54 protein-coding genes and 3 pseudogenes (2 of these 57 cut by a window edge) are annotated in these 56,137 nt (G+C 59.5%); 36 read left to right on the top strand and 21 right to left on the bottom strand.

Annotated elements, in window-relative coordinates:
* The 3 genes in view from O8B93_RS06105 to O8B93_RS06095 are tightly spaced (at most 29 nt apart) and all read right to left on the bottom strand, a layout consistent with a single transcriptional unit that may run on beyond the window.
* Positions 1–736: the 5' portion of an ABC transporter substrate-binding protein gene (locus tag O8B93_RS06105; protein WP_269708946.1), read on the bottom strand. Its footprint begins 524 nt before the window's first position; only the first 736 of its 1,260 coding nucleotides appear in the window; the start codon lies at positions 734–736; its stop codon lies off the left edge, out of view.
* Between the two features lie 29 nt (positions 737–765).
* Positions 766–2,376, bottom strand: a complete 1,611-nt coding sequence (locus tag O8B93_RS06100; protein WP_269708945.1) for an FAD-dependent oxidoreductase — start codon at positions 2,374–2,376, stop codon at positions 766–768.
* A gap of 16 nt (positions 2,377–2,392) precedes the next feature.
* Positions 2,393–3,436, bottom strand: coding sequence for a LacI family DNA-binding transcriptional regulator (locus O8B93_RS06095; protein WP_269708944.1), 1,044 nt, complete (start codon positions 3,434–3,436; stop codon positions 2,393–2,395).
* A gap of 234 nt (positions 3,437–3,670) precedes the next feature.
* Here O8B93_RS06095 and O8B93_RS06090 point away from each other — a divergent pair, with 234 nt between their 5' ends.
* Positions 3,671–4,195, top strand: a complete 525-nt coding sequence (locus O8B93_RS06090; RefSeq protein WP_269708942.1) for a GNAT family N-acetyltransferase — start codon at positions 3,671–3,673, stop codon at positions 4,193–4,195.
* A gap of 154 nt (positions 4,196–4,349) precedes the next feature.
* On the opposite strand, the gene O8B93_RS06085 is transcribed toward O8B93_RS06090, so the two are convergent.
* The 8 genes from O8B93_RS06085 to O8B93_RS06050 form a co-directional block, all read right to left on the bottom strand.
* Positions 4,350–5,960, bottom strand: coding sequence for an ABC transporter ATP-binding protein (locus tag O8B93_RS06085; protein WP_269708941.1), 1,611 nt, complete (start codon positions 5,958–5,960; stop codon positions 4,350–4,352).
* 1 nt (position 5,961) lies between these two features.
* Positions 5,962–7,092 (bottom strand): ABC transporter permease, encoded by a 1,131-nt coding sequence (locus O8B93_RS06080; protein WP_269708940.1) that lies wholly within the window; start codon positions 7,090–7,092, stop codon positions 5,962–5,964.
* A complete protein-coding gene (gene oppB / locus O8B93_RS06075) occupies positions 7,085–8,008 on the bottom strand; it encodes an oligopeptide ABC transporter permease OppB (protein ID WP_269708939.1) in 924 nt (307 codons plus the stop codon). Before oppB ends, O8B93_RS06080 begins: the two co-directional genes overlap by 8 nt.
* A gap of 54 nt (positions 8,009–8,062) precedes the next feature.
* Positions 8,063–9,658 (bottom strand): peptide ABC transporter substrate-binding protein, encoded by a 1,596-nt coding sequence (locus tag O8B93_RS06070; protein ID WP_269708937.1) that lies wholly within the window; start codon positions 9,656–9,658, stop codon positions 8,063–8,065.
* 253 nt (positions 9,659–9,911) lie between these two features.
* Entirely contained in the window at positions 9,912–10,688 is a 777-nt protein-coding gene (locus tag O8B93_RS06065) for an ABC transporter permease (RefSeq protein ID WP_269708935.1), read from the bottom strand.
* Complete coding sequence (locus O8B93_RS06060) at positions 10,675–11,496, bottom strand: ABC transporter ATP-binding protein (protein WP_269708933.1); 822 nt, start codon at positions 11,494–11,496, stop codon at positions 10,675–10,677. Before O8B93_RS06060 ends, O8B93_RS06065 begins: the two co-directional genes overlap by 14 nt.
* A gap of 9 nt (positions 11,497–11,505) precedes the next feature.
* Positions 11,506–12,507: an ABC transporter substrate-binding protein gene (locus O8B93_RS06055; protein ID WP_269708932.1), complete on the bottom strand. Its 1,002-nt coding sequence runs from the start codon at positions 12,505–12,507 to the stop codon at positions 11,506–11,508.
* Between the two features lie 45 nt (positions 12,508–12,552).
* Positions 12,553–13,635, bottom strand: a complete 1,083-nt coding sequence (locus O8B93_RS06050) for a 4-oxalomesaconate tautomerase (RefSeq protein WP_269708930.1) — start codon at positions 13,633–13,635, stop codon at positions 12,553–12,555.
* Between the two features lie 108 nt (positions 13,636–13,743).
* On the opposite strand from O8B93_RS06050, the gene O8B93_RS06045 reads away from it, so the two are divergent.
* Entirely contained in the window at positions 13,744–14,640 is an 897-nt protein-coding gene (locus O8B93_RS06045; RefSeq protein ID WP_269708928.1) for a LysR family transcriptional regulator, read from the top strand.
* A gap of 91 nt (positions 14,641–14,731) precedes the next feature.
* Here the strand turns inward: O8B93_RS06045 and O8B93_RS06040 are convergent, their stop codons facing one another.
* Together O8B93_RS06040 and O8B93_RS06035 are read right to left on the bottom strand one after the other, a co-directional pair.
* Complete coding sequence (locus O8B93_RS06040) at positions 14,732–15,346, bottom strand: nucleotidyltransferase domain-containing protein (protein WP_269708927.1); 615 nt, start codon at positions 15,344–15,346, stop codon at positions 14,732–14,734.
* A gap of 34 nt (positions 15,347–15,380) precedes the next feature.
* The gene (locus O8B93_RS06035; protein WP_269708926.1) at positions 15,381–16,727 is read right to left on the bottom strand and encodes an aminotransferase-like domain-containing protein; all 1,347 of its coding nucleotides are present in this window, start codon (positions 16,725–16,727) and stop codon (positions 15,381–15,383) included.
* Positions 16,728–16,862: 135 nt separating this feature from the next.
* On the opposite strand from O8B93_RS06035, the gene O8B93_RS06030 reads away from it, so the two are divergent.
* From O8B93_RS06030 to O8B93_RS06015, 4 genes and pseudogenes are all read left to right on the top strand, one after another.
* On the top strand, positions 16,863–17,282 hold the full coding sequence (locus O8B93_RS06030) for a VOC family protein (protein ID WP_269708925.1): 420 nt from the start codon (positions 16,863–16,865) through the stop codon (positions 17,280–17,282).
* A 17-nt stretch (positions 17,283–17,299) separates the two neighbouring features.
* Positions 17,300–17,921: pseudogene (locus O8B93_RS06025) on the top strand (LysE family translocator).
* A 60-nt stretch (positions 17,922–17,981) separates the two neighbouring features.
* Positions 17,982–18,827 (top strand): PhzF family phenazine biosynthesis protein, encoded by an 846-nt coding sequence (locus tag O8B93_RS06020; RefSeq protein WP_269708924.1) that lies wholly within the window; start codon positions 17,982–17,984, stop codon positions 18,825–18,827.
* Between the two features lie 26 nt (positions 18,828–18,853).
* The gene (locus O8B93_RS06015; protein ID WP_269708923.1) at positions 18,854–19,450 is read left to right on the top strand and encodes an NUDIX domain-containing protein; all 597 of its coding nucleotides are present in this window, start codon (positions 18,854–18,856) and stop codon (positions 19,448–19,450) included.
* A gap of 82 nt (positions 19,451–19,532) precedes the next feature.
* Here O8B93_RS06015 and O8B93_RS06010 read toward each other — a convergent pair whose 3' ends face one another.
* Positions 19,533–20,420: a LysR family transcriptional regulator gene (locus O8B93_RS06010; protein WP_269708922.1), complete on the bottom strand. Its 888-nt coding sequence runs from the start codon at positions 20,418–20,420 to the stop codon at positions 19,533–19,535.
* 125 nt (positions 20,421–20,545) lie between these two features.
* On the opposite strand from O8B93_RS06010, the gene O8B93_RS06005 reads away from it, so the two are divergent.
* The 8 genes from O8B93_RS06005 (at position 20,546) to O8B93_RS05970 (ending at position 27,227) form a co-directional block, all read left to right on the top strand.
* Complete coding sequence (locus O8B93_RS06005; RefSeq protein WP_269708921.1) at positions 20,546–20,899, top strand: antibiotic biosynthesis monooxygenase; 354 nt, start codon at positions 20,546–20,548, stop codon at positions 20,897–20,899.
* 323 nt (positions 20,900–21,222) lie between these two features.
* Positions 21,223–21,666, top strand: coding sequence for an acetyl-CoA carboxylase biotin carboxyl carrier protein (locus tag O8B93_RS06000; RefSeq protein WP_269708920.1), 444 nt, complete (start codon positions 21,223–21,225; stop codon positions 21,664–21,666).
* Positions 21,666–23,057, top strand: coding sequence for an acetyl-CoA carboxylase biotin carboxylase subunit (accC, locus tag O8B93_RS05995; RefSeq protein WP_269708919.1), 1,392 nt, complete (start codon positions 21,666–21,668; stop codon positions 23,055–23,057). Before O8B93_RS06000 ends, accC begins: the two co-directional genes overlap by 1 nt.
* On the top strand, positions 23,054–23,482 hold the full coding sequence (locus O8B93_RS05990; RefSeq protein ID WP_269708918.1) for an acetyl-CoA carboxylase: 429 nt from the start codon (positions 23,054–23,056) through the stop codon (positions 23,480–23,482). The genes accC and O8B93_RS05990 overlap by 4 nt, the downstream gene beginning before the upstream one ends.
* Positions 23,479–24,186: a 5-oxoprolinase subunit PxpB gene (pxpB, locus tag O8B93_RS05985; RefSeq protein ID WP_269708917.1), complete on the top strand. Its 708-nt coding sequence runs from the start codon at positions 23,479–23,481 to the stop codon at positions 24,184–24,186. Before O8B93_RS05990 ends, pxpB begins: the two co-directional genes overlap by 4 nt.
* Complete coding sequence (locus tag O8B93_RS05980) at positions 24,183–25,178, top strand: 5-oxoprolinase subunit C family protein (RefSeq protein WP_269708916.1); 996 nt, start codon at positions 24,183–24,185, stop codon at positions 25,176–25,178. Before pxpB ends, O8B93_RS05980 begins: the two co-directional genes overlap by 4 nt.
* A 30-nt stretch (positions 25,179–25,208) precedes the next feature.
* Complete coding sequence (locus O8B93_RS05975) at positions 25,209–25,976, top strand: 5-oxoprolinase subunit PxpA (RefSeq protein WP_269708915.1); 768 nt, start codon at positions 25,209–25,211, stop codon at positions 25,974–25,976.
* Positions 25,977–26,021: 45 nt separating this feature from the next.
* Positions 26,022–27,227 carry a pyridoxal phosphate-dependent aminotransferase gene (locus tag O8B93_RS05970; protein ID WP_269708914.1) on the top strand — a complete coding sequence of 402 codons (1,206 nt, stop codon included), beginning with the start codon at positions 26,022–26,024 and terminating at the stop codon, positions 27,225–27,227.
* 58 nt (positions 27,228–27,285) lie between these two features.
* Here O8B93_RS05970 and nac read toward each other — a convergent pair whose 3' ends face one another.
* Positions 27,286–28,191, bottom strand: coding sequence for a nitrogen assimilation transcriptional regulator NAC (nac, locus tag O8B93_RS05965; protein WP_006315973.1), 906 nt, complete (start codon positions 28,189–28,191; stop codon positions 27,286–27,288).
* A gap of 240 nt (positions 28,192–28,431) precedes the next feature.
* On the opposite strand from nac, the gene O8B93_RS05960 reads away from it, so the two are divergent.
* The 6 genes from O8B93_RS05960 to O8B93_RS05935 all read left to right on the top strand — a co-directional run bounded on the left by O8B93_RS05960 (position 28,432) and on the right by O8B93_RS05935 (position 33,072).
* The gene (locus tag O8B93_RS05960; protein ID WP_269708913.1) at positions 28,432–29,211 is read left to right on the top strand and encodes an SDR family oxidoreductase; all 780 of its coding nucleotides are present in this window, start codon (positions 28,432–28,434) and stop codon (positions 29,209–29,211) included.
* Positions 29,208–29,915: an amino acid ABC transporter permease gene (locus O8B93_RS05955; RefSeq protein WP_269708912.1), complete on the top strand. Its 708-nt coding sequence runs from the start codon at positions 29,208–29,210 to the stop codon at positions 29,913–29,915. Before O8B93_RS05960 ends, O8B93_RS05955 begins: the two co-directional genes overlap by 4 nt.
* Positions 29,912–30,670 (top strand): amino acid ABC transporter permease, encoded by a 759-nt coding sequence (locus O8B93_RS05950; RefSeq protein ID WP_269708911.1) that lies wholly within the window; start codon positions 29,912–29,914, stop codon positions 30,668–30,670. Before O8B93_RS05955 ends, O8B93_RS05950 begins: the two co-directional genes overlap by 4 nt.
* Positions 30,667–31,431 carry an amino acid ABC transporter ATP-binding protein gene (locus tag O8B93_RS05945; protein ID WP_080827940.1) on the top strand — a complete coding sequence of 255 codons (765 nt, stop codon included), beginning with the start codon at positions 30,667–30,669 and terminating at the stop codon, positions 31,429–31,431. The genes O8B93_RS05950 and O8B93_RS05945 overlap by 4 nt, the downstream gene beginning before the upstream one ends.
* Positions 31,432–31,462: 31 nt before the next feature.
* Positions 31,463–32,299: an ABC transporter substrate-binding protein gene (locus O8B93_RS05940; protein WP_269708910.1), complete on the top strand. Its 837-nt coding sequence runs from the start codon at positions 31,463–31,465 to the stop codon at positions 32,297–32,299.
* 98 nt (positions 32,300–32,397) lie between these two features.
* Positions 32,398–33,072 carry a 4-carboxy-4-hydroxy-2-oxoadipate aldolase/oxaloacetate decarboxylase gene (locus tag O8B93_RS05935; protein ID WP_080813098.1) on the top strand — a complete coding sequence of 225 codons (675 nt, stop codon included), beginning with the start codon at positions 32,398–32,400 and terminating at the stop codon, positions 33,070–33,072.
* Positions 33,073–33,216: 144 nt separating this feature from the next.
* On the opposite strand, the gene O8B93_RS05930 is transcribed toward O8B93_RS05935, so the two are convergent.
* Together O8B93_RS05930 and O8B93_RS05925 are read right to left on the bottom strand one after the other, a co-directional pair.
* The gene (locus O8B93_RS05930; protein ID WP_269708908.1) at positions 33,217–34,056 is read right to left on the bottom strand and encodes a type 1 glutamine amidotransferase domain-containing protein; all 840 of its coding nucleotides are present in this window, start codon (positions 34,054–34,056) and stop codon (positions 33,217–33,219) included.
* Between the two features lie 90 nt (positions 34,057–34,146).
* Positions 34,147–34,839, bottom strand: coding sequence for a type 1 glutamine amidotransferase domain-containing protein (locus O8B93_RS05925; RefSeq protein WP_269708906.1), 693 nt, complete (start codon positions 34,837–34,839; stop codon positions 34,147–34,149).
* A gap of 188 nt (positions 34,840–35,027) precedes the next feature.
* On the opposite strand from O8B93_RS05925, the gene O8B93_RS05920 reads away from it, so the two are divergent.
* Positions 35,028–35,927 (top strand): LysR family transcriptional regulator, encoded by a 900-nt coding sequence (locus O8B93_RS05920; protein ID WP_269708905.1) that lies wholly within the window; start codon positions 35,028–35,030, stop codon positions 35,925–35,927.
* A 66-nt stretch (positions 35,928–35,993) separates the two neighbouring features.
* Here O8B93_RS05920 and O8B93_RS05915 read toward each other — a convergent pair whose 3' ends face one another.
* Complete coding sequence (locus O8B93_RS05915; protein ID WP_269708903.1) at positions 35,994–36,902, bottom strand: LysR family transcriptional regulator; 909 nt, start codon at positions 36,900–36,902, stop codon at positions 35,994–35,996.
* A gap of 155 nt (positions 36,903–37,057) precedes the next feature.
* Between O8B93_RS05915 and O8B93_RS05910 the strand changes: the two genes are divergently transcribed.
* From O8B93_RS05910 to O8B93_RS05900, 3 genes are all read left to right on the top strand, one after another.
* A complete protein-coding gene (locus O8B93_RS05910) occupies positions 37,058–38,239 on the top strand; it encodes an MFS transporter (protein WP_269708902.1) in 1,182 nt (393 codons plus the stop codon).
* 64 nt (positions 38,240–38,303) lie between these two features.
* Entirely contained in the window at positions 38,304–39,326 is a 1,023-nt protein-coding gene (locus O8B93_RS05905) for an LLM class oxidoreductase (RefSeq protein WP_269708901.1), read from the top strand.
* Between the two features lie 14 nt (positions 39,327–39,340).
* Entirely contained in the window at positions 39,341–40,174 is an 834-nt protein-coding gene (locus tag O8B93_RS05900) for an aldo/keto reductase (RefSeq protein ID WP_269708900.1), read from the top strand.
* A 108-nt stretch (positions 40,175–40,282) separates the two neighbouring features.
* Here the strand turns inward: O8B93_RS05900 and aroE are convergent, their stop codons facing one another.
* Positions 40,283–41,131, bottom strand: a complete 849-nt coding sequence (aroE, locus tag O8B93_RS05895; RefSeq protein ID WP_269708899.1) for a shikimate dehydrogenase — start codon at positions 41,129–41,131, stop codon at positions 40,283–40,285.
* Entirely contained in the window at positions 41,121–42,704 is a 1,584-nt protein-coding gene (locus tag O8B93_RS05890) for a GMC family oxidoreductase N-terminal domain-containing protein (RefSeq protein ID WP_269708898.1), read from the bottom strand. Before O8B93_RS05890 ends, aroE begins: the two co-directional genes overlap by 11 nt.
* 136 nt (positions 42,705–42,840) lie before the next feature.
* On the opposite strand from O8B93_RS05890, the gene O8B93_RS05885 reads away from it, so the two are divergent.
* A complete protein-coding gene (locus O8B93_RS05885) occupies positions 42,841–43,734 on the top strand; it encodes an AraC family transcriptional regulator (RefSeq protein ID WP_269708897.1) in 894 nt (297 codons plus the stop codon).
* Here O8B93_RS05885 and O8B93_RS05880 read toward each other — a convergent pair.
* The gene (locus O8B93_RS05880) at positions 43,724–45,742 is read right to left on the bottom strand and encodes a mechanosensitive ion channel family protein (protein ID WP_269708896.1); all 2,019 of its coding nucleotides are present in this window, start codon (positions 45,740–45,742) and stop codon (positions 43,724–43,726) included. The genes O8B93_RS05885 and O8B93_RS05880 overlap by 11 nt on opposite strands.
* A 338-nt stretch (positions 45,743–46,080) precedes the next feature.
* Here O8B93_RS05880 and O8B93_RS05875 point away from each other — a divergent pair, with 338 nt between their 5' ends.
* From O8B93_RS05875 to O8B93_RS05830, 11 genes and pseudogenes are all read left to right on the top strand, one after another.
* The gene (locus O8B93_RS05875) at positions 46,081–46,620 is read left to right on the top strand and encodes an RrF2 family transcriptional regulator (RefSeq protein WP_269708895.1); all 540 of its coding nucleotides are present in this window, start codon (positions 46,081–46,083) and stop codon (positions 46,618–46,620) included.
* Positions 46,621–46,829: 209 nt separating this feature from the next.
* Entirely contained in the window at positions 46,830–47,480 is a 651-nt protein-coding gene (locus tag O8B93_RS05870) for a response regulator transcription factor (RefSeq protein ID WP_269708893.1), read from the top strand.
* Positions 47,481–47,779: 299 nt separating this feature from the next.
* Positions 47,780–48,538: an SDR family oxidoreductase gene (locus O8B93_RS05865; RefSeq protein ID WP_269708892.1), complete on the top strand. Its 759-nt coding sequence runs from the start codon at positions 47,780–47,782 to the stop codon at positions 48,536–48,538.
* A gap of 77 nt (positions 48,539–48,615) precedes the next feature.
* Positions 48,616–49,029, top strand: coding sequence for a cupin domain-containing protein (locus tag O8B93_RS05860; protein ID WP_006315949.1), 414 nt, complete (start codon positions 48,616–48,618; stop codon positions 49,027–49,029).
* A gap of 132 nt (positions 49,030–49,161) precedes the next feature.
* On the top strand, positions 49,162–49,593 hold the full coding sequence (locus O8B93_RS05855; protein ID WP_269708890.1) for a CBS domain-containing protein: 432 nt from the start codon (positions 49,162–49,164) through the stop codon (positions 49,591–49,593).
* Positions 49,594–49,617: 24 nt separating this feature from the next.
* Positions 49,618–51,108, top strand: a complete 1,491-nt coding sequence (locus tag O8B93_RS05850; RefSeq protein WP_269708889.1) for a mechanosensitive ion channel family protein — start codon at positions 49,618–49,620, stop codon at positions 51,106–51,108.
* Between the two features lie 239 nt (positions 51,109–51,347).
* Positions 51,348–51,929: pseudogene (locus O8B93_RS28005) on the top strand (PAS domain-containing protein); the annotation flags it as partial.
* A 333-nt stretch (positions 51,930–52,262) separates the two neighbouring features.
* Positions 52,263–53,984: pseudogene (locus O8B93_RS05845) on the top strand (PAS domain-containing protein); the annotation flags it as partial.
* Positions 53,985–54,012: 28 nt separating this feature from the next.
* Positions 54,013–54,378 carry a response regulator transcription factor gene (locus tag O8B93_RS05840; protein WP_269708887.1) on the top strand — a complete coding sequence of 122 codons (366 nt, stop codon included), beginning with the start codon at positions 54,013–54,015 and terminating at the stop codon, positions 54,376–54,378.
* Between the two features lie 339 nt (positions 54,379–54,717).
* Entirely contained in the window at positions 54,718–55,686 is a 969-nt protein-coding gene (locus tag O8B93_RS05835; RefSeq protein ID WP_269708885.1) for an MBL fold metallo-hydrolase, read from the top strand.
* A gap of 287 nt (positions 55,687–55,973) precedes the next feature.
* Positions 55,974–56,137: the start of a DUF2189 domain-containing protein gene (locus O8B93_RS05830; protein ID WP_269708883.1), read on the top strand. The gene runs 652 nt beyond the window's last position; only the first 164 of its 816 coding nucleotides appear in the window; its start codon is at positions 55,974–55,976; its stop codon lies off the right edge, out of view.

Here is a 56,137-nt window from a genome sequence, read left to right as displayed (position 1 = left end):
TGGCTTTTTTCACAAAGATCGCATCGTGGATGAAGCGCATCGCATCAACCATCTCCGGGCTGGCAAAAGCGCAGGACTTGGTATCCTTCGACCAGGGATAGGCATTCCAGCCGGTATAGACTTCGGCAAGGTTTTCCCAGGCCTTGTATTCGAAATCACGAATGATCAATCCCTGTTTGCCGGTGGCCGCAACTTTCGCGGCTGTCGCAATGGCATTGTCCCAGTTCCATTCGCCGGCAGCGATCATCTCGGCTGGCGTCTTTGCGCCTGCCGCCCGGATCATGTCGTTGTTGACGAAGACGCCGAAGGGTGATGTCGAGAAGGGATAGAGATATTGTGTTCCTTCATACGACCAGGCGGTGAGTGTTGCCGGGGGAAAGTCGTCCATGTCGTAACCTTGCGTATTGGCAAAGGTTTCGGTAAGGGGATAAAGCGCCCCGGCCGCCATGAAGTCAGGCGCGGTGGTGTCGAACAGCCAGGCCAGATCGGGAGGGTTGCCGCCGGCAATCTGGGTCGTCAGGGTGGTGGCATAGCCTTCATAGGCAAGCGAATCGTAGGTGATCTTGACGCCGGGATGGCTGGCCTCGAACTCATCGGCGATCTCGTTGAAGAGGGCGAGATGGGCTTCGTTAGCGCTCCAGATGGCCATTCGCAATTCCTGCGACAAAGCTGGCGAAACCAGCCCGGATGTGACCAGAAAACCGGTCAATGCAATTTTGACTATACTCCTGCGCATGAATAATCCTCCCAGATTATACGTTTTGGCTAGTAGCCGCGAATATCAGGCCAATGGCGCTCCACCCCTTGGCGTTCGATGTGGGTGTGAAACTCCGCCAGCCGCTTTTCATCGGCATGCACGCCATGCGGGGTCTCGCCCCTGTCAAGGCAATAGGCGGCCAGCATGCCGGCCACTTCGCCGATGTTCCATTCGACCGGATGCAGCCTGTAACAACCATTGGTGATATGCGTCGTGCCGATATTCTTGGATGCCGCCAGCAGGTTCGTTTTGTGGCGGGGAATAAGAGCACCGAGTGGGATTTCGAAAGGGCAGGCGCCGACATCGATATAGTTATCGCCGCCCGTCGAGGGGTGCAGGTCGATGCGGTACATACCGATACCGATACTGTCGGGGTAATGCACCGCGCCGCGATCGCCGCGCACGGCAAGCGACAGATCCTGTTCGACCACTGTGGTCAGAGCACGAATGCGACGGCTTTCACGGATATAGGGCGCCATGGCCAGACCATGCTCCGTGCCGGTAATGTCGCCGCGCAGGCGCAGGCCCGGAAAACCCTGACCACCATCCGGGCGAGGCGCTTCGGTCTGCATCCAGTAGAACATGGAATAGGAGAGGCTTGCCGCATCGGCCAGCCGCTCGGCATATTGTTCGGGGGTAACGTCGATGATCGGCGCCTCGAAATAATCGATCATTGGCCAGTTCACGAGGCAGATATCGCTGGCATAGGCGCCGGGCCGAAATGTATGGCGGGCGGCAATGCGGCGGAATATCCACAGGCTCATATCGCCGGCGCTGTGGCGCTGGTCGGCAACGTCGCGTGTTGCGTTGTCGACCGGGTTGGGATCGAAAAAGCGGCGGCTGCGCTCCAGTGTCCGCGGATTGGGCGAGTCCCAGCTCAATAGCGGGCCGCCCCAGAATTCGGGGGCAACCTGACGCCAGTGGTCATACCGGGCGGGTTTGTCGATGACATGATTGCCGTCAACCTGATCGACGGCGAAGCAGATCGAGACGGCCTGCTGATTATGCGGTTGCGCCTCCGCCGGCGCGCTCGGCTCGCCGGTTTCGGATTGGGATTCGAAACCAGTGACATAGTCGGTTGCGGTCAGCGGCAGCAGATCGCCCAGTTCGGTAGCGTCGATGATATAGCGGGCCGAGCAGGAAACGAGATCACCGGTATTGCAATGGCGCAGCGTCACGGCCTGCACGGTATCACCGTCGACCTCTGCTGATATCGGCTCATAGGGCTTGAGGATGGTCAGCTTGCCGCCCGCTGCGTAAGGCGCAAGCATTGCCTCCATCACCGCCAGCGAAACGCGTGGTTCATGGCACAGGCGAGATACGTTGCCGTCTCCTGGGTTGAGCGTCAGATCGGCGCGGGCGGTGTCGGTGAGCGGATAGTGGTCGCGGTAATATTGCCGCACACCCGTGCGCAGGGCGCGATAGCTGGCGGTGATCCCGAACTGTTCAACCCAGCTGTGCTCGTCGGGCGGTACGGCCTGACTGGTCAGCTGGCCGCCAATCCATTCGAATGCTTCGGTCAGGATAACGCTGCGGCCGTTGCGCAGGGCCCCAAGCGCCGCCGCCACGCCGCCAAGTCCGCCGCCAACCACAAGAATATCTGCATTGTATTCTCTCACGTCAGGTTCTCTTTCCTTAAGTTGGGCCTTGAGTTGGGGAAGCAAGCGTTTCGCCCGCCACGATGTCGCAGCCCAGCAATATCTGCTTTACGGGGCCGGGGGGGCTGGTGAGGGTTTCGACCAGCATGGAAGTTGCCTGCCTGCCCATTTCTTCGCGGGGGATGGCATAGGAGGTGAAGACGCGTTGCAAACGGAGCGTATGCGTACGTGTGCCGCTGCCCAGCACCACGATGGAGAGATCGCCTGGGACGCTCACCCCCTGCGCGCGGGCATGATTGTCGAAGACCACCGCTTCGGCCACTTCGGCAAAAAAAACGACGCTTGCGCCGCTGGCGCGAACGGCGGCCAGTTGCTCGGCCGGATCGCCATTTTCGCTTTCATGGGAATAGACCAGTTCTGCCGCACCTTCGATCGCGGCCAGAAAACCACGCCAGCGATCGCTGATGGATTCCGCCGGACCCGTTGCGCCGATAAAGGCGAAGCGCCGATGGCCGGCGGCAAGTGCTTCTCGGACAAGTGCATGCGTGGCCGTGACGTAGTCCGCGCCCACATAGCGCACGGGCCCGCCGGCATCGTCACGGCGACCGACCGCGACATAGGGATAGTCGCCGGCAACCAGCTGCGCCAGCTCATCGCGATCGAACTGACTGCCCAGAATGAGGCATCCGTCGGCTAGTCGAAGCCGACCTGTTTCCCCGAAGATGCGCTTGCGGCCGTTATCGTCACGCGCCGCAGCCGTCATCAGCAGAAGATCGTAGCTCAACCTCTCCGCTTCCTCCTCTATTCCCATCAGAAATGGCGTGTAGAAATCGGCCTGTGCAATCGGAAAAGCCGGCTGATAGGTGAACACGCCCAGGATGCGATTGGCGCCCTTGACCATGCTGCGCGCTATGGGGTCCGCCACGTAACCGGTGTCGCGAATGGCCTTCAGCACACGCTCCCGCGTTTCAGGCGGAATGCGGCCTTCAGCGGATTTCGCCTCGTTGAGCACGAGTGAAACCGTTGCCTGGCTGACCCCTGCGAAGATCGCAATATCACGTTGCGTCACCCGCCTGACCATCGGAACCTCATTATCTGTTATGCTGCTAATTCGTATTAGCTGCTTATACGTATAAACGACATTGCCGCGACCGTGTCAAGAGGTAGCCGCGGGTGGGATAAATGGATTTTCCTTGCGCGCAGATACTCGTCGAAACTTCAGCTTTCGGTGTGAAGCTTTGCTTTGCGCTTGGGGTGCTCTAAGTTTGGCTGACGATCAATTCCAGGACGCGAAGCCGCAGTTCATGAGGTCCCTATGTCAGTAATCATGAAGACTGAGCGATTGCATCTGCGCCAAGTCGAAGGCGCTGACTTCGTTTCACTGGGCAGAATTTACGCCGATCAGGAGTGCATGCGGTTCTATCCGGGAACCAAATCACCATCAGAAATCAGCGCATGGTTTCAGAAGCTTGCGTTCGACAGCTACGAACGGCATGGATTTGGTCTCTGGGCAGTCGTGGACGTGGTTTCGGGGGAGGTCATCGGTGATTGCGGGATTACTCTGCAAGAGACGCCAGCCGGCATTGAGCCCGAAATCGGCTATCACCTATGGCGCGAATACTGGGGAATGGGCTTGGCAACCGAAGCGGCAATCGCCTGCCGCGACTATGCTTTTCACGCTCTTGGTCTGCGTCGAGTGGTAAGCATTACCAGCCCTGAAAACATACCCTCACAAAAGGTCGCAGAACGGGTTCATGACAGGCTGGAAATTTATCAAAAGCAGGGTGGAGAAAGCGGAAGCATAGTCAATCGTCACCTGTATATCAGCGAAAATCGGTGACAGTTTCTCAGAGGTCGTCCTGTTCACCACCAGAGGCTTGGCGCAACCGTCCCGCGCGTGTCGCGGATAACGGTTGCTGATATCTGTCTCGTCGGTTTCCAGCGCGCTCAGGGAGGCGTTGGGTCGCTCGCGCAAATGTTGTGCGCTCGCTGAACTATTGCGCCACTTCCGCTGAAAACGCGGATTTGATGAGTGTTTTGGTATATTCCGCCGCCGGCCTGTTGAATATGGCGTCCGTTTCTCCCTCCTCCACGATCTTCCCGTTTCTCATGACGATGACGTAATCCGAAATCGCCTTGATGACTGAAAGGTCGTGGCTGATGAAGATGTAGGAAAGGCCGTGCGTCTTCTGCAGATCACGCAGCAGGTCGATAACCTGCCCTTGAACGGACCGGTCCAGCGCAGATGTCGGTTCGTCGAGGATGACGACCTCAGGCTTGAGGATGATCGCGCGGGCAATTGCGATACGCTGCCGTTGTCCGCCTGAAAACTCGTGAGGATAGCGATTGCGGGCAGCGGGATCGAGACCGACTTCTTTCAGTGCTTCGATTGCCCGCTTGTCCCGCTCCGCCCGGCTGAGCTGTTGCTCATGCACAAACAGGCCTTCGGTGATGATCTCACCCACCGTCTGCCTGGGCGAAAGCGAACCATAGGGATCCTGAAATACAAGCTGCAAATGCCGTCGCAATGGCCGCATGGCCTTTCGGTCAAGGCCGGTGATCTCCGTCTTGCCGAAGAAAATGCGGCCTTCCGCAACGATGAGACGCAGAAGCGCGCGACCGAGCGTGGACTTGCCCGATCCGGACTCACCGACAATGCCGATGGTCTGTCCCTGATGAAGGTTGACATTGACGCTGTCGACGGCCCGGAACTTGCTGGACTTCGACAAGAACCCGCCCGGAATTTTATAATCGATCGTCACATTCTTGCCGGAGAGAACGACCGGTGCCTCGCTGCCGACTGCGGGCTTGTGCCCGCTGGGTTCCGCATCGAGAAGCATCTTCGTGTAGTCTGCCTGTGGGCGCTCGAAGATATCTTCCGTCGTGCCGGTCTCGACGATCTCGCCGCGGCGCATAACGGCGACGCGATTGGCGAAATGGCGGACCACGCCGAGATCGTGCGTGATGAGGACGACTGCCATGCCGAAGCGTTGCTGCAACGACTTCAGAAGGTCGAGGATCTGCGCCTGGATCGTCACGTCGAGCGCAGTGGTCGGCTCATCGGCAATCAGAATGTCCGGCTCGTTCGCGAGCGCCATGGCGATCATGACGCGCTGGCGCTGGCCACCGGAAAGTTCATGCGGGTAGCTGTCTATACGACGCTCAGGCTCAGGAATTCCCACGAGCTTCAGGAGTTCGAGGACGCGTGCACGCGCTTGCCTTTTGCTGCCACCCCTGTGGTAGATGATCGGTTCGGCGATCTGCGCGCCGATCCGGTAGAGGGGATCGAGCGAGGTCATCGGCTCCTGGAAAATCATGGTGATTTTCGCGCCGCGGATATCGTTCAGTTCTTTGACCGGAAGACCGACCAATTCGCGCCCACGATATTTCGCCGAACCTTGAATAGTGCCGTTTGATGCCAGCAGCCCCATGATGCCCATCATGGTCTGGCTTTTGCCGGAACCGGATTCGCCGACGACGGCAAGCGTTTCGCCCTGTTTGACGTCAAGATCAATGCCCTTGACGGCATTCACGGTGCCATCAGGCGTGGTGAATTCAACCTTGAGGTCGCGGACGGTGAGGATGGTTTCAGATGTGGTATTCATGTCAACGATCCTTGGGATCGAGTGCATCACGCAACCCGTCGCCCACAAAATTGAGCGAGAACAGGGTCAGCACGAAGAAGATCGCCGGAAATATCAGGAGCCATGGGGCCGACTGGATATTGTTGGCACCTTCGGAAATCAACGCTCCCCAGCTCGTCAGCGGTGCCTGCACGCCAAGGCCGAGGAAGGAGAGGAAGCTTTCCAGGAGAATGACTTTGGGGACGACGACAGTGACGAACACGACGACGGGCCCGATCGTATTGGGAATGATGTGACGGCGGATGATCTGCCAGTCGCTCAAACCCAAGGCCTGTGCGGCCCCCACAAATTCACGCCGCTTCAAGGCAAGTGTCTGGCCACGGACGATACGCGCCATGTCGAGCCATTCCACCGCACCGATAACCAGGAAGATCAGGATGAAGCTGCGGCCGAAGAACACCACGAGAACGACAACCAGAAAGACGAAGGGCAGGGAATAGAGGATTTCGACGAAACGCATCATCACATTGTCGACGCGCCCGCCGATATATCCAGCCGTTGCGCCGTAAAGCACGCCTATACCGAGCGAGACGAGGCTGGCCAGAATGCCGACGGCGATCGAGATCTGCCCACCCAGCATCACCCGGGCCAGCATGTCGCGACCGTTTGAATCCGTGCCGAAGAAGAAGTATTCGCGGTTGACGTCGCCTTCCAGCTTCAGCGTTCGCCCCTCGTCTTCGGTGGCCACGACCTTGGTGTTTTCGAATTCGTTGGCGCGGTCGAAATAGCGTGTCGCGCGCGGGTCGATCACGCTGCTGGAGGTGATGGTTGCCGTGAAGGTCTGCCCTTCGACGGAAAACTCCTTCAGCTCCACACGCGCCCGGCCGGCGACGCCCTCCATCACGCCCTGAAGATTGTTCACATCAGGGCGCGGCTCAAGGCTTGGCGCCACGGAGACATAGGAAGAGAACACCTGATCATAGGTGTGGGTGAGGAAATGCGGGCCGATGAAGGAAAAAAGCGTAATCAGCAGGAGCATGATGGAACCCGCCATGGCCGCATTGTTTCGTCTGAAACGCAGGGCTGCGAGCTGGAACAGGCTTCGGCTTTTCACCATCGGCTGATGGGTAACAGTGCCGGGGATATCAGTCATGTCTGACCCTCGGATCAAGCAGGCCGTAGAGAATATCGACCAGAAGATTGAAAACGATGACGAAAATGGCGACGAGAACCACGGTTCCCATGACCAGCGTATAGTCTCGATTGATGGCGCCGAGAACGAAGTAACGCCCCACACCGGGGATCGTGAAGATCGTTTCGATGACCGCCGAACCCGTGAGGAGAGCGGCGGCACAGGGCGCGAGATAGGAAACGACGGGCAGCATCGCGGCGCGCATGGCATGTAGTACCACCACGCTGCGCGCCGGAAGACCATAAGCCTTGGCGGTGCGGATATGGTCCATCCGCAGGGCTTCGATCATGGCGCCGCGTGTCAGGCGCGCGATAACTGCAAGCTGCGGCAAGGCGAGCGCGATCATCGGAAGAATGAGATATCTGAGCGATCCATCACCCCAGCTGCCTGCGGGCAGAAGCCCAAATATCACGGCAAAGACAAGTGTAAGCACGGGCGCGACAACGAAGTTCGGCACGGTTATGCCAACAGTTGAAATCGACATGAGCGAGAAATCGAAGGCACTGTTCTGCCGGAGCGCGGCCAGGGTGCCGGCAAGAACGCCGCCCACCAGCGCCAGCAACAGTGCATAGCTGCCGAGTTCCAGCGAATAGGGCAGACCCTTGCCGATCAGCTGGGCGACTGTATTGTCCTTGTAGATGTAGCTCGGACCGAAATCGCCGGTGACGGCGTTGCGGAGGTAGATGAGATACTGGCGCCACAATGGCTCATCCAGATGATAGGTTCTCATCAGGTTTTCCATCGTCTGCGGCGGCAGGGGACGTTCAAGATTGAACGGACCACCCGGCGCGAAACGCATCAGGAAAAACGAAATCGTGACGACGATAAACAAAGTCGGCACGGCGCTCGCCAAACGGCGCAGGATAAACGAGATCATGGTTTTTCGGGCTCCGGCATGGCACGGTGGTGCTGACCACCGTGCCAGCGCTGCTTATTCGGAAACGCTCAGGAAGCGGCTGAGGTGTTCGTTGGCAGCGTTGTCGACCCAACCCTTGACGCGGTTGGAAACCAGCCAGAGATCGGCCTGCGTCAGCAGCGGAGCGACCGGCTGTTCCTTCATGAGGATGGTTTCTGCCTCATGCAGCAGCTTGGAGCGAGCGGCAGGGTCCTTCTCGTCATAGGACTTTTGCATCAGCGTGTCGTATTCGGCGTTGTTGAACTTCGAATAGTTGAAGGTCTTGTTGGAGGATACCGAAAGAGCGAGGAAGTTTTCCGCATCCGCATAGTCGGCAACCCAGCCGGCGCGCGCCACGTTGAACTTGCCGCCCTCCTGAAGGTAGCCGTAGTGCGAGGCAACGTCGAGGTTCACCAGCGACACCTTCGCGCCGAACGTGTTCTTCCACATATCAGCGATGGCCGTCGCGACGCGTTCATGGTTGGGGTTGGTGTTGTAGCGGATCTCGATGGAAAGCGGCTTGCCGCCTTCACCGTAACCGGCGTCCTTCATGAGCTTGAGCGCCTCATCTTCCCGGTCGAGCTGGGAAAGTGTGGCAAAATCGGCCTTTGCCGGCTCGCCGTAGGAATCCATGCCCGGGGGAACCATGGAGTAGGCCGGAACCTGGGAACCGCTGTAGATTTCCTTGGCGAGGAAATCGCGGTCTACTGCCATGGAGAGGGCCTGGCGGACGCGGACGTCGTTATACGGCGCTTCGCGGGTATCGAAGGTATAGTAATAGGTCGCAAGCGTCGGCGAAACGTGAACCTGCTCGCCATAGGACTTGCGCAGACGGTCGATCTGGTCCGCAGAAAAGTTGTATGCGAGGTCCATTTCCTTTGCTTCGAAACGGCGAACGGAGGCGGCCTGGTCGTCGATCGGGTAGAAGATGACCTTGTCGATCTTGGTGTTCGACGCATCCCAGAAATTGCTGTTCTTGACGACCGTCAGGCTGTCATTGGGAACATGCGCTTCGAGCTTGTAAGCACCGTTCGAAACCATGACGCCCGGCTTTACAAAGTCAGCGCCGTTCTTTTCGTAGGCTGCTTTCGAGATTGGCAGGGCCGTCTGGTGAGCAAGAAGTTCAAGGAAGAAAGGTGTTGAGCGCTCGAGTGTGATCTCAAGGGTCTTGTCATCCACGGCCTTCACGCCAAGCTGGTCAACCGGCGTTTCGCCCTTGTTGATCTTTTCGGCGTTCTTGATCGGGTAAAGGATATTCGCATATTTTGCTGCGGTCTTGGGGTCTTCGACACGCTGGTAGGAGAACACAAAATCGCCAGCCGTTACCGGCGTGCCATCCGACCATTTGGCATCCGCACGCAGTTTGAATGTGTAGACGGTGCCGTCGTCAGACAGTGTCCAGCTTTCTGCCGTACCGGGAATGATCTTGCCTGCAGCATCATAGATGGTCAGACCTTCAAAGAGGTCCTTCAGGATAAAGGCTTCGATGTTGATCGAGGTTTGGGCCTGATCGAGCGTCTGCGGTTCCCCGGAATTGCCACGATGCAGAACTGTTTCCGCGAGTGCGGAACTGGCGCCGAGCAGAAGCGATCCGAGCAGCAGAGTAGTGCGAACTGTTGTTGTTATGGACATTGTTTTCTTTCCCCGTGAGTATTTTGAGTTCACAAACAAGGCCAAATTTCTCCGAAGTGCAACCACAATAAATTGTGAGTTGACGGGGAACCCACAGCTTTAGTGGTCTTGAGATGCTCTGCGTCAAATGCGCCGTTGGCTCCCTTTTGCGGGAAATCCCAGCAATTGGTTGAGCCGGCTACGGCCTGTGGCGGCAACAAAAAACGGGGCGACCGACTGGCCGCCCCGCTTGATTTGAAGCCCGATTTCAAGCCTATGCAGGTCGTTCCTCGCCCGCATTCGGCCGCCAGGTGATGAGCTTTTTCTCTGCAACATCGAGAATGAGGTCGATGATGAGGACGAAAACCGCAAGGATGATGATGCCTGCGAAGACGCCGACCGCATCGAAGTTGCCTTCGGAGCGGGCAATCAGGTAGCCGAGACCCGCGGAAGCTCCCAGATATTCGCCGATGATCGCGCCGACCACGGCAAAGCCGACAGAGGTGCGCAGCGACGACAGGATCCAGCTCGCAGCAGCCGGGAAATAGACGTGCCGCAGCAGATCCGAGCGCTTGGCACCCAGAATGCGGGTATTGGACAGCACGACCGGGTTTACCTCACGCACGCCCTGCATGGCGTTGAAAAAGGTGACGAAGAAAACGAGCGTGACCGCAAGAGCGACCTTGGACCAGAGGCCAAGTCCAAGCCAGAGAACGAAGATCGGTGCCAGAACGACACGCGGAATGGCGTTTACCGCCTTGATGAACGGATCGAGCACGCGGGCGACGAAGGGGCTGAGGCCAAGCCACACGCCGGCGCCGACGCCAAGACCGGTGCCGATGATATAGCCCAGCACCGTTTCGCTGAGCGTGATGCCGACATGTTTATAGAACCCGGCGTCGGCAACCCAGTCGATCACCTGTTTGACGATGTCATAGGGTGCAGGAAAGAAGAAGCGATCGATGGCACCGGAGCTTACGCCGAGTTGCCACCCGCCCAGAAGCACGACCAGAAGAGCAACCTGGATGAGACGAACATTAACGGCTTGCATAGCTTTTCTCCACTTCGCCACGCAGGGACGCCCATATATCGCGATAGAGCGTCATGAATTTTGGATCGAGTTTGATTTCGGCGACGTTGCGGGGCCGTTCGAGATCGACGGGGAAGCTTTCGATGACGCGGCTTTTCGGGCCGGCCGCGAGAACGACGACGCGGTCTCCGAGCGCGATTGCCTCTTCAAGATCATGGGTGATCATGACCACGGCGCGACGGTCCTCCTGCCACAGGCGCAGCAATTCGTTCTGCATCAGGTGGCGTGTATGGATATCCAGCGCTGAGAAGGGTTCGTCCATCAGGATGACCTTCGGCTCGGTGATGAGCGCCTGCGCCATCTGCACGCGTTTGCGCTGCCCACCCGAAAGCTGGTGCGGAAAACGGTCTCCGAAGCCCTTGAGGCCGACCTTTTCGAGCCAGGCCGTAACCTTTGCGCGCCGCGCATCTTCAGGCACGCCCCGGAACAGCAAGCCGAGTTCCACGTTCTGATATGCCGTCTTCCAGGGAAGAAGCGCATCCTGCTGGAACAGGTATCCGATGGTGTTCTGAACGCCCTGAACGGCCGTGCCGTCGATTGACACCTTGCCCTGCGCAGGCTTCAGCAGCCCTGCGATGGCGTTGAGGATGGTGGATTTTCCGCAACCGGTGGGGCCGACGATGGAGAGAAACTCTCCATCGCCAACCCTAAGGTTGACGTTTTGAACGGCAACGAACGAACCAAATGCCATGGTCACGTCATCGATTGCCACCATCGGCTGGGGTTTGAGTTCCGTCACGGGCTCTAGCTTTCTCACTGGCGAAGACATGGCATATCCTCAGTTTCCGCCCTTCGAAGCAGCGGCCTCGACGAACTTGTTGGTATAGGTGGTGTTGAGATCGATGGTCGCCTTTGCGACCGCATCGTTGAAGCTCTTCAGAACGGCCAGCGGCGTTTCAAGGTCGGCAGGCTCGAACTTGCCGTCTTCGGAGAAGATCGCCTTGGCGGCTTCGACGGCCTTGATGTAGGTCTGCTTGTCGCCCGACACGAAATCATCGGGAAGCTTTGCGACGATTTCTTCCGCGGAATGCTGCTTCATCCAGTGCAGCGCCCGAACCGTGGCGTTGGTCACTTTCTGGATGACTTCGGGATTGGCATTGATGTAGTCCTGCGTCGCGTAAAGGACCGATGTCGGATAGATGCCGCCATAGACATCCTTGGCGCCCTGATCGCTGCGGGCGTCGATGAGAATCTTGCCCAGCCCACGCTCGACGACGATGGTCGCGGCGGGATCGTAGTTGACGAGCAGATCGATCTTGCCCTGCTGCAGGGCGGCCACGGCCGCAGCACCCGAACCGACGCCGATGATGGAGATGTCGTTATCGCTGAGCTTGTGCTGCTTCATATAGTAGCGAATGAAGAAGTCCGAGGAGGAGCCGGGCGAGGTGATGCCGACTTTCTTGCCCTTGATCGTCTCAGGCTTGGCGGGATCAAAGTCGGTGTCGTTCTTGCCGGCAAGAACAAGGCCTGAATTGCGGGCGAGCTGCACGAAGCCGACGACATGTTTGTTCTGCGACTGCATCTGGATCGTGTGATCGTAGAAACCGACGGCGACATCGGTGGAACCGGCAACCAGCGCCTGGAGCACCTTCGATCCGCCCTGGGCAAAGTTCTCGGTGGTTACGTCAAGCCCTTCGTCCTTATAGAAACCGAGGCTGGCGGCCACGGGGAAGGGTAGATTGTTGAGGTTGTATGAGCCTACGCTCATCCTGACGGATTCGGCATTCGCAGATGCTGCCAACGCACAGAGCGCCGCTGTTGCAAGCAGGTATTTACGCATGAGGGTCTCCTCCCTGTTTCATGTTTTGTGTCAATATGGCTGTATTTAAGCTGCGTCTTCAATCGCAGTGGTCGGCTTGGCGAAGGCAAAGCCTTCGAAAAGTCTGCGCGCCGTTCTCACAAGCCCGGCGGTTATTGCTCCATTTCGCATTTCCAGTTGCACGTCGAGGCGGCCGGCAGGGTGTTCGATGCGGATCTGGGTCGGCACGGAAAGGCGGCCTGCCAAATCGTAGGCAACCGAGCCTTCGGTCACGGCCGCGGTCGCGATGCCGACGGCGCCGGTCGTCGCCAGTGCGGGATGACATTCATTCGGCATGAAGTACCGCACCGAAAGAGTGCCGCCCCTGCGGGCTGGCGCGACGAGCACCGGCTTTGGAATGACCATGTCAGTGACATCACCCATGCCCATCAGCTTGCCGGCCTGAATGCGGATGCGCGTCATGCGCTCGATGAGATCGCTGTTGGCGGTGAGCGCCTGCGGGTCCTCATAACCGGTCAGGCCGAGATCTACCGCGCGCATCAGCACCATCGGAATGGCGCAATCGATGGCCGTCACCTTCACGCCGTCGATCATGTCTACGGCTTTGCCTGTCGGCAGCAACCTGCCGGTTTTTGCGCCCGCAGCATCCATGAACGTCAAGGCGATCGGCGCTGCGAGGCCCGGCACACCATCGATCGAAGCGTCGCCGAGATAGATAACTTCGCGGCCGCGGGTCGGAACCTTCGCCTCGATCAGCTTGCCGGTATTGACGTTATGAATGCGCACCAGCGTGTCGCTGCCATGGGCTTCGACAAGCCCGGCCTCGATCGCGAAGGGGCCGACGGCGGCCAGCATATTTCCGCAATTGGGCGAATAGTCGACATATTGCCTGTCGGTGCGGACCTGCGCGAAAAGATAGTCGATATCGGCACCCTTGACCGTGGAAGGGCCAATGATCGCCACTTTCGATGTGACCGGGTTGCCGCCGCCGATGCCATCGATCTGCAACGGATGGCCGGAGCCCATGATGGAGAGGAGGGCCGCGTCCCGTTCGGCTTGATCGTGGGGAAGATCGGATGCGAGAAAGAACGGTCCACGCGATGTTCCGCCGCGCATCAGCACACAGGGTATCTTGAGTAGATCGTTCATGGGAAGAAGCCTCAATCTTGCATTTGGCGGATCAATGCGCCGCGTTGTTGCAATATGAGGAAAGAAGTATAATCTGTTAAATGCAATGTTCGGAGGTATTATTGCGATATGAGCATCAATTGTGAAATTCTTGATTTGCGGGCTTTTCAAGCAGTGGTTGAATTTGAGAGCTTTCACAGAGCGGCTGATGCGCTGCATATTTCGCAACCGGCACTTACCCGGCGTATCCAGAAACTGGAGCAGGCCATTGGTGCGCCGCTTCTCGAAAGGACCACGCGCCATGTCGCTCCAACAGCGATGGGCCAGGAGGTCATGCCGCTTGTCCGGCGCATGCTGGAAGAGTTTGACGGGTCGCTTTTTGCAATGAAAGACGGCGCGCAGCGGCGCGGCCTTATTACGATGGCATGTGTTCCGACTGCGGCATTCTACTTTCTACCCACTGTCATCAAGACCTTCAGCCAGCAATATCCGCATATCCGGCTGCGTATCAGGGACCTGACGGCAAACGAGGGCTTGCAGGCGGTTGCCCGTGGCGAGGTGGAATTCGGGATTAATCTGATGGGCAATTCCGATCCCGATCTGGCGTTCGAGCCGCTGATCGATGACCCATTTGTGCTGGCGATGAGGAAGGACCATCCTCTGGCGGCGTTCGAAACGATCCAGTGGGATCAATTGGAGCCACACCCTCTGGTGGTTGTCGATCGCTCCAGCGGCAACCGGACGCTTCTCGACGGTGCGCTTGCGCGGCACAATCTAAAGCTGAACTGGTTTTACGAGGTGACTCACCTCAACACGTCACTCGGTCTCGTGGAAGCCGGGCTGGGGATTTCCGTGCTGCCACGATTGGCCACGCCGCAGGATGACCACCCTTTCCTTGTTACGCGACCGATCGTCAATCCCGTGGTCTCCCGAACGATCGGTATCGTGCAGAGGCGCAGCAGCGCGTTGTCTCCGGCTGCGGAAAAATTCGTGCAAATGCTGTTGAAGACCTGGAAAACACCCTGAATGGTACGTTGCGCTCCATCAGCCTGTCGTCAACTTCCTCCTCGTCCATCAGCAATGCCGGGCAGAAACTGGTGGGCTGGGACGCTGGCTTTCACAGCGCCTGCGCCCATTCATGGCCGGGATGCAGGAGCTCAAGGCAATTCCGCAACCACCGGCGTTCCGATAGGGGCAGTTTCGGGTGGGCACTTACGAAATCCTGCTCGTCCTTGGGACGCTTGTGCTTCGCCTTGAAGAGAAGCACTGCGGATGGGTTGAGGTAAGGGATGCCGTCGGCTGTCAGCGCGACCATGTCGGTGCGGGGTCGTGTGATTTCCGGATTCCTCTTATAGGCCCAGGTGTCGTTCGTTCCGGGCTCGATCATCATATCGACGCGCCAGCACTTGGCAGTGCGATCGAAACACCAGATCTGGAAAATCTCCGCGGCCGGTTGCCGATCCGGCGGAAGCCGTTCGAGAACGCCGTCATTGACGGTGTAGAATTCCATCTCACTCAGTTCATGCCGGAAGATTTCCAGATCTTCACGCAGGACCGTGAATTCAAGGTCGTCATGTTCGCGCATCTTGCTTCCGTGCCACAGGTCGAGAGCCCAGCCGCCAACGATGCACCAGGGTCTCGATATGCCGCCCAGCCGCCGGGAAAGCTCAGCAGGGCTCCAGGGTTTCCACGCGTCCTGGTCCGGTATCATCTGGTGACTGTTCATGGTCATACGGCCTCTCTTGCCTGATTCTAGTCTGGCGGCGTCAGGGCCGCCGCTTCAGCAAACCTGCCAGGACCGTCAGCGCCCCGGTCAGGTCGTCGAGTGACGGACCGCCGAGGCAAAACCGGATACCGCTTGCCTGATCTTGCGTATCCGTCATCATGGAATCCGGCGCGGTCAGCCTAATGCCGCTTGCCGCGGCGGTGGATACAAAGTCCTTGGCGACAGCACGCTCCATCGGGAGCCAGACATTATATGCATCGGGATGCGAGACAAGCTCGCTCACACCCAGTAGGGAAACCGCGAGGCTGGAGCGTCGCCGCGCCTCGTGGCGCAGATCACGCTGGATTGACGAGATGACGCCGGTGGTCAGCCAGTCCTCCACCACCGCACAGGAAAGTGCTGACGGGGCCATCGGCGCATCCTGCAAGAGGTTTTCTGCGGCATCCTTCTGTCCCTCTGGCAGTGCCAGTACCCCGATCTGCAAACCGGGGCCGAGCGACTTGGACAAGCCGTTGACATGAAACGTAATGTCAGGCGCCAATGCCGCCAATGGGCTGAAACCCGGGTCGGACGCCGCGTAGACACCGTCTTCGATGATCCAGGCGCCGGCCCGGCGACAAATATCCACGATGGCATGCCGCCGCGCCATACCCATGGTGGCGGTTGTCGGATTGTGCAGCGTCGGCGTCAGATAGATCGCCCTGCCGCCATCCGGCTCCATGTCAGCGAGTGCCTCCGCAAGTGCCTCCGGCACCATCCCCTCGGCATCGATCTCCACACCCCGTACCCTGCATCCTTTGCGCCGAAGCAGCGCGAGTGCGCCGGGATAGGTGATCCGCTCGGTCAGCAGCAGACCATCCTTGCCGCAGGCAAGATCGAAGGCCAATGACAGTACGTGGCGGGCGCCGCTCGTCAGCACCAGATGCGATGGATCTACGGAGAGGCCTTGGGTCGCAAGCCAACGGGACAGAACACGCCGGTGTTCCACATGGCCTGCGGGCGGAGCATAGAGATTGAAATGATCCGCATCGATCTTGCGCGCGATGCCGGTCAGCGTTTTTGCCAGAATACGGGCGTTGAGCGTGGCGGGCGGCGCGTTGGACGAGAGGTCGATCTGCCGGTCGTTATGTGCTTCCTGAAGCGCGACGAATGTTCCCCGACCCTTGACGCTGCGGGTCAGGCCACGCCGTTCCAGAACGGCATAGGCCTTCGTCACCGTGCCGAGACCCACGCCCAGTTTCCACGCGAGGTCACGATGGGCAGGCAGGCGCACACCGCCCGTCAACCGCCCCTCGATGATGTCGTCGGCAAGGGCCAGCACCAGCCGTTCTGCGGCATTCGCCTCGATATCTGCAAGGCGAGGCACCCAGGGGGATTGCAGCAGCACGGTCTCAACCTCGCTAAAAGTGTCACGTTACACTATTTCAATAACCAATAAGTGTAACATAGGCTATGACGGCGGTGAATGAAATCCACGGTTTGCAACAGGCGACAGGCATATGGCGGGCGCATTGAGGTTTAAATGTTCAGCCACGTAACCGTCGGAACGGGTGATCTTCAGCGGGCGGGATATTTCTATGATGCCGTGTTCGCGCCGCTCGGCCTGATACGCCGGACCATCACACCCGATGGCGGGCCTGAGGCACTTTGCTGGGTGCAGCCGCACGCCCCATTGCCGCGGTTTTATGTCTACAGCCCCTTCAATGGCGAGGCGGCAACGGCCGGCAATGGCGGCATGGTCGCCTTTCTGGCGCCGTCGAAAGACGCGGTGAAAGAGGCTTATGCCGGCGGTTTGGCTCATGGTGGAACCGACGAAGGGGGGCCGGGTGCGCGCCCACATTATGGCGACGGTTATTTCGGTGCCTATCTGCGTGACCCCGATGGGAACAAGGTCCATATCGTCCATCGCGGTGATCTCCCGCACTCGTGGGGAAGCCCCTGATTTTCGGAGAAGCCGACATGTTCGCCAGCCAGCTTGCCCTCGTCTACGGCACCTATCTCATTGCCACCGCCAGCCCGGGGCCAAGCAACATGGCAATCATGGCAACGGCGATGCGATGGCCGCCTGCCGGCTCTTGCTTTGGCGACGGGCGTCATCACCGGTTCGCTGTTCTGGGCGATCCTGACGGCAACCGGCCTGTCCGCCGCGCTCACCGCCTATGCCCAGGCGCTTTTCGTCATCAAGATCGCTGGTGGCGCCTATTTGCTGTATCTGGCCTTCCGTGCCGGCAGATCGGCCCTCAAACCGGTTTCCGATCTTGCAGGGACGACTGTGGAGCGCGCGGTACCGCGCTATCGATCGCTCTATCGGCAGGGGCTTTTCATGCATATCGGCAACCCGAAGGCCATTCTGTCATGGATAGCCATCATGTCGCTCGGGTTTCGCGCGGACGCGCCCGCCGGCATGCTACCGGCAATCATCGGCGGCTGCGCCATTCTCGGCGTCACCGTGTTCGGTGGGTATGCCTTGCTTTTTTCAACCGCTTCGATGATTGCACTCTATACCAGACTACGGCGCTGGATCGAATCCGTGCTCTCGGCGGTCTTTGCGGTTGCGGGTCTCAAACTGCTTGTCTGGTAGAGCTGGAAGCCCGCCCTCCGTCCACGACCGCCTGTCGATCCAAACTGAAAGAACGATGTCATGACTTTTGCTATCCATATGATCGATGTATTCGGCTCCGGGCCGCTTTCCGGCAATCCGCTGGCCGTCGTGACGGGCGCCGACAACCTGACGAGCGATGAAATGCAGCGGTTGACGCGGTGGTTCAACCTGTCTGAAACCACATTTCTGCTGCCGCCCACCGATCCCAAGGCCGACTATAGGGTCCGTATATTTTCACTGGACCGGGAAATGCCCTTTGCCGGGCACCCCACGCTGGGCAGTTGCCATGCATGGCTCTCCGCCAACGGTTCATCCAAAAACGAAACGGCCATCATTCAGGAATGCGGTGCCGGGCTGGTTCCGATCCGGCGCGCGCATGGGCGGCTTTCCTTTGCTGCCCCGCCGCTTATCCGTTCCGGTGCACCGACGCCGGCTGAGCTGGAAGAGGCGCGGCAGCTATTGGGGATCGAGGCCCATGACGTCCTTGATGCCGCCTGGATCGATAATGGTCCCGGATGGCTGGGGATCAGGCTGGCATCCGCGGAAAAGGTGCTTTCCATCGATCCGGTTCGCAGCTGGCCCGGGCGCATTGATATCGGTGTGGTTGGCCCGCACGCGGAAGGCAGCGAAGCTGCCTTTGAGGTTCGCGCCTTCTTCAGCGATCATCTGGGCGCCATCGCCGAGGATCCCGTTACCGGAAGCCTCAATGCCTCGCTGGCACAATGGCTGTTTGCCACCGGCATGGTCGCGGCAGATTATGTCGCCGCTCAGGGGACGCGCCTCGGCCGTCGCGGCCGCGTTTACTTGAGCCGCGATGAGACCGGCGTAATATGGGTGGGTGGTGAAACACGTACGCATGTCGAAGGCCAATTGCTCGGCCTTTGAAAGACAGATGAAAACGAGGTGATTTGATGAATGACAGTGTTTACCGCCCAATTTCCGAACGCGTGTTGGCGGATGATTGGGGCCGGCTGACCAAGTATGAATATGAACTCCGGCTACGGGACGGAAGCTGGCAGAGGCAGACCCGGGAGGCATATGATCGCGGCAACGGCGCGACTTGCCTGTTGTACAATCCGGCAAACGGCCATGTCCTTCTCACCCGCCAGTTCCGATTGCCGGTTCTCTTGAATGGTGGTCTGGAATCGCTGATCGAGACACCGGCAGGGCTGCTCGAAGGCGCAGAACCGGCGACGCGAATGCGTGCGGAACTGATGGAGGAGACCGGTTACGAGGTTTCCGAACTCACACACCTGTTCGATATCTATATGAGCCCCGGCTCGGTCACCGAATATCTCGCCTTTTTCCACGGCGAATATGCCGACACCCACAAAGTGGGTGCAGGCGGCGGCTCCGCTGACGAGGGAGAAGATATCGATGTGCTCGAAATCCCCCTGCCGGAGGCGATGCGGATGATTGACCGCGGCGATATTCGCGACGCCAAGACGATCATTCTGCTCCAGCATCTTGCCATCCGGCTTTTGCAGGAAAAGCACGGGTCGCTTTGATCCCGATCCACCATTGTGGCCACCTCCGCAAAAACGTTTTTCGACCCGGCGTGAAAGCGCCGGGCCGATCCGAGGCTCTCGATCATCTGGCAAAAAGATTGGCGGCCATGTAGTCGACAAACGCTCTGACCTTTGGAGAGAGATATCGATTGGTTGGCCAGAGTACACAGAAGGTCCCCACATCGGCCACATAGTCATCCAGCAGCGAAACCAGTTTCCCCTGGGCGATTTCGGATGCCACGGCAAATGAAGGAAGACAGGTGATCCCCAATGATCGCTCCGCGAGATAGATCAAGGGCTCCAGCGTGCTTGCAACGGTCGCAACCGGCAGATCGATCCTGATCTCACGCCCGTCGCGAACCAGCGGCCACGGTTCAAACTTTCCGGAATTCGCAAAACGGTGGTGGAGGCAGCGGTGCCGGGCAAGATCTTCGGGAACCGTCGGCCGGCCATGCGCTTCGAGATAGCCGGGTGCCGCCACGATCCGGTGTTTGAAGGTGCCGAGCTTGCGGCTCATCAGCCTCGTATCCCTGATATCGCCTGTCCGGATGACGGCGTCGAAGCCTTCCTCGATGACGTCGACCAGGCGGTCGGTAAAATCCAGGTCGAGATTGATGTCCGGATAGGTATCCATGAAAGCCGATATTGTCGGCATCAGCAGCATGCCTGCCAGGGGAAGGCTGACGCGCAGCTGCCCGCGCGGAATGGCCTGCGATCTCGATAGTTGCGCCTGGGCGGTCTCATATTCCGACTGGATACGCCGGCATGTATCGAGGAAGAAGCCGCCATCCTCCGTCAGGGTCATGCTGCGCGTTGAACGATTGAACAATCGCACACCCAGTTCGTCCTCCAGACGGGCGATGGCCTTGCCGACGGCTGAGCCGGAGATACCAAGACGATGTCCGGCTGCCACGAAGCTTCCCGCTTCCGCGACCTGAATGAATATGCCGAGAGTTCCGAGCTTGTCCATGATCTCCAATTAAGGAATTTTCTTCCGGTATGTTGAGAATAGAAGCTCGTTTATCCGCTATTTTCCTTTCGATATCCAGATGGGGCCGCGGCTGAATTGGCCGGGGCTTCAAAATGGAGACACTTATGGAAACGATACCTCTTGCAGCCTTCACCGGCTCTCCCGCCCCCACGACCTTCATCGTCAACGTCATTCACGTTCATCCCGGAAAGCAGGAAGAAGCCTTCGCCATCATTCAGGACGTCGTACACTACGTCGCCGAACGGAAAGAAGGGTTCCTCTGGAGCAGCCTTGCGAAAAGCACGGACGGGCAGACGGTCGTCAATGTCGAGGCTATCCAGGGTGCCGGCAGCGTCGATGAATTCTTTACCGATCCGGCATTCGTTGAAAAATTCCGCAAGCTGGACACGGTCTCGAAAAGCGAATTCCATACTTACACGGTCGATGATCTGGTTCTTCCCAAACTCAAGACCGCGTGACCGGCCTCCCGGCATCGTTTTTTAAGAGCCTGTCAGGTCGCAAGCTGTTCAGGGGGGAAGTTTCCCCCTGTCGGTGACGAAAAGGTTCACCTGTCACCCGCGTCAGAGAAAATCCACCTCTTCTCCGCCGAGGGAATTCGAATGAATTGAGCAGTGGTTACAGTCATTTAGCAGCCGTCACCGATGCTGCATGAACCCCCGAAAACCGTGGTCCATTAAAACTTCGTTTGACCCCATCATATTGGCCATCGTGTACCCAGGTAGGCAGCCACGCATCGTTTGAATGGCGATTGCGAAAGGCTCTCTGAAATACCGAGTGTGCCATGGACCTGTCGAAGATAAAAACGCTGATCGATTTCGTTGGACGGACGAACGTCACGGAGCTGACGGTTACGAAAAAAGAAGTAACGGTCCGGATTTTCCGAACCGTGGGGCAGGCGGCGACTATTGCCGGGACGAAATCGACCGAAGGTGAGTTTGCCGGGCCGGCTTCTTCTGCGGATGTTTCAACTTCCGTCGTGAGCGCGGCTTCGACCTTCACCGTTAAGGCGCCGGTTTTTGGTGTCTTGCATCGTTCCCCGGCTCCAGGTCAGCAGCCGTTCGTGAATGTCGGCGATCGTGTCGAAGAGGGGCAGACCCTCTTCATCATCGAGGCGATGAAGGTCTTCAACACCATTGCCGCGCCGCATGCGGGCCGAATTGCATATCTGACTGAGGTCGATGGCGGCGAGGTTGAGACGGGCGATATGCTGGCGGAGATCGCGTGATGGTGGAGGTCTTCAAAAACACGACACCTGCCGAGAAGCGTTTCGATACGGTTCTCATTGCCAACAGGGGTGAAATAGCAGCAAGAATCCAGCGGGCCTGCCATGAACTTGGGCTAAAAACCGTCGCAATATGCTCCGAGGCGGACAGGGGCGCATCCTATATCCAGACCGCCGATAGTTTTCTTTGTATCGGCCCTTCCGCTGCGGGCAAAAGTTATCTCAACAAGGATGCCATCCTGCTTGCCGCGCGGCTCACGTCTTCAGGGGCGATCCATCCCGGTTACGGGTTTCTGTCCGAAAATACCGCCTTTTCGGACGCCATTGAAAAAGCCGGCCTTGTTTTCATCGGGCCGAATGCATCGTCGATTGCGACGATGGGCGACAAGATCGCTGCCAAACGGGCGATGATTGCCGCTGATGTACCGTGTGTTCCCGGCCCTGATGCGGCATTGCCGGATGATCCGGCTGCCGTCGAAAGCATTGCGCGGGAAATCGGTTATCCTGTCATCGTCAAGGCTGCCGGCGGCGGCGGCGGGCGGGGTATGAGGGTGGTGCCGGATGCCGGCTCGCTGCACGAGGCGATTTCCACGACACGCGAGGAAGCCCGTCAGGCTTTCGGCTCGCCTTCGCTCTACATGGAGAAGTTTCTCGAACATCCCCGGCACATTGAAATACAGGTGCTGTGCGACACCCATGGACATGCAGTTTGGCTGGGACATCGCGACTGCTCGATGCAGCGTCGCCACCAGAAGGTGGTGGAGGAAGCACCGGCGCCCGGCATTTCGCCTGACGTCATCCGGCCCGTCGGGCAGGCCTGCGTCGAGGCCTGCCAGCAGATCGGTTATCGTGGCGTCGGAACCTTCGAATTCCTCTACGAGAACGGGGCCTTCTATTTCATCGAGATGAATACGCGTCTGCAGGTCGAGCATCCCGTCACCGAAATGACCAGCGGGATCGATATCGTCCAGGCGCAGATCAGAGCGGCACAGGGGGACGAACTGAATCTGCGCCAGCAGGATGTGGAATGCGAAGGCCATGCTTTCGAATGCCGCATCAACGCTGAAAATCCGGAGAGCTTCCTGCCTTCCGCCGGCGTGGTGACGGGCCTTTCCTTGCCCCAAGGACAGGGCATTCGTGTCGATACCCATATCCATGAAGGCTACCGGGTCTCTCCCTATTACGATTCCCTGATCGCCAAACTGATCGTCCATGCGCCAACCCGCAGCGAGGCGATGGCGAAGATGCGGGGGGCACTTGCCGAAACGTCGATTGACGGCATTTCGACCAATCTGCCGTTCCTGCGCGCGCTGTTTGAGGACGACGCTTTCGCGTGTGGTGAAACGGACATTCATTATCTGGAGACATGGCTCAAGCAACGGAGGGTGGCATGACGACGCTCGACCTCGCCGATACGACCATCATCGCGGCCCTGACCGAAGCCCTGACGGCGGCGGGTGTGGACGGAATTGAAATCTCATCGCCCAGGGGGCATTTGCGCATCGTTGTTGCAGCGGGCAACAGTGGACAGGCCGTTTCGGTGGTGAAAACCCCACCAGTTGAAACCGCTACGGTGCCAGTGATTGTCAAAGCCCCGATGGCTGGCCGTTTCTGTCCTTCTCACCCCTCCGCATCCGTCGATACTGACGGTCTCCCGCACTCGATTGGCAGCGCCGATGTTCTCGGCTTCATCCGCATCGGCTCGGTTCTGCTTCCCGTGTCCGCCGGTCGCGCGGGCGTTCTGAAGAGACAGCTTGCGGAGCCCGATGCGCTGGTCGGGTTTGGCGATCCCCTGTTCGAAATCGAGCCTCAATCATGATTGCTACGCCGAATATTCTTGCGCCGCTGCATGACACCCTACCCCTCACCAAGGGAGAGGCACGCATTTCTTTCATCGGCTCCCGTTCCTTTCTGCTCGAAGCACCGGGCGAATTTGATTTGCCCGCGCAGCGCTGGATCTGGGCCTTGTCGCAAACGGTCAGCAACTGGCCGGATGTTGCGGAAACCATCCCCGGCATGACCAATCTTCTGACGATCTTCAAGGAAACGCCCGATGATCCCGGCAGTGTCGTGGGGCGGCTGCTGGACGCATGGAATAGCGCCCGGAGCCTCGATCTGACTGGCAAAACCATCGAAATCCCCGTGCATTATGGTGGCGAATACGCGACCGATCTTGCTGCCATCTGCGATTTTTCCGGCTTGAGCGACCGCGAGGTGGTGCGCCTGCATCATGAGGCGACCTATCGTGTCTTCGCATTGGGCAGCGCACCCGGTTTCGGTTATCTGCACGGCCTCGATCCCCGAATTTATATGCCCAGAAAAACCGTGCCGTCCATCAGGATGGAAAAGGGCTGCGTGACCATTGGCGGCATGCAGACAGGTGTGGCCATGCTGACGGGTCCGAATGGCTGGAACTCCATCGGTTATGCCGATCTGCAGATGTTCGACCCGGCATCGTCGGCGCCTGCGCTGATGGCGCCCGGCGATATCGTGCGGTTCGTGCCGGCGAGGATCGAGCTATGATCGAGATCATCGAAACAGGTCCTTTCAACACGGTGCAGGACCTCGGACGCCCGGGATATCGCGACATCGGTGTCTCCGCGGGCGGAGCCATGGATCCGCTCGCCGTCAAGATCGGCAATATCCTTCTCGGCAATGCCGACGATGCGGCCGTTATCGAGGTCCAGACCTTTCCGTTCAAAATTCGGTTTGAAGCCCGTGCGGCCTTTGCGGTCACGGGGGCAGATGGTCAAGTGTTACTGGATGGCAGGGAGCTGCTTTCATGGTGTACGCATGTAGCCGCCGAAGGCCAGGTTCTGGAATTGAGGCAGCCGCTGCACCTCGCGCGCGCCTATATTGCTCTTGCAGGCGGTGTGGATGTACCGGTGCTGATGGGGTCGCGCAGCACGGCGTTGCGCGGCGGGTTTGGCGGCAATGCCGGGCGGCCCCTTGCCAAGGGGGATAGGCTGGGAATCGGCACGCTCCCGGATGAGCTGCCGCTGCCGACAAGCGGTATTGCCGTTATCGAACCTGCCATTGCCCTGCGTGACGTGTTTGCTCCGGCAGATGAAGGTGTTTTGCAGATCCGTGCGATATCGGCTGGTGAACATGGACTGTTCGCGTCGGACGGCGAGGCTTTCTGGAGCCAGACATGGCGCATTTCATCCCGCAGCGACCGCACCGGCTATCGTCTGTCCGGAGAGCCGATCAAGCCGACGGAGACAATCGAAATGCGCTCCCACGGGGTCGTTCCGGGTGTGGTTCAGGTGCCACCGGGGGGAGAGCCGATCATCCAGATGAGTGACGCCAACACGGCGGGCGGATATCCGAAGGTCGCGGGCGTGATCGAATGCGATCTGTGGCGACTCGGGCAGGCGCGGATCGGCAGCCGACTACAATTCGTGCGCTCGACCCATGCTGAAGCGCGGGCCGTGGAGCAGGCGGTTGCCAGCTATGTCGAGGATATCAGGCAGACGTCACACATGGTCAAGCGGGCGCTGAGGGCAATGGCCTGACGGCAGGTGAACGGATCGAAGGAGAATGCGATGAAGATCGATCTGAATTCAGACATGGGCGAGGGTTTCGGTCCTTACCGGTTGTGCGATGACGAGGCGATGATGACGATCGTGTCGTCCGCCAATATTGCCTGCGGTTTTCACGGCGGCGACCCCGACACGATGGCCCGGATGGTGCGTCTGGCGAAAGCCAATGGTGTCGGCATCGGCGCGCATCCGGGGCTGCCGGATCGGGCCGGTTTCGGACGGCGGGAAATGCCGTTCCAACCCGATGAGCTGCGTCAGCAGATGCTTTACCAGCTCGGTGCGCTGACGGCGATTGCCGGGGCGGAAGGCATGAAGGTCGGCCATTTCAGCTTTCACGCGGCGATGGGCAATATGGTCAATCGTGATGCCGCACTGGCGGATCTGATGATGAATGCCATTTTCACCGTCGATCCGGAGCTTGTGGTGTTCGTCACGCCAGAAAGTGAAATCGAAAGGGCGGCGAAACGCGCAAGCCTCAGGACGCTGGCGCTGTTTCTGGCAGACCGTGCCTATGATGCCGAAGGCAGGCTCGTGGCGCGGGGACTGCCCGGCGCATTGGTCAAGGACGAGACGTCGGTGCGCGCGCGGGTTCGACGGTTCCTGACGGATGGTCAGGTCGAGGCCATCGATGGCGCGATCATCGCGATGCCTGCGCGTTCGATCCTCGTCCATAGCGATACGCCCGGTTCTCTGGAGCTTGCGCGTATCATCCGCAGTGAAATCGAGGCTTCCGGCGCCACTCTGGCGCCTGCGGTCGAACTCGCGGCCTAAGCCGGTCGCTGTTTGTTGTTTCCATCTCATCGAAAGATTACCCAGATGCCCTCCACCGCCGATCGCCTGAAAAATGTTTCCATCTCCGCTTCCGCCGCCATGACCCAGCGTGCCAGGGAACTGGCCGCGAAGGGGATCAAGGTCGTGAGCCTTTCCTCCGGCGAGCCGGATTTTCCAACCCCCGCCCATGCCATCGAAGCCGCGCATGCCGCGGCGCTCAATGGTGAAACGAAATATCCGCCGATGGATGGAACGGTGGCGATGAAGGCCGCGATCAGCCGGAAATTCAAGCGCGACAACAACCTGACCTATGATGCCAGCCAGATCGTCGTCTCCGCCGGTGGCAAGCAGGTTATCTTCAATGCCATGCTGGCCACCTGCAATCCGGGTGACGAGGTGGTCATCCCCGCGCCGTCATGGGTCAGCTATGCCGATATCGTCAAATTTGCCGGGGGCGTTCCGGTGCCGGTGCCCTGCTTTGAGCAGGCCGGTTTCAAGTTGCGTGCGGAAGATCTCGAAGCGGCGATCACGCCGCGCACCAAATGGCTTTTCCTGAACTTCCCCAGCAATCCGACCGGTGCAGCCTGCTCGCTGAAAGAGATGGCGGCGATTGCCGAGGTTATGCTGCGTCATCCCCATGTGTGGATATTGACCGACGATATCTACGAGCATCTCGTCTATGACGGGTTCGAGTTCGGCACGATCGCCGATGTGGAGCCGCGGCTTTACGACCGCGTGCTGACCATGAACGGTGTGTCCAAAGCCTATGCCATGACGGGCTGGCGGCTTGGTTATTGCGCCAGTGGCTCGAAAGAACTCATTGCCGCCATCAGCAATGTCAACGGCCAGAATGGCGGCGGCATCACCACCGTCACACAGGCAGCAGCCATTGCCGCACTGGATGGCCCCCAGGACCTGCTGAAGGAAAGAGCCGCGATCTATCGCGAACGGCGTGACTTCGTTCTTGGCCAGCTGGCCGAGATCGACGGCCTGCGTTGCCACAAGCCGGAGGGCGCCTTCTACATCTATCCAAATATTTCCGGCCTCATTGGTAAAACCACCAAGGGCGGACGCAAGATAGAAAGCGACGTCGATTTCGTCATGGCGCTGGTGGATGAGCATCACGTCGCCACGGTGCAGGGTGCAGCCTATGGGATGAGCCCCTATTTCCGCCTTTCCTATGCCACCAGCATGGAGATGCTGGGCGAAGGATGCGCGCGGATCGCTCAGTTTTGCCGGGACATGCGCTGACTGACGATACACATCTCCCGGTCCGCTGTGGCCAGACCGGGAGATGTGATGTTATTCCCTAAAGTTTCAGCTTCTCTGTCAGTTCCACAAGAATGTCCTTCACCGCAAAAGCCGGCTCCGACAGGGAGTTCTGATCGGATGTGCAGAGGGACAATGTTTCTTCGATGCGCGGAGACAGGAGCCGACAGACGAGCGGTTCGCCCGTTTCCGAGACGATACGGTCGGCTATCGCCTTTGGCATGATCGTGGCACCAAGGCCGCTTGCGACAGCACGGGCCAGCGTTCTGACGATCTCGACTTCTGCAACAACCTTGAGATTGATCCGGCTGCGGGTAAATGCGGTGTCCACCGCGCGGCGCACGAAATTGTAACTCGGCGGCAACAGCATCGGCAGTCCGTCCAGTGCGCCGATGGGCACCGGTTTCAAATCCGCCTCGATTGCGAAATTGCGGTGGGCGACAAGATAAAATTCTTCACTGAGGACAGGCTCGAAACGCACGCCCTTGATCGGGCCGACACCGTGAATCAAGGCCATTTCCAGACGGCCGTTCATGATCATCTGGCTGTAGGTCTGTCCGACACTTTCCGTCAGGTGGATCAAAATGCCGGGATGCCGTTTTCGCGTTTCCGCCAGAAGGTCGACGGACAATGTGGCGGCGCTGCTGAAAGGCACCAGGCCGACCGAAACACGTCCCGCAAGCGAGTTGCCCGCCGCTGCCGCATCGACCTGGGCCTGTTCCATCTGCCGCAGAATGATTTGCGCATGGCGGTAAACCGCATGTCCGGCATCCGTCATGGTCACGCCCTGCTGGCTGCGAATCAGCAGTTTCTGGCCGAAATGCTCTTCGAGCGCGGCCAGCTGCTGGCTCAGCGCCGGCTGGGCAAGGTGCAGAATATCGGCCGCGCGCGTGATGCTGCCGCTATCCACGATGACGATGAAGGATTTGAGACGTCTGATATCCATTGTGATGATGATGATTTCGGTTGTGCTGCGGCAAATCTACAAGGTCGCCCCCGTTTTGCAATGCGAACCGGGAACAGGAATCTTCCGCAAACCTGTGCGAAGCGGATTCCATCAGGCTTTTTGCCCGGAAACCATGGCGCTTCGGGCTCCATAAAAGTTGCTTATTACTCCAAAAGTAATCGGTCTTAGGCAAGCAAATAAAGCTTCGCTAATCTCTATGGCAACGACAAGGGGATCAGAATGCCATTTTCCGATTACAAGACCGCATTGGTCACTGGCGCTTCGTCCGGTATCGGCGCTGCAGTCGTCGAACGGCTGCGCCGCGAAAACATTGAAGTCCATGCCGTCGCCCGCAGTGCCGATGCATTGAAGGAACTGGCCGATCGGACTGGCTGTGTCGCGCATGTCATCGACGTGACGGATCGTGCTGCGATTGCCGACCTCGCAAGCCGGGTGCAGTTTGATATTCTGGTCAACAATGCCGGCGTGGATCGCCCGAAGAAGTTTCTCGAGGCGGATGAAGCCGACATCGATCTTCTGGTCGACGTCAATCTGCGCGCCGTCCTCCACATCTGCCGGCTGATCGTTCCGGGCATGGTGGAGCGCGATCGCGGCCACGTCATCAATATCTCATCCATCGCCGGAAATTATAGTTTCGGCGGCAATTCCACCTATCACGCCGTGAAGGCTGGCGTCGCCATGCTCTCGAACCAGCTGCGGATCGATGCATTCGGCAAGCGCGTTCGCGTGACGGAAATCTGCCCCGGCCGCGTGGCGACAGATATTTTCAGCCACGTTCACGGCAATGATCCGAGCGTCCGTGAGCGCTTCATTGACGGTTTCGAATTGCCGAAGGCGGAAGACATTGCCGATGCGATCGGTTTTGCCATTGCCGCGCCGGTTGCCGTCAATATTGGCCATATGGAAATCACCCCGACATTGCAGGTCATGGGCGGCCTTCAAACTGCCAAACCCCAGGCAGCAGCCGAGGAATGCACAAAGAAGGAGCAGAAGCCGTGAGCGGCTTTGATCTTTCGGCTATCCTGAGCAATCAGGAATATATCGCGATGCTGGTTCACGGCATCGAGATGACCTTCATTATCTTCATCGGTTCTTGGTCGCTTGCCATGTCGCTCGCGCTCATCCTGCTCTGCATCCGCTTTTCGCCTTTCCGCTTCGGGGATCGGCTGGTCGCAGCCTATGTTTCCTATCATCGCAACGTGCCGACACTGGTGCAGTTGATGCTATGGTACTTCGGCATCTTCACGTTGCTGCCTTCCGGCCTGACAGGCTGGCTGACGGATCATAATGCTGAAGCAATCTTCGCCGTGGTGGGTCTCGGCCTGTGTCAGGCGGCTTATTTCAGCGAGGATCTACGTTCCGGTTTGCGCTCGGTCAGTCCGGGGCAGATGGAAGCGGCAAAGGCGCTGGGACACAGCTATCTCTCGGCGATGCGTTTCGTCATCATGCCGCAGGGCGTGCGCAACGCGCTGCCTCCGCTCATCAATCACAGCGTCTCCCTGTTCAAGAATAGCAGTCTGGCGCTTGTCATCGGCGCGTCTGAATTGACCCATGCGGTCAAGGAAATCGAAAACCTGAGTTTCCAGACCTTCGAAATCTACCTCGTCGGCACGGTTCTCTATCTCTTCTTCTCGCTGTTGATCATGGGAGCCGGAGCTTATCTGTCCACGCGCCTTGATCCGGCCTGGAGGGCGCGCGCATGATCGGGGATATCGTTACCATCATTCACGACTACTGGCTGCTGCTCTTGATCGGCCAATATCCGAATGGCCCTCTCGGCGGGCTCGTGAACACGCTCATTCTCTCGGCGCTCGCGATCACTCTCGCTTTTCCGGTGAGCATCCTCATGGCGCTGGCGCGTTTGTCGACATTGCGCGTCCTGCGATGGCCGGTGACGGCACTGGTCTACGTTACGCGCGGCGTGCCGTTGCTGATGCTCATCCTGTGGACCTATTTCCTCATTCCGCTTTGGACCGGTGCGGATGTGCCAAGTTTCGCCATCATGCTGGCAACGCTTGTCGTCTATCAGGGCGCATTCCTGAGTGAGGTGGTAAGGGCTGGCATCGTTGCCCTCGGCGTCGGGCAGATGGATGCGGCAAAAGCCCTTGGCCACAGCTATGGCAGTGCGATGCGCTTCATCATCCTGCCGCAGGCGCTCTACAACATGATCCCGAGCATGATCTCGACCTTCGTGGCGACGATCAAGGACACGACGCTCGGTTATGTCATCAATGTACCTGATCTGACCTTTGCAGCGAGCCAGGTGAACAACCAGCTTCTGACGCAGCCCTTCCAGGTATTTCTCATTCTTGCGGTGGTCTATTACGCCCTCTGCTGGAGTCTGACCTATCTCGCAAATGCCGTCGAACGCCGCATCGCCCGCCGCCGCGCCGGCGTGGCGGGCCGCCCGCATCAGGCGTCCTTGACGCAGGCAAAAATCTTAACGGAGCAGCCATGACCACGACCGCATCAGCGACGCCCCAGCAGACGATCCGCATCTCGAATGTTTGCAAGAGTTATGGTGACTATCAGGTCCTCAAGAACATCGACGCCGAAGTTGCGCGTGGCGAGGTGGTGGTGATCTGCGGCCCGTCCGGCTCCGGAAAATCGACCCTGATCCGCACTGTCAATCGCCTCGAGGAAATCAACAGCGGTTCGATTACGCTCGATGGGCGGGACATTCACGCCGCCACGCGCACCAGGGAGTTGAACCTTCTGCGCAGCAGGATCGGTTTCGTGTTCCAGAGTTTCAATCTGTTTCCGCATCTCTCCGTTGTCGAAAACGTCACGATTTCACCCATCCGCGTCAAAGGTGTTTCGCCTGATATCGCGCGGCAAAAGGCACTCGCATTGCTTGAGCGTGTCGGCCTGGCCGACAAGGCCGGCGCTTATCCCGGTCAATTGTCCGGCGGGCAACAGCAACGCGTGGCGATTGCGCGTGCGCTGGCCATGGAGCCGCCCGTCATGCTGTTCGATGAGCCCACCAGCGCGCTCGATCCGGAAATGGTTGGCGAAGTGCTGGCCGTGATGAAGGGCCTGGCGGCGGAAGGCATGACTATGCTCTGCGTCACCCATGAAATGGGGTTTGCGCGTGAAGTCGCGGACCGCATCTGGTTCATCGACGCCGGCGAAATACTCGAGAGAGCGACGCCGGAAGAATTCTTCAAGACACCCCGCCATCCGCGCGCGCAGCGGTTCCTCGCCGATCTGCGTCACTGATAACAGCCAATAATATAAAAGGAGAACCGTAATGAACTGGAAATGCCTAACACTTACCGCCGCAGTTCTGGGCACCGCAGCCGCGTCGCCCGCCGTGGCGGATCAGCTCGATACGATCACGGCGAACAAGGTGCTGCGCTGCGCGACCTTCGCCGATGTTGTTCCCTTTGCCGCGCCGGATCCGAAAACCCGCGAGATGGCCGGTTTCGATGTCGATCTCTGCAAGGCCATCGCGAAGGAACTCGGGGTTAAGGCGGAGATCAAGCCGGTATCGGTCGAGGCCCGCGTTCCCGAAGTGAAGCTCGGCCGTGTCGATATCACCGTTGCCAATCTTGCCTACACACAAAGCCGCGCCGAGCAGATCCAGTTCAGCGATCCCTATTATCTCGCCAAGGAAATGCTGATCGTTCCGGTTGACGATGCCGGCAAGAAGAAGTCCGACTATGAAGGCCAGCGTGTCGCTTCAACCAAGGGCTCGACCTCCGAAATGTCGATCAAGCTCAACAAGTCGGAGCCCTTGACCTTCCAGGATACGGCATCCGCCTATCTTGCCGTTCAGCAGGGCAAGGCGCGCGGCATGGTGGCCAACACCATGACGACCACGAAATTCGTCAATGAATCGAAGAGCAAAGGCAAGCCGATGCGGATGATCGAAGAGCCGATGCTCTATCAGCCAATCGGCATCGGCATGGCGAAAGACAATCCGGCCCTGACCGCCAAGATCAATGAAATTCTGCGCAAGCTTGATGCCGATGGCGAGATCAACACGATCTGGAACAAGTGGCTTGGCCCGGATACGGAATACAAGATGACCCGCACAGACAAGGTTGTCCCGCTTTCCGAGCTGAAGTTCGACCCCATCCCCTGATCTGCCGGCTTAGTCCGCAGCATCGATTTCAACATCCACCTGAACTCAAATGCGAGCGGCGGGACGTTCCCGCCGCCAGCCTTACCGTGGGAGGTTTTATGATCCACATCAAAGATATAGCAGAACGGCCAAGCAAGGCGGACATCGAAGCGCTTGCAAAGTTTTCGCCCGCCACCATCCATGAGGCGCAGGGTCGAAGAGGCGCATTGTCCTCCCGTCTCAAACCCGTCGATTACCGGATGAAGCTGTGCGGCCCGGCTTTCACCGTCAGATGTGCACCCCGTGACAACATCATGTTGCAGCTTGCGATCAATTACGCCAAGCCCGGCGATATCATTGTCGTTTCGGCTGGCGAATATGAGGAAGCGGGCTCGTTCGGTGACGTCCTGGCCAATGCCTGCCTCGCAAAAGGTATTGGCGGTTTGGTGACGGACACAGGCGTGCGCGATACGCTGCAACTGCGAGACCTCGGTTTCCCGGTGTTTTCCCTCAGCGTCTGCATCAAGGGAACCGTCAAGGAAACCATTGCGGCAGTGAATGACAGCATTATCGTTGGCGGCGAAATCATCAATCCGGGCGATATTGTCGTCGGCGATGCCGACGGTCTGGTTGTCGTGCGTCGCGCGGAGGCTCAGGAAGCCGCACGGCTTTCGCAAGCCCGTGAGGATGCCGAGGCCGGTTTCATAGAGGCCTACAAACAGGGTAAATCGGTGATCGAGGTCAGCAATCTTGAGCCTGTGCTGAAAGCGAAGGGGCTGGTTGTCGATATCTGATCCCGGAACTGGGAACGCTGTTCAGTAATTCCTTTGGCGAAAATCGCCAAAGGTAAACTGTAGAATGTACGCAGTCAGCCAATGGCAAGATTCCAATGGCTGACTGACGGATGGCCGCTACTGGCACGTCTTTCTTTGCCCGGCTTATTTCAGACGCTTCAGCAACTCTTCAGCCACAGCCTGGGCGGAAGCGGGGTTCTGGCCAGTGATCAGTTCGCGGTCGGTCACGATGTGGGACGTGAACGGCGTCTGATTGCTGATGAAGTCACCCCCGGCCGCTTCCAGGGCCGTCTGCGGGTAGAATTTCATTTCTCCGCCATTGAGCAGACCCTTGGCGATACCCTCTTCCTCATTGCTGATGACGGTCATCTTATAGCCGGCATAGATCCAGCCTCCGGCCTTGGTGGAACCGCCTGTCTCCAGTTTCGCGGTGAAGGCTGTCGCATCGGGCAGGGTGGACAGCAGCGCGATTGGTCCATGGCAGGCAAGTGCCGTGGTCTTGCCCTTGGTGTGGAAGTCGGTCAGGAGCTTGCCCATTTCCGGGCTGACGAGGAGGTCCTGCATCGGTGCATGACCGCCGGGCACATAAACGGCATCGAAATGGTCGTAACCGATCTGTTCGACGCGGGCGAGGCTGACGACCGGCGACTTTTCCCGCGAGGTCAGGTTGAGCTTTTCGAGCAGCGCGCTGCTTTCTTCCATGGCGGCAACGTCGCCACCGAAATGCATCTTGTCCACCGAGGATTTATCGAGGGTAGGGGCGCTCCCCTTCGGTGTGGCGAAGGTGACGTCATGACCGGCGTCCAGCAGTGCCTTCACCGGCTGCATCAACTCGTTGAGATAAAAGCCGGTCTCGAAAACCTTGCCGTCCTTGAGGTCGAGGCGGTCTGAATCCGACAGGACGACCAGGACATTGGCTGCCTGTGCGCTGAATGCGGCGGTTCCGAGAGCCAGGGTGAGAGCGAAAGTGCGGATGGGTTTCATGGTTTTCTCCAGACATGGGCACTCCCCGCCCCGCATGGGCGGGGAGCGCTGATGTGTTGTTGTGTTGGTGGGGTGGTGCGGTGATGCCGTTCAGGCGGTCAGAAGGTCACGCAAGGCTTCACCGACGCCGGTCGCCGATTGTGGGTTCTGGCCCGTGACCAGCCTTCCGTCGACAACGACCTTCGCCGTCCAGTCGGCGGCCGGATGATGATGTGCGCCGCGCGCCGTGAGTGTGCTGGCCAGCAGGAAGGGGACGGTCTTGTCCAGCTTGACGGCCCGCTCCTCGTCATCGGTGAAGGCGGCGACATTCTTGCCGGCGACGAGATGAGCGCCGTTGCTGAGCGTGACATTCACCAGGGCTGCAGGGCCGTGGCAAACCGCAGCGACAACGCCGCCGGCCTCGTAAATGCCGCGGGTGAGGTCGTTGACCGCCAGGCTTGTCGGGAAGTCCCACATTGCGCCGTGCCCGCCGGCGAAAAAGATCGCCGCGTAATTTTCCGGATCAAGACCGGCAAGGCGTGAGGTGTTGCGGATGGCACGGCGGAAACCTTCGCTGTTCCAGTAGCGCGCATTGGTCGGGTCATTGAGGTCGAGGCCATCGACCGGCGGCTCGCCGCCATCGATGGAAGCGAATTCGACCGGGATGCCGGCGGCATCGAGAACGGCGAGAGGATGGGTGACCTCACCGAGGTAAAAGCCCGTGGGCTCGCCCGTTTCGCCCTTGGTGCCATGGCTGGTAAGGACGAAGAGAACCGGTTTGATAGGCTGAGTTGCGCTTGTCATGAATTGCTCCTGACATCAGAGACGAGGCTGGATGGCCTTTGATGAAGCAAACATATTGAAGCCGATGGAGCGGATAAATGCGCCTTCAGGGAATTCATTTCTTCTTGAAGCGACGAAATCACTTTATGGACGTGATGATCGGGGATAAGGCTGGCCGCAGAAAGCTGACTTATTCGCAAGGGGCCAAAATGGGGCGGCGGTTTGATCATCTCGGCGACGTGGAGGCATTCATCACCGTTGCCGAAAAAGGCTCGATGACCGAAGCGGCCGTTGCGCTTGCGACGACGGCATCGGTTCTCAGCAGGGCGATTACCCGTCTGGAAACCCGGCTTGGCGCGCAGCTGATGCGGCGAACCACACGGCGCCTCAATTTGACAGATGAAGGCCGGGCCTATCTCGAACAGGCACGAGCGGCATTTTCGATGATCGACGATGCCGAGCGTGCAATTCAGGGGCCGACGGGAGCCTCGCTGACCGGCCATGTCCGTATCAGCGTGCCGACGACCTATGGCCATTACCGGCTGCCTGCCATGCTGGAGCGTTTCATGCGGGCCTATCCAGAAGTCCAGATCGAATTGAGCATCACCAATCGCAACGTCGATCTGGTGGCGGAAGGTTACGATCTGGCGATCCGTCTCGGCCCCTTGCCCGATAGCGGGCTGGTGGCGCGCAAACTGGAAGACGCTCCGTTGCGTCTGGTTGCAGCCCCGCATTATCTCGAACGGGCGGGCATGCCGCGGCGTGTCGAAGACCTGGCGGAACACCAATGTCTGCCTTTCGTGATGCCAAGCACGGGGCGTTGTGCGCCGTGGCTGTTTCATGTCGACGGCCGCGATCTGGACTGGACGCCCCCCGGACGCATCCGTGTGTTTGACGATGTGCTGGGTGTGGTGTCCCTGGCCGAAAGCGGTCTTGGCATCTGCCAGACCTATGATTTCATCATTCGTGACCGCGTCAAAGAGGGGCGTCTTGTCGAGGTGCTGGACCATGCGCAGGGCCGCTCCCGGTCTTTTTCGCTGATCTTCGCTCCGCATCGCCGCCTGTCGGCCGCGACACGCGCGCTCATCGACTTTCTTGCGGAGAAATAATCGCGAGCGGGGCAGTGCTGCCAGCGCCTTAACGACGCCTGACACGACGCGCAATTCCATCAACCGTTATGCCCGGTCCTTGCCGACATGTTCAGCCAGGAAGTCTATGAAGGCGCGGATGCGGGTCGCAAGGTGCTCATGTCCGGCGAAGACGGCATGAATTTCTTCGATATCTTCGGGATTGTAGTCCTCCAGCACGGGGACGAGCGTCCCGGCATCGATGTCGGGCTGGACATGGAACTGGCCCACCCGGCCGAGACCGGTGCCGGCAAGGCAGAGCCGGCGCATAATCATGCCGCTGTTGACGGAACTGTTACCGGATACCGGCAGGCGGTAGATTTCCGTCGATCCCGGATCACGGAACGGCCACTCATTGAGGCTGCGCCGGAAATTGAAACTGAAGCAATTATGGGCGGCGAGATCGGCCGGTGTTTTCGGCATTCCGTGCCGTTTTATGTAGGAGGGCGACGCGATAATGACCCGCCGGCTCTCGAGCAGTTTCCTGGCTTTCAGGGATGAGTCATCCATGGCCCCGGAGCGGATGGCGATATCCGTCCGCTCCTCGATCAGACCAATAATGCCATCAGTCAGCGAGATATCGAGCTGGACTTCGGGATAGAGTTCGAGAAAGGCCGGTACGAGCGGAAGGAGAAACCTTTCGCCGAAACCAACGGAAGCATTCACCCGCAGCAGTCCCCGCGGTACCAGTTTTCCACCCGCTGCCACGATCTGCTCCGTCTCGGCGATATCGGCCAGAATCCGCCGGGCCCGGGCGAGGTAGATTTCCCCCTCCGGCGTCAGCGTCATCATCCGGGTGGAGCGGACGAGCAGGCGGGTGCCGAGCCGGTCCTCGACGCGGGTGACGAGCTTGCTGACGGCCGATGGCGAGAGTTTCAGGCGTCGTCCCGCTGCCGAAAAACTCTGCAATTCCGCAGCGCTCACAAACACCTCCATTTCGCCGGTGCGATTGTCCATGTGTCCATCCTGTGAATTCAATTCAAAGCTATTTATCCAATGGTGTCGATTATCACACAAGCCCTCTTCGACCATATTGCATCACAGCAATTCCAACCGACAGCGACGCTGTCCCTGCAACCCTCACCCGGGCGGTGAGCGGAGAGGAACCTGTCATGCCCCTAGCCATCTTCGCCTTGACGATTGCGGCCTATGCGATCGGAACAACGGAGTTCGTCATTGTCGGTCTTCTGCCGACGGTGGCGAACGATCTCCACATTACCCTGCCGCTTGCCGGCCTCATCGTCAGCGTCTACGCGCTCGGCGTCACCTTCGGCGCGCCGATCCTGACGGCGCTCACCGGCAAGATTGAAAGAAAGCCGCTACTGCTTGGCCTTATGGCCCTGTTCATCGTCGGCAACACCGTCGCGGCCCTGTCGCCGAGCTATGAGCTTCTGCTCGTCGCCCGCGTCCTTGCGGCCTTCGCTCACGGCGTCTTCTTCTCGGTGGGCTCTACCATCGCCGCCGATCTCGTGCCGGAAAACCGTCGCGCCTCTGCCATCGCCATGATGTTCATGGGTCTGACGGTCGCCATCGTCACCGGCGTGCCGATCGGCACCTATATCGGTCAGGTCTTCGGCTGGCGTGCGACCTTCTGGGTGGTGGCCGCTCTTGGCATCGTTGCCCTTGCCGGTATTGCTGCCCTGTTGCCGAACACGCTGAAAAAAGCCCCTCTGGCGAGCATTCTCGATCAGGTCCGCGTGCTCGGTTCCGGCCGCCTGCTCATCGTCTTCGCCATGACCGCTCTCGGCTACGGTGGCACCTTCGTCGCCTTCACCTTTCTGGCGCCGATCCTTCAGAATGTTACCGGCTTTTCCGAATCCAGCGTCAGCCTGATCCTTGTGCTCTACGGCATTGCCATTGCTGCCGGTAATATCGGCGGCGGCAGGATCGCCAACCACAATCCGGTCAAGGCACTGATCGGCCTCTTCCTGGCGCAAGCCATCGTGTTGCTCGTCTTTTCCTTCACCGCTGTCTCGCCGGTCCTGACCCTCATCACGCTGGTAGCTCTCGGTTTCCTGTCCTTTGCCAATGTCCCGGGCCTGCAGCTTTATGTCGTGCAGCTCGCCAAGGAACACCGTCCGGGTGCCGTCGATGTCGCCTCGGCGCTGAACATCGCCGCCTTCAACCTCGGCATCGCCATCGGTGCATGGCTCGGCGGTCTGGTCGTTGAATCGCCGCTGGGCCTCGTATCAACCCCGTGGGTTGGCGCCATCCTCGTCGCGGTCGCCCTGCTACTGACCATCTGGAGCGGCGCACTCGACCGCCGTGCAGCCCCCGTGCTGAAGGCCGCCTGATGCCTGAAGGCCCGGCACATGGGCGCCGGGCCGAACCCCCCCCGATTTATTCCGGAGAATTCTGATGTCCCCTTCAAACACAGGCCATTCTTCTGCGCTTGACCTCATTCGCAAACCTGCGGGCGGCCTGACGTTGGGCATCGAGCTGCCGCTCGACAATGACTGGTCGCAGGAACGGGAAGAACAGCGCGCCCGGGAAGGCCGTCCCTTCGGCGTTCCCGATCTCACCCGCTATCCCGCTCTCATCCGCCAGATCGACCGCTCCGGTTTCGCCGCTGTGTGGATGCGCGACGTGCCGGTCTTCGATCCGAATAATTTCGGCGATGCCGGTTCGGTCTATGATCCCTTCGTCAATCTCGGTTACCTCGCCGGTATCACCGAAAACGTGGCGCTCGGCACGGCGGCCATCGTCCTGCCGCTACGTCATCCGATGATGGTCGCCAAGGCCGCAGCCTCCGTCGATCAGCTTTCCGGCGGCCGGCTGATCCTCGGCGTCGCCTCCGGCGACCGGCCGGTGGAATATCCGCTGCTCGGTCTCGATTTCGAGGGCCGCGGCGAAGCGTTTCGTGTTGCCGTCTCCTATCTGCGCGATGCCGGAAAGGCCGGCCTGCCGCTCGGTGACGGCCGGATCGAACCGGGCCTCGATCTGCTGCCGAAGCCGCTGCAGTCGCAGATTCCGATGATTATTGCCGGGCAGGGCCAACAGTCCCCGGAGTGGATCGCCGCCAATATGGAAGGGCGGTTCGTCTATCCCAACGGGCTGGAACGGCTCGCCGCCCAGGCGCGGGACTGGACTGCCGCCCGCAAAAGCCTCGGCCTGCCGCGCGGCGCCTTTGTCAGTGCTTTCCACCTCGATCTCGCTGACGATCCGGGCGAGCGACCGACACCGCGCCGTTTCGGCGCGCGGCTCGGGCGCAATGCCTTCATCGACCATCTCAATGCGCTGGAAGACGCCGGCGTCGATCATCTCGCACTTCTGCTGCGGCCTTCGCGGCGGCCGCTCGATGAGGTGATCGATGAATTGTCGCGCGATGTCCTGCCTGTCCTCAACCGCCAATCCTCCCCGGCGAAGACCGCTGCGGAATAACCAAGGAGAAACCAATGCACAACGTAACCGCCAATGGCGCCACCATTCCGGCCCTCGGCTTCGGCACTTTCCGCATGCCCGGCCCCGATGTTCTCAGGATCGTTCCGCATGCGCTGAAGGCCGGTTTCCGCCATGTGGACACCGCGCAGATTTATGGCAATGAAGCGGAAGTTGGCGAAGCCATCGCTAATTCCGGCGTCGCTCGCGGCGATATCTTCCTGACCACCAAGGTCTGGGTCGAGAATTACAGGCATGACGCCTTCATCAAATCCGTCGAAGAGAGCCTGACGAAGCTGAAGACCGATTATGTCGATCTGCTTCTGTTGCACTGGCCGAATGAAGCGGTTTCGCTTGCCGAGCAGATCGGTGCGCTAAACGAGGTGAAGGAGGCCGGCAAGGTTCGCCACATCGGCGTTTCCAACTTCAATACCGGGTTGATGGCTGAATCGGTCAAGCTCTCCAAGGCACCGATCGTCACCAACCAGATCGAGTACCATCCTTATCTCAATCAGGACGTGGTCGGCGCCGCGGCAAGAAAGGCCGGCATCTCGGTCACCGGCTATTTCGGCATGGCCGATGGCAAGGTCTTTAACGATCCGGTCCTCAAGGATATAGGTGCCCGACACGGCAAGTCGGTCGCGCAGGTGGTGCTGCGCTGGCTCGTTCAGCAGGAGGGCGTCATTGCGCTGTCCAAGACGGTTGGCGAGGCTCGCGTTGCCGAAAATTTTGCGATTTTTGACTTCGCACTTTCGGCCGATGAAATGGCCGCCATCCATGCTCTGGCTGTTCCGGGTGGCCGCATCGTCTCGCCGGATGGTCTTGCGCCGGTCTGGGACAAGGCTGCCTGATATCCGGAGGGGAGGGGCATCTTGCCCCTCCCTTCAATTGTTCAAATGCCCATCGTGGATGAAGCGCGTCTCCGGCAGGAGGAGCGTTCGTTTCGCCTATCGATGCCCTTAGAGATTGAGCTCGATGAGCGCCTGCCGCATCACATAGGCGTCGACATCGACTCCGGTCCAATATTTGATGCCGATGACGCCCTGATTGACCAGCATGCCGAGACCATCGGCCGTCTTGCAGCCCGCGGCCTCTGCGGCGCGGATCAGCCGCGTGCGCGGTGGATTGTGGATGCCATCGGCAACGACCATGGATGGACGCAGCGTTTTCAGATCGATGTCGGGCAGGCCGTCTATATCGGGATAAAGGCCGACCGAGGTGGCGTGAATGACGATATCCGTCGCTTCGGGAATGGCGAAGGCACCTTGCCATGCGGCGAAGACGGCGGTGGCGGGCGTCTTTTCGTCAATAAGCCGCGCCACGGTTTCACCACGTTCCCGGTTGCGGTTGACGATGGTGATATGCGCGGCACCGGCGAGTGCCACCTCGACACCCACCGCACGCGCTGCCCCGCCAGCGCCGAACAGCACGACCTTCTTGCCCTTGGGATCGATGACGTCGCGAAGCGCCTTGACGAAACCCTTGCCATCGGTGTTTTCGCCGATCAGCCTTTCGCCCCGCCGGACGATGGTGTTGACCGCGCCGATGATCTCGGCGGATTCTCCCAGGCCGTCGAGATGCTCTATGACCGCGACCTTGTGGGGAATGGAGCAATTGAAACCGGCCCAGCCCATCGCACGCGCACCCGCCACGGCATCCTTCAGGTTTTCAGGGCTGACCTCCAGATTGATATAGCGCCAGTTCAGGCCGTGATGCTGATAGGCAGCCTCGATCATGGCGACCGTTGGGTTCTCCCCGGCCGGCATGGCGAAGGAGCCGGTTATCTCGGCGAGAAAGTCATGGGGCATCGTTGTTCTCCGTGGATGAAATGTCATGGGCGCGAAGGCTTGAAAACCGGCTTTGACGAATATGATCACCGACACGCAACGCCTGTGCCGCAACGGTGAGCGCGGGATTGAGAGCTGCCGAGGACGGGAAGAACCCGGCATCGACGACATAGAGATTGGGGTGATCGTAGGTCCGGCAAAGGGAATTGAGCGCCGCCTCTTTCGGGTCGTCACCCATGCGCACGGTGCCACATTGGTGCGATGGCGCCTCGATGCCGAAGGAATGGCCGAGAACGACGGGAAAACCGTTTTTTCTCAACAAGGAACGCATGTGCCGCACAAATCGCTGATGGGCTTCCCGGTCGCCGGGACGGTAGATCACCTCCGCCCCATTTTCCCCCAATGGCTTTACCCGGCTGTCATGTTTCGGCGTGTCCTCCGACATGACGAGAAAATCGACACTGTGTCGGGCGAGGAGATTGGCCAGAGGTTTTGGTATCCAGGGATAGGCGGCGCGGATCATCGGGCCTTGAATGTTGCCCAGCATCTGGACATTGCCGCGGGCGGCCGCATCGCCCGGCGTGCCTTCGTAAAAATCGTTGAGCGACATCGTTTTCGGGAAGCGTGTGTCGTTGACGGTGAAGGGCAACAGGCCCATCAGCCCGCTCAGATGGTGGTTCATCAGGTAACGGCCGACCACGCCGGAGGAATTGGCAAGGCCGTTCGGGTTTTTCTCGTTTGCCGAGCGAAGCAGGATGAGGGCGGAGTTGATGGCACCCGCCGAGAGAACGAAAAGCGGCGCCTCGATTGTCGTGATTTCGCCCGCCCGTTCGATTTCCACCGCCACGATATGTTTGCCATCCTCATCGGCAATCAGCCGACGCACCCGCGCGCCGGTCAGCAGCGAGACATTTGGGTGTCTTAATGCCGGGCGCAGAAGCCGGGTCTCGGCATCGCCCTTGGCATCGAAACGGCACACGAAGGCATCGCAGGTGCCGCAGCGTCGACAGAGGCCGCCGGGGCCATAGTCGATTGCCGAAGGCATATGGAAGGGGCGCAGGCCAAGCCGCTCGAAGCCCTTCGCCACACGGCCGATGACGGGCTCGTGTGGGATCGGCGCATGGATGTAGGGTGTTGAGCGCGGCGGCTCGGTCGGATCGTCTCCGGCCCGGCCCCTGACGCCGAAAAACCGTTCGGCCTCGGCGTAAAATGGCTCCAGTTCCGCATAGGAAACAGGCCATGCTGGCGAGATCCCATCCTTATGCTCAACTTCGCGGAAGTCGCGGTCGCGAAAACGGAACATGGCGGTTCCGTAGAATTTGGTATGGCCGCCGACGTAATAATATTGGCCGGGGCGATAGGTCCGCCCGGTTTCATCGCGGTAGAGATCGGTGGTGCGATAACGGCTTTGAACGAAAACGGCGTCCGCATCGGCGTTTTCGGGTTCGTTCGGCAGTTTTTCGCCCCGCTCGATGATCAGTATTTTCGCACCCGTCGCGGCAAGTTTCAGCGCGACCGCGCTTCCGCCGACGCCAGAGCCGATGATGACGATATCGGGTTTGCCGCCGGGGTCTCCCTGTGGACCGAAAGACATGTTTCTTCGTTCTCCTCATGGTCTGCTTTTTAACCGAGGATAATCATCGCGGCTGGATCGACCATTCCCGCTTGCGGCGTTTTCTTGTATGATTGCCGCATTCTGCTGCCGTGATTTGCGAGAAAGGTCGAAAGAGATGGAGCCGTGGTTCGAGGCCGTCAGCGTCCCGTCCGACCGTTCGTGGCTACTGTTCGATCGCCGTCTGCCCGAATTTCCCTTCAACTGGCATTACCATCCCGAATTCGAGCTGACCCTGACGCTCAACAGCGCCGGCATGCGTTTTGTCGGGGATTCGGTGGAAAGCTACGGCGATGGTGATCTTGTTCTTCTCGGCCCGAACCTGCCGCATGCCTGGCAGTCGCACGGCTTGATAGAAGCGCCGGGTGTTCATCGCGCGGTGGTCTGCTGGTTTACCCGCGACTGGATCGAGGGTCTGATCGCGCTGACGCCGGAACTGATGGCCATCAAGCCGCTGCTCGTTGAAAGCGGTCACGGCATCTGTTTCGGCGACGACGCGCTGGCGAAAGTGCGTGAGCGTCTGGCGACACTGCATGAAATCGCGCCGGAACAGCAGATATTGACGCTGCTTGGCGTTCTCGTCGATCTCTCCCGCGCGTCCAACCGCAGGCCGCTTTCTGCCGGGGAAGTGACGGCGAGCACCGTGCCGCGCGACCGGGCGCGCATGCAACGGGTGCTCAATCATATTCACGCCCATTATACCGGGGCCATCAGCATCAAGCCCCTGAGCGAGATAGCACATCTCAGTGACAGCCAGTTGCAGCGGCTTTTCAAGCGCTCCACCCGCATGACCATCAGTCAATATGTCGGCCAGTTGCGTGTTGGTGGTGCATGCCGTCTGCTCGCGCAGACGGATCTGTCTCTCGCCCGGATCGCCGAGGAGACCGGCTTTTCCGATGCCGCGCATTTTTCGCGCCAGTTCCGTGCGGCCAGAAGCATGACGCCAGGTGATTACCGCCGGCAGTTCGACCAGACCCAGCGCTGGCAATTGCCAGCCGGCACTAAGGATTAGTTCTGTCTTCCTGCTCGCCTGCCCTGGTGGGGAGCTGCGACTGGTAGGCTGCGGCTGCGGCCTCCGGCGACTTGCCGCCGCCGACCTGAATGCTTGGCTGGGCGAAGGCGATGCCGTTTTTCTGGAAGGCCTCGCGCAGCATCGCGTAGGCGGAGCGGCGGATGAAACTTTGCTGGCTGGTCGGCACGGTGACCATGGCGAAGCTGATGGCGATCCCGTATTCGCCAAATTCCTCGACACCCTTCATTTTAAGGGGCTGGATGAAAAGGGGCCCGAGTTCCGGATCCCCCAGCAGCTCCTGACCGATCGCCTTGCCGATCCTGCGGGCCTTCTCGATGTCAGTGTCATAGGGCACGGTGACGGAAAATTTTATCTTGGACCAGTCCCGGCTCATATTTTCGACCGCGCCGAGTTCGCCGAAGGGAACGGTGAAGAGCGGCCCACGATGATGTCGCAGCTTGACCGAACGCAGGCTGAAACCTTCCACCGTGCCCTTGTAGTTCTTCGCCTGAATATATTCGCCGACCCGGAAGGCATCGTCAAAAAGGTAGAAGATGCCGCTGATGACATCGCGCACCAGCGCCTGGGAGCCGAAACCGATCGCCACGCCGAAAATGCCTGCACCGGCTATCAGCGGACCGATATCGACACCGAGCTGGCCGAGGATGACGAGACCTGCGACGATGAAAAGCGAAACCGCCAGCACGTTGCGCAGAATCGGAAGCAGCGTGTGAAGGCGGGTGGCGTGGGTTTCCTCCGCGGGATTTTCGGCCTCCGAACCGGCCGGGGCCGTCATGATGTTTCGATCGATGGCGGCCTTGGTGAGATGCCACACCAGATCGGCGAGTAGCACTATGACGGTGCTTTTCAGAAATCCGTAGAACAGTGTCGCTGTGTGCGGGTCGCCATGGCCGATCATGTGGCCGTCCATGTCCCAGACGACGGCTATCCAGGCAATGGCAAGCCCGGTGATCGCCGCTCGGGCGCCGCGAACGAGAAGGACGCTCCGGCTGTCCGACGCCGGCATCAGGAAGTGAACCGCAACATAGCCGCGTATGGCGTGGCCGATGGCACGCATCATGGGGGGAAGCAGGAGAATATAGAGGCCGATCCAGAAGGCTGTTCTGAGATCAAGGCACCAGAGCAGCCAGACACCCGCAAGATAAAGGCAAAGCAGGATCTTTGTCGCGACACTTCGGTTGGCACTGTACCAGACGAGTTCGACAGAAAGCCCCAGCATGATGCAGGAAACGAGAAAGACGGCCGCTTGCAGAACATTGGCATCAACCTCGAGGATCGTGCCTGTTGCCGTCGAGGCCGTCATGGCGAGCCCAATGCCGACGATTATCTTTAATCGTCCGTGAACTTCCGGATGGGCGGCATGCCCGATGGCCGTCGCCACGAGGCGATAGGCAACGAAGGCCAGAAGATAACAGGTGGCCACCAGCCGAACGAGGGACGGCCATTCGATTGCAAATAATGAGGCTGCCATGAAAGCCGCGAAAACAAGGGTCGGCAGGTAATGTTCGATCCCCTTGCCGTGCCGTTGCCACCGCCGGCGAAAAAACCATTCCGCCATTATTCCCAGCGCGATGAACAGGGAAAGGGCGATGGAGGCCGTGGTGTGGCCATTACCCGTTGCGTCCGCCCGCAGGCGAAGAAAAACCCGCTCGATTTCACCGGAAATATCCGGCATTGCCGAGATCACCGTTTGGAAACGACCGCGCGCGCGTTCCTCCCACGCCGCCATTTCCCTGACCACATCACCCACCGAGGTCGTTTCAGGAGAGCTGGATTCTGCAGATGCCGCAGTGCCGGTTTTCTGCGCAGCCTGTACCTCTATCCAGCGGCTGATTTCGGGGTCTTTGAGCAGCCGCATCAGGTCGTCGATCTTCTGCGGAGGCGCCGTCACGGGCGAGATGTCTTGCTGTACGACATCCGGGAGCGGTGCCTGCGCCACGGTGGGAATCGTCCCGAGAAACACAAGTAATGCCGCGAGCCATTTCATGAGTGCTTCCGTTATCTTCGCTATAACATGCCTTGCGGTCCATGAGGTTTTCTCTCCTCGCACCGAGGGCTTCCGTTCTCACAATCCATGCAGGCGCCGGTCCTTGATGGATGAACACGATGTCACACGGGCAGCGTCTCCGCCCAGTCATACGAAGGGGTCGCTTCTGCTGGCAACTCGGCACATCCAGCTAACCTTTCGGCTTGGTCGTATAAGTGATCGGGTTAGGCCGATGGCCTTGCGTGGTGGCGCTGTTTGCATGCGATAACTGCAGCACTCCAGCAGGCGGTTTAAATTGATGCTTGCCAGCTTTAACTCGGACAACTATAGTCCGCGTTATGGCTCAGATGACGGCAGGTGTGGAATACGGGTTGCATTGTCTCCTGTGGTTGGCGAGTTCGCCTGGCGCGCCGCTCAGCAGCCGCGATCTGGCTGAACTGCAGGGAATTTCTCCGAGCTTTCTGGCGAAGATATTTCCGAAGCTGGAGAAGGCGGGGATCGTGTCCGCATCCGAGGGGATCAAAGGCGGATATCTGCTGGCAAGGTCGCCCGGAGATATCACCGTCCTCGAAGTCGTCGACGCCATCGAAGGCAGGAAGCCCCTGTTTGACTGTCAGGAAATTCGCGGTCGTTGTGCCGTTTTTCGGCAGCGTCCGCCATCATGGGCGACCAAAGGTGTGTGCGCGGTGCACGCGGTGATGTTGCGCGCGGAAAAGGCGATGCGGGATTCGCTTGCGAGCCAGACTCTGGCCGATATAGCCGGCGATTTCGGTCGCAAGGCCCCGCCGGAATTCTCCGAGGATGTCCGCCAATGGCTTGATCTCAAGGTGAAGGGGCGAACCCGCCGGACAGTCACGGAAGATGGGTCGTTGCCCTGACCTGAAACTGGAGCAGGAGACCGGATTGCGGGTCGGCACCGGGACGCGGTCGCTGAGGCAGATGAGTAGGTGGTGGAGCGATGAAGGATACAGTCATTTTGGCCGATAACGAAGCTTTTCACCCGTCGATGCACATTCGACCATGGCGCGATGAGGCTGGTGAGCCGTGCATCCTCACGTCCGCAACCCGCCGTTTCGGGAGATGATGAATGGCCACCACCACTGTCGCTGCGGATGAACCGCTGGTTCTCGTCGTCGATGATGACGAAGACGTTCGCCACTCCCTTCAGGAGCTGATGGAATCGGTTGGCCTCGCCGTCGCCTGTTTTGCCTCGTCCCGGGAACTGTTGAATGTCGGCCTTCCCGACCGGCCTGGTTGTCTGGTGCTGGATGTGCGTATGCCGGGCGCGAGTGGCCTTGACCTGCAACAGCAGCTTTCGACGCGTGGCGTCACCAAACCCATCGTCTTTCTGACGGGATATGGTGATATTCCGATGACCGTGCAGGCCATGAAGGCTGGCGCCGTCGACTTCCTGACAAAACCGGTGCGGGACCAGACGTTGCTGGATGCCGTGATTGCCGGGATCCAGCGAGACGTGGAACAGCGGGCGCAAGCGGAAAATATCCATCAGCATGTTACCCGGTTTGATACCCTCACACCCCGTGAACGCCAGGTCCTTGGCGAAGTGGTGCGCGGCCGCCTCAACAAGCAGATCGCTTTCGAACTCGGAATAAGTGAGATTACGGTGAAGCTCCACCGCAGCAATGTGATGCGCAAGATGCGGACCACGTCCGTCGGCGAGTTGATCCGCGCCTGGGATTCACTGCCCTCCAGCCTGCGTGAAAAGCCGCAAGCCTGAGCCTGAACACCGCCACCTTATTCCCAGTCGCTATGCCCTGACCCTCGACAAGACGTGAGGCCGCCTCTCGTCGCGGGCAGCCGTCGCATTGGGGTCGGTCGGGGCATCTAATCACCCGATCTATCCTACCTGTACTCTGGGACTAGATGGTCGATGCCTCCGTTCGATAGGCGAACGGCCCGCCGTGACGCATTGTCCCCGAAGGAAAAAGCTTCGCTCATCAAGGAAGCGGCCTCGGCAAAGGCACGCCGGCAGCAGTTCCGGAAATTCAAATCAAACTTGAAACCAGGAGATTGAACATGAAAATCGTTGTTATCGGAGGGACCGGCCTCATCGGTTCGAAGACCGTCGAACGGCTTCGCAAGAAGGGACATGAGGTGCTTGCCGCTTCTCCGAATTCGGGTGTGAATACCGTGACGGGAGAAGGCCTTGCCGGCGCATTGGCGGGTGCGGAGGTTGTGATCGATCTGGCGAACTCGCCGTCCTTCGAAGAAAAGGCCGCCATGGATTTCTTTGAAGCGGCCGGTCGCAATCTTTTTGCGGCAGAAAAGACCGCGGGTGTTCGTCACCACGTCGCTCTGTCGGTCGTCGGCACCGACCGCATGCAGGAGATGGGATATTTTCGCGCCAAGCTGCTCCAGGAAGAACATATCCGCAAGTCGGGCGTTCCATACACGATCGTGCATGCAACCCAGTTCTTCGAGTTCGTCGGCGCCATCGCCCAATCCGCAACTGAAGGTACGACGGTTCGCGTGCCGACCGGTGCATTCCAGCCGATCGCGGCAGACAATGTCGCTGATGCCATGGCTGATGCCGCTCTCGCCGCGCCGGTGAACGGTGTGATCGAGATCGCCGGCCCGGAGCGTGCGCCGATGAACGAGTTCATCGCGCGTTATCTCAAGGCCACCAGCGATCCGCGCAGCATCGTCGCCGACCCGCGTGCCCGTTATTTCGAGGTTTCCATTGACGACCGGACACTGGTTCCGGATGACGGCGCCCGCCTCGGAGCTATCCGCTTCGAAGACTGGCTGGCGCTCTCCGCCGCCCAGAAAAAATAAGCGGTTTGCGCTGACAAAACCCTTTCGGCTTCGCCGGTCTTTCGGGACCGCGGGCCTCCATTTCCAGGAGTTGAAAAATGATCAGAACACTTCTCTGCGCAACGGCGCTCGTCCTTGCCTCCGTGGCTGCGGCCACGGCGCATGACACCAATAGCGGTGAAAACGTAAAGGTGGTTTACGACCAGCCGCTGCCGAATGTGCCGGGCAAAAGCTTAAAGGGCGTGCTCGTCGAATACGCCCCGGGTGGTACGTCGCCGGCCCATACACATCCCAATTCCGCATTCATCTACGCGACTGTTCTTGAGGGTGCGATCACCAGCCAGGTCAATAATGGGCCGGTGACCGTCTATCACGCCGGCGAGAATTTTTCCGAGTATCCGGGCGATCATCATGCCGTCAGCGAAAATGCAAGCAAGACGGAGCGCGCGCGCCTGCTCGCCGTGTTCGTGGTCGATACCAACGAAACCAATCTGACGGTCTACGAAAAATAAGCTGACTGCGAAGAGTGCGATCCTCGCCGCACTTTCACGGTGGGGTGGCGCCGGTAAGCGGCGCCACCCCGTTCCTGTCACAGTCAAATTGATGGTCCAGGCTGCGCCAGTGCGCGCCGTCAGGAGGAATTCATGCGCATCGAAAAACTCTATCCCATGACGTCGGCGCGCCTGATGGTGATCGATGTCGCCGCCACGTTGCAGGTAGCGGCCCTGACGCTTTCCAACCCGGGGATCGGGCTTGCCGTCGTTCGCGGACAAGGCGGCAAGGCTGCGGGTGTGCTCAGCAAGTCCGATCTCATCCGGCATCTGACGGATGGAGAGCAGGAGGCGAGCGTTGAATCTCTGATGAGCCGAAACATTGTTTCCTGCAGCCCGGCAGACGAATTGCAGACGGCATGGCAGGTGATGGTGGACAATCGTGTCCAGAACATGCCGGTGCTCGATGCGGATGCAAGGCCTCTCGGCGTCCTCGATATGCGCGATGCCCTGAAAGTGCTCTTCGAACAGGAGCAACTGCAGGAGCACATGCTGGCGAATTATATCGCCGGCATCGGTTATTGACCACCGGAGATCGGGAGGATCACGATGCTGCAGGCATATATGGGTGAAATTGCCGCTTCGTCACTGGCATGGCTGATCATTCTCGGTCTTGCCGGAATGGCGGTGTGGAAGCGCATCGGTCCGCGGCGTTCCAATCTCCGGCTCGTGGTGCAGATCGCCTTTTTCGGGGCGATGACCTTCGTTCTCGTTCTTGGAAAAATTCCGCTTGGTCCACCGAAAGACCTGTGGACCGGCGATGAGCATGCCGTTTTTATTGTCTTTGCCCAATTGTTGTGGTGGCTTCATCTCTCCTGGGCGGTTATCGGCTTCGTGCGGATCTATCTGGTACTGGAGGGCAGGCCGCGCGAGGCGCGTCTGTTGCAGGATATCGTCGTTGGCGTCGTTTATGTGTGCGTCGCGCTGTCGGCCCTTGCTTTCGTGTTCGGTGTTCCGGTTGGGACGCTGGTCGCAACATCAGGCGTCATCGCCATTGCCCTCGGCCTTGCCCTGCAGAACACGCTGGGCGATGTCTTTTCCGGCGTTGCTCTCAACCTTGGCCACACCTATGCGCTGGGTGACTGGATTCTTCTTGAAGATGGTACGGAAGGCCGGGTCATTGCGAGCACATGGCGTTCCACGCAGATCCTGACGGGTGCGAACAATATCGTTGTTCTGCCCAACAGTGTTCTTGCCAAGCTGAAGCTGACCAATGTCAGCCGGCCCGATGAAACGCATCTTCTCAAGATGACGGTGCGGCTGGTACCGACACATGCTCCATCCATGATCGAGGAGGCCATGACCACGGTTCTGGCCGGTTGCAATTCAATCCTGAGGGAACCGCCGCCACTGGTTTCGATGAGCGGTCTGGACGCCACCGCCCTGGAAATCCATCTGTTTTTCCGGGTGAGCAATCCGATGCTGCGGATAAAGGCACAGAACGAGGTGATCGACCGGTTCTATCGCCATTGCCGATCGATCGGGTTGCAGCTCGCGATGCCGCCTTCGGCAACAGCCGTCATGAACGGTGTTGCGTCTGCCGAGATTTCCCGGCGGGCTGAAGCCACCTTGCAGGAGGTCATAGACGAAAATCCGATCCTCTCCAGACTGACCAGGGCTGAAAGAGAAAAGCTGGCGCAGTCGGGCAGCGAACGTGAGTATCGCCAAGGTGAAGTCATCGTCGCCCACGGAGAGGCTTTGCCCTCGATGATGATCATCCGCACCGGTGTCGTCTCGATGCAACACGGCGAACAGGAAAAAAGACGCCTCTCGCCGGGGGATTTCTTTGGCGAAACCGGGCTCCTTGCGGGAATGGGCGAAGCCTATACGCTGCAGGCACTGACGCGGGTGACCGCTTACGAAATCGACCAGAAAAGCTTCGCGCGGCTGATCGCCGACCGCCCGGCGATCGCCGAGGAGGTTGCGACGATGCTGTCGGCAAGTTCCGGTGACGTCAGCCAGCTGCCGCTCTCGCCGGCTAAACACGAACGCAATGCCTCCGCTATCCTGAAGTCGATCCGGACGATCTTCAGCACCTGAATAGCAGGATGATCGCTGCCGGGAAATGTGCCGGCGAAGAACGCCAGCGCGCGTGGTCCTGCCCATACCGGCCATGGGCCCACAGGGCTGACGATTACCCTCTAAATCCTTGCCCTATCCTTCGGAACAGGTGTTCTTGTCGCAAGCTCCGGTATACCGTTCTCACCAGATGGCTGTGCTGCGGTCCCGGTTCAACGCGCATCACGGCGATCTCAAACATGATGGGATCGGGTTGAGGCATGTCGAGGTCCGCGGAAAAGTCAGGGATGGATGGAGCGGGATCGGCAAGGCCACCCGATATCGATGCCATTGAGGCAGCGAAGGTCGTCGAGCGCATTATCGGCAATGGCTGGGCGGCCGATACCGACGGCAATTTCACCTATGTGACGCCGGCCGCGCTCGCCTTTTTCGGCATAAGCCTTGAAAGTCTCAATTCACAATCGGGCGAAAGCGCGTTCGGCTGGAAGCGGGTCATTCACCCGGAAGATTACGAGTCGGCCGCCGCTGCCTGGCGCCGGTCCCTGCGGACGGGCGAGCCTTACAATGTCGAGCACCGCATGTTGCGCACGACGGGTGTCTATGGCTGGGCGCGAAGCACCGGTCAGCCGATACGCGACGGGAATGGCGCGATCCTGGGATGGTACGGTACGGTGATCGACATCGTCCTGCCGTCGCGGGAGGACAATCGCGACGATCCGTCCGCTGGTCGATCTCCGCAGGATATTCTCCAGTCGATGGACACCATCCATCCGCATGACCGGGCGGCTGTCGAGCAGGCGGCGGCACGGGCCTTCTTTCACGGCATCCCGCAGATCAGCCGCTACCGCCAGCTTCAGGCGGATGGCAGCTACCGCCAGGTCGAATTCCGGCTCGAGCCGGAAAACGGCGTCAGTGCCGAGGTCGATCCGGCAATGATGCGGCAGGGCGATCCATGGATAAGGGCCAGTTCTTTCGGTGAGATGCGCAATGCGGTCCAGGCCGCTCTTGCCATCGAGAAACTCTATGGCGACGCCTGGGCGATCGATGCGATCGGGCAATTTACCTATGCAACGCCTGCTTCGCAGAATTCGGTCACGAGGGCGCTTGATGACCTCAACGCTCTGCTGGACGACAAGCCGTTTCTCGATGGCGGCAGGCAGGGCTGGCAGCGCGGCATCCACCCCGACGACAGCGACAGGGCGGCGGAAACATTGCGCCGCTGCCTGAGGACGGGGGAACACTGGAACTGCGAATACAGGGCTCTGCGCGCTGGTGGCAGCTACGTCTGGCACCGGGCTGCGGCGCGCCCGACGCGTGACGAGCAGGGACGCATCACGGGTTGGTATGGAACCGCGTTGGATATCGAAGTCTACAAGAGAACGGAAACCGCCCTTCGCGAACGCGAACGGCAGCTGCAGCAGCTTATCGACACCGTACCGGCGCTGATCTGGAGCACGATGGCGGATGGAGCGCCGGCCTATGTCAACAGGCAGTTCACGGAAGTGACCGGCGCCACGCTCGAAGATATGACGGCGCCAAATGGATCGCCATCGCTCGGCGTCGTTCATCCGGAGGACCGGGCGGCGGCGCGTGAGGCGTTTCTGCTGTCCGTGGAGGCCGGCATCCCCTATCTTCAGCGATACCGCCAGCTGCGGGCGGGCGGCAACTATCGCTGGACGGAAACCCGCGCGGAACCATTGCGCGATGAGACAGGCACGATCATCCACTGGTATGGCGTCAGTTCCGACATTCATGACCTCATCACGACGCAGGAAGCGCTGCGTGAAAGCGAACAGCACCTTCAGCAGCTCGTCGAAACCTTGCCCGCGCTGATCTATTGTGCCCTGCCTGATGGGAAACCGATCTATCGTAGCCAGCGTCTCCGCCAGTATCTGGGTTTCAACCTTGAAGATACTGACGGTTTCGGAAAATCCCGACTGGATGGCACGCTCGAGGCGGTCATCCATCCCGATGATCTCGCGATGGTGAAAGAGCGCTATGCCCACTCGCTGGCGACGGGTGAACCCTATCTGCTGCGACACCGGCTGCGGCGCTTCGATGGCGTGTACCGCTGGGTGGAGACCCGCGCCTCGGCAATGCGCACTGGCGAGGGTGAGATTGCGCAGTGGAACGGCATCTGCCTCGATATCGAGGATCAGGTGCAGGCGCAGGAGGAGCTGAGCCGGGCCAAGGAAAACCTTGCGCGTTCCAGTCAGGCGGCCAGCCTTGCGGAATTGTCGGCCTCCATCGCGCATGAGGTGAACCAGCCGCTTTCAGCGGTGATGAATTATTCCAGCGCCTGCCAGCGCTGGCTCACGGCCGAACCGCCAAATATCGAACGGGCGCAGAAAACGCTGGAACGCATTGTCCAGAGCGCCAGCTCCGCGGCCGATGTGGTGAGCCGTATTCGAGCCCTTTTTCGGCAATCGACGGATAAGCGGGACAGTACCGAGCTTGGCGCCGTTGTCCGGCAAGCCCGCGACCTGCTCGCGGAGGAGGCGGGCCGGCGGCGCATCAGGATGATTGTCGAAGGGGAAAGCGGTCTCTCGCTCGTGCCGTTCGACAGGGTTCAGATCCAGCAGGTATTGGTCAATCTCCTGCGCAACGGCATGGATGCCATGGCTTCCGTTTCGAACGAACGTGTTCTGCAGGTCCGTGCTTTCCGGGCGGGTGACATGGTGCAAATAGAAGTGTCTGACCGGGGGAGGGGTGTCCAGTTTCCCGAAAGGATTTTCGAGCCCTTTTTCACCACCAAGGATCAGGGGATGGGCATGGGCCTTGCAATCTGCCGCTCGATCATCGAGGCGCATGAGGGGCAATTATGGGCGGAAAGGAACGAACCGCATGGCTCGAAATTCGTTTTCACTCTGCCGCTCGACATAGCAAGGATGCCATGATCGGTAGCCGGTTCGAAGGGGAAACGGTATGAACAGGCCTGTGGTGGCGATCGTTGACGACGACCCGAGGGTGCTTGCTTCATTGGTGGAACTGCTTGAATCCGCAGGATACGGGACTCGGAGCTTTCTCTCGGGGGAGGCGCTGCTCGCCTTCGGGCTTCAGGGTGTCGATGTGCTGATCACCGATATCGGCATGCCCGGTGCCGACGGGTTCGAGCTGCGCGATATTGTACGGCAGGCGAACCCGGAACTACCCGTCTTCCTGATGAGCGGTCGGCACGAAATCGCCGACCAGAGCCGAGGCATTGGCGGCTTTCTTCGCAAACCTTTCGACGGACATGCCCTGCTTGCGGCCGTTTGCGACGCCCTGGCTACCGGGCGGGACCGAGCCTAATCCGATTTTGCCGCAGCTTCGTCCTGCCCCGACATCATGATTGCCGCCGCCGGTGGGATGGTGTGGAGCGCCGGCTGCTGGCCTTGAAAGGCAATCGCGCCGAACGAGGCCTCTGCCTTGATGACAGGTGACCACGACGTGTCTCAAGATCATTTTCGAAAAGTCAGGGTGGCCATGGCTCAACGCTCGGTCTCGTAAACGAACGGAACAGTCAACCCTGTGCCTGGGGGTAGTCCTCCCCCTTCCTCAGCTCAATCGACCGTCAAAACGCATCTCCATACACTGCACCGCATGGTTCGTGCCCCCACGTTCCAACCCCGCGCAGAACAGGAGCGCATCATGACGCAGACAGAAGCAAATTCCCGCAGGACGGGTCAGCAGGAGACAGATATGAGCTTGGGCAACACCTCACATACCGGCAGACCGGCGCCCGAGGAACTGGTCCCGTCGCGCTATGCGGTGAAGATCGGCGAGATCGAAGTGCTTGTCATCAGCGACGGCGTACTGCCGCTTCCAACCAAGATGCTGGGACACAATGTCGACGCCGCAGAGCGCGCCGTCTGGCTGGACAATATGTTCCTGCCGCAGGAAGCTTTCGACTGGGCGCTGAACGCGGTCGTGGTGCGCAGCGGCGCACAGGTCATCCTCATCGATGCCGGTCTCGGCCTGGATCCGGAATTGAACCTGCCGCGGGCCGGGCAGCTGGTCAAGCGACTGGAGAGCGCCGGCATCGATCTCGGATCGGTGACCGACGTCGTGCTGACCCACATGCATATGGACCATGTTGGCGGGCTGCTGGTTGACGGCGTGAAGGAACGGCTGCGACCGGATCTCCGCATCCACGTTGCCGCCGCGGAAGTCAAATTCTGGGAGGCACCCGATTTCACACATGTGAATATGCCTGCCGGCTTCCCGGATGCACTTCGTGCAACCGCCAAACGTTTCGCCCAGGAATATCGGGACCAGCTGCGGCTGTTTGATGACGAATACCAGGTGGCTCCCGGTGTCGTCGTCTCGCGCACGGGCGGCCACACGCCCGGGCATAGCGTGGTCCGTGTCGCCTCCGGCAAGGACCGTCTGATGTTTGCGGGCGATGCCGTGTTCGCGGTCGGTTTCGAGCATCCCGACTGGTTCAATGGCTTCGAGCACGACCCGGAAGAGGCCGCTCGCGTCCGCGTCCGGCTCTTGCGGGAACTCGCGGCGACAGGGGAGTTGCTGGTCGCCACCCATATGCCATTCCCTTCGGTCGGCCATGTCGCCGTTGACGGCGATGCCTTTCGTTGGGTGCCGGTTTTCTGGGACTACTGACGGCCTGTTAATCTAAGGGGCGACCAAGTGACCGCATGCGACCGGGCCGCCGGCAGATCGCATGCGGTTTTTCGCGTTGCCGGTGTTTTGGCCCAATGCACGGAGAGGGTAGCAGCCAATCTTCTGTGCCGGCGCAGACCTTGGGTTTCTGCAACTTAAACAATAGGCGACAAAGGCGGCAGAATTTGATAAATTACAAGTCTGCCGGTTGCGGTTTGACGCACGGATAAAGGTCACCGGGCGTTCCTGTGCCGCCAGCCGGATCATGGCGCAGGAGGAGAAGTGCTATGACGGCATTCCATGTCATGGCCGGTGCGAGCGGAGAATTTACTCGCCCGGAAGTCCGCAAGATTGGCGTTGCAGATATTGTCGATGCGTTGCGGTTGGGACTTGATGACTTCAAGGAGAAGCCGTCCCACTATGTCTTTCTCTGTCTTATGTATCCGATCGC

The sequence above is a fragment of the Martinezella rhizogenes genome (genome assembly GCF_027460065.1).
Lineage (GTDB): Bacteria > Pseudomonadota > Alphaproteobacteria > Rhizobiales > Rhizobiaceae > Agrobacterium > Agrobacterium rhizogenes_C.
Note: the sequence above shows the minus strand (reverse complement) of the source record. Positions and strands in the feature narration are given on the sequence as shown.

Bases quoted from the DNA above. Each gene is read 5' to 3' on its own strand.
- O8B93_RS05865 (WP_269708892.1), top strand. From the start codon at position 47,780: ATGAAAATCGTTGTTATCGGAGGGACCGGCCTCATCGGTTCGAAGACC.
- O8B93_RS05970 (WP_269708914.1), top strand. From the start codon at position 26,022: ATGCCCTCCACCGCCGATCGCCTGAAAAATGTTTCCATCTCCGCTTCC.
- O8B93_RS05835 (WP_269708885.1), top strand. From the start codon at position 54,718: ATGACGCAGACAGAAGCAAATTCCCGCAGGACGGGTCAGCAGGAGACA.
- accC (WP_269708919.1), top strand. From the start codon at position 21,666: ATGGTGGAGGTCTTCAAAAACACGACACCTGCCGAGAAGCGTTTCGAT.
- O8B93_RS05915 (WP_269708903.1), bottom strand. From the start codon at position 36,902: ATGGACAATCGCACCGGCGAAATGGAGGTGTTTGTGAGCGCTGCGGAA.
- O8B93_RS06040 (WP_269708927.1), bottom strand. From the start codon at position 15,346: ATGACCATGAACAGTCACCAGATGATACCGGACCAGGACGCGTGGAAA.
- O8B93_RS06020 (WP_269708924.1), top strand. From the start codon at position 17,982: ATGACTTTTGCTATCCATATGATCGATGTATTCGGCTCCGGGCCGCTT.
- O8B93_RS05960 (WP_269708913.1), top strand. From the start codon at position 28,432: ATGCCATTTTCCGATTACAAGACCGCATTGGTCACTGGCGCTTCGTCC.
- O8B93_RS05860 (WP_006315949.1), top strand. From the start codon at position 48,616: ATGATCAGAACACTTCTCTGCGCAACGGCGCTCGTCCTTGCCTCCGTG.
- O8B93_RS05905 (WP_269708901.1), top strand. From the start codon at position 38,304: ATGTCCCCTTCAAACACAGGCCATTCTTCTGCGCTTGACCTCATTCGC.
- O8B93_RS05935 (WP_080813098.1), top strand. From the start codon at position 32,398: ATGATCCACATCAAAGATATAGCAGAACGGCCAAGCAAGGCGGACATC.
- O8B93_RS05880 (WP_269708896.1), bottom strand. From the start codon at position 45,742: ATGAAATGGCTCGCGGCATTACTTGTGTTTCTCGGGACGATTCCCACC.
- O8B93_RS05900 (WP_269708900.1), top strand. From the start codon at position 39,341: ATGCACAACGTAACCGCCAATGGCGCCACCATTCCGGCCCTCGGCTTC.
- O8B93_RS06065 (WP_269708935.1), bottom strand. From the start codon at position 10,688: ATGCAAGCCGTTAATGTTCGTCTCATCCAGGTTGCTCTTCTGGTCGTG.
- O8B93_RS05840 (WP_269708887.1), top strand. From the start codon at position 54,013: ATGAACAGGCCTGTGGTGGCGATCGTTGACGACGACCCGAGGGTGCTT.
- O8B93_RS06015 (WP_269708923.1), top strand. From the start codon at position 18,854: ATGAATGACAGTGTTTACCGCCCAATTTCCGAACGCGTGTTGGCGGAT.
- O8B93_RS05930 (WP_269708908.1), bottom strand. From the start codon at position 34,056: ATGAAACCCATCCGCACTTTCGCTCTCACCCTGGCTCTCGGAACCGCC.
- O8B93_RS06050 (WP_269708930.1), bottom strand. From the start codon at position 13,635: ATGAACGATCTACTCAAGATACCCTGTGTGCTGATGCGCGGCGGAACA.
- O8B93_RS06095 (WP_269708944.1), bottom strand. From the start codon at position 3,436: ATGGTCAGGCGGGTGACGCAACGTGATATTGCGATCTTCGCAGGGGTC.
- O8B93_RS05940 (WP_269708910.1), top strand. From the start codon at position 31,463: ATGAACTGGAAATGCCTAACACTTACCGCCGCAGTTCTGGGCACCGCA.
- aroE (WP_269708899.1), bottom strand. From the start codon at position 41,131: ATGCCCCATGACTTTCTCGCCGAGATAACCGGCTCCTTCGCCATGCCG.
- O8B93_RS05910 (WP_269708902.1), top strand. From the start codon at position 37,058: ATGCCCCTAGCCATCTTCGCCTTGACGATTGCGGCCTATGCGATCGGA.
- O8B93_RS05855 (WP_269708890.1), top strand. From the start codon at position 49,162: ATGCGCATCGAAAAACTCTATCCCATGACGTCGGCGCGCCTGATGGTG.
- O8B93_RS05950 (WP_269708911.1), top strand. From the start codon at position 29,912: ATGATCGGGGATATCGTTACCATCATTCACGACTACTGGCTGCTGCTC.
- O8B93_RS05945 (WP_080827940.1), top strand. From the start codon at position 30,667: ATGACCACGACCGCATCAGCGACGCCCCAGCAGACGATCCGCATCTCG.
- O8B93_RS06005 (WP_269708921.1), top strand. From the start codon at position 20,546: ATGGAAACGATACCTCTTGCAGCCTTCACCGGCTCTCCCGCCCCCACG.
- O8B93_RS05890 (WP_269708898.1), bottom strand. From the start codon at position 42,704: ATGTCTTTCGGTCCACAGGGAGACCCCGGCGGCAAACCCGATATCGTC.
- O8B93_RS06060 (WP_269708933.1), bottom strand. From the start codon at position 11,496: ATGTCTTCGCCAGTGAGAAAGCTAGAGCCCGTGACGGAACTCAAACCC.
- nac (WP_006315973.1), bottom strand. From the start codon at position 28,191: ATGGATATCAGACGTCTCAAATCCTTCATCGTCATCGTGGATAGCGGC.
- O8B93_RS06030 (WP_269708925.1), top strand. From the start codon at position 16,863: ATGTTCAGCCACGTAACCGTCGGAACGGGTGATCTTCAGCGGGCGGGA.
- O8B93_RS06070 (WP_269708937.1), bottom strand. From the start codon at position 9,658: ATGTCCATAACAACAACAGTTCGCACTACTCTGCTGCTCGGATCGCTT.
- O8B93_RS05975 (WP_269708915.1), top strand. From the start codon at position 25,209: ATGAAGATCGATCTGAATTCAGACATGGGCGAGGGTTTCGGTCCTTAC.
- O8B93_RS06085 (WP_269708941.1), bottom strand. From the start codon at position 5,960: ATGAATACCACATCTGAAACCATCCTCACCGTCCGCGACCTCAAGGTT.
- O8B93_RS06080 (WP_269708940.1), bottom strand. From the start codon at position 7,092: ATGACTGATATCCCCGGCACTGTTACCCATCAGCCGATGGTGAAAAGC.
- O8B93_RS05925 (WP_269708906.1), bottom strand. From the start codon at position 34,839: ATGACAAGCGCAACTCAGCCTATCAAACCGGTTCTCTTCGTCCTTACC.
- O8B93_RS05875 (WP_269708895.1), top strand. From the start codon at position 46,081: ATGGCTCAGATGACGGCAGGTGTGGAATACGGGTTGCATTGTCTCCTG.
- O8B93_RS06000 (WP_269708920.1), top strand. From the start codon at position 21,223: ATGGACCTGTCGAAGATAAAAACGCTGATCGATTTCGTTGGACGGACG.
- O8B93_RS06055 (WP_269708932.1), bottom strand. From the start codon at position 12,507: ATGCGTAAATACCTGCTTGCAACAGCGGCGCTCTGTGCGTTGGCAGCA.
- O8B93_RS06045 (WP_269708928.1), top strand. From the start codon at position 13,744: ATGAGCATCAATTGTGAAATTCTTGATTTGCGGGCTTTTCAAGCAGTG.
- oppB (WP_269708939.1), bottom strand. From the start codon at position 8,008: ATGATCTCGTTTATCCTGCGCCGTTTGGCGAGCGCCGTGCCGACTTTG.
- pxpB (WP_269708917.1), top strand. From the start codon at position 23,479: ATGATTGCTACGCCGAATATTCTTGCGCCGCTGCATGACACCCTACCC.
- O8B93_RS05885 (WP_269708897.1), top strand. From the start codon at position 42,841: ATGGAGCCGTGGTTCGAGGCCGTCAGCGTCCCGTCCGACCGTTCGTGG.
- O8B93_RS05980 (WP_269708916.1), top strand. From the start codon at position 24,183: ATGATCGAGATCATCGAAACAGGTCCTTTCAACACGGTGCAGGACCTC.
- O8B93_RS05920 (WP_269708905.1), top strand. From the start codon at position 35,028: ATGGGGCGGCGGTTTGATCATCTCGGCGACGTGGAGGCATTCATCACC.
- O8B93_RS06010 (WP_269708922.1), bottom strand. From the start codon at position 20,420: ATGGACAAGCTCGGAACTCTCGGCATATTCATTCAGGTCGCGGAAGCG.
- O8B93_RS06090 (WP_269708942.1), top strand. From the start codon at position 3,671: ATGTCAGTAATCATGAAGACTGAGCGATTGCATCTGCGCCAAGTCGAA.
- O8B93_RS05850 (WP_269708889.1), top strand. From the start codon at position 49,618: ATGCTGCAGGCATATATGGGTGAAATTGCCGCTTCGTCACTGGCATGG.
- O8B93_RS05870 (WP_269708893.1), top strand. From the start codon at position 46,830: ATGGCCACCACCACTGTCGCTGCGGATGAACCGCTGGTTCTCGTCGTC.
- O8B93_RS05990 (WP_269708918.1), top strand. From the start codon at position 23,054: ATGACGACGCTCGACCTCGCCGATACGACCATCATCGCGGCCCTGACC.